This is a genomic window from Lactobacillus melliventris (assembly GCF_042679465.1).
In the GTDB taxonomy this organism is placed as follows: domain Bacteria; phylum Bacillota; class Bacilli; order Lactobacillales; family Lactobacillaceae; genus Lactobacillus; species Lactobacillus melliventris.
On the sequence record NZ_JBHTMT010000005.1, the window covers coordinates 1 to 57,671 of the forward strand.

A 57,671-nucleotide genomic window follows, 5' to 3' on the forward strand; every position below is an offset into this window, starting at 1 on the left:
TTTTGTTTTTAGTAAATATTTAGACATAAGAAAACCCCCGAATTGGAATCTTTGTCCAATTCCGGGGGTTAACTTCACTGATACTCTACCGTTTTTTGTATTTCACAATTTTAGTCTAACAAGTCAAACTTAAGCGTTGCCAGGTTATGACCTTCATTGACCATGTTACCCAGCAGTTCAATAGTGTTGTGGTAAACTTGATCAGCCATTTTTTGGTTGGCTGCAGTTAATAAATCTTCAGCTTCTTTGCCTGATAGACCTGCAACTTTTTTATCAGTTTCGTGTTGAATGAAGTGACATTGTGCCAATGATTTTTGCTCAAAGTCATTTTCTAGTTCACCGTAGACTTTAAAGTTAGTGTCACCCAATTGTGCTGTTAATTTGTTTAACCAGAAAATCTTGTTCAAATCGAACTTTGGCCCGGTTTGGAAACTGGCTGGTGTGTCGTTGACATTCGTGTAGAATGGGACAAAGCTGTTAAAGGTATTTGGACCAAAGCAAAGCCATTGCACGCCAGCAATTTCTTCAGGGACATCATTTCTAACTTGGAGAATATGAGTTTCGAAGTTGCGGTTAAGGGCAATTGGACGGTAAGTTTTCTTTTGTTCAGGGGTACCCTGATCACCATAAGGATCAAATGGCGTATCTTGATAGTGAGAACTCTCGATAAAACAAATATCCTCAATACTAATCTTACGGTTTGCGTGGCAAATGAATGGTTGATCTTGATCACTTGGTTTGCCGCCAAATTCTGGATCAAAGTAATTGTGAACAAACCAGGCACGTGGATTGTTGTAATGAGCATCTTTAATAGTTGAGCTACCAAAGATATGCCGCATGTTGTAACCTTCGCGGTCAGGATTTAAGTGGTATTCCTTAATCAAGTCTTCTAAGGTGTCATCAGCTAAGAAGCCATCTTTACCAAAGTGGAATTCGTCGATATTCAAACGGTTAGGAGCAACAACGTAGGCGTCATCAGGGATGCGGCGTGCAATCCAGTGGTGGCCACCAATTGTTTCCAGGTACCAAACTTCATCATGGTCGGCAAAAGCCATACCGTTCATTTCGTAAGTACCATATTTTTCCAGCAAATAACCGATCCGCTTAACGCCATCAAGAGCGCTGTGAATATAAGGCAATGTTAGAGTAACAAAGTCTTCTTCTCCTAGGCCACCCTGGGCAAGAAGTGGGTCAATTCCTTGTATACGTGCATTTGTGGTAATAGTTTCAGTAGCAGTCATTGCTACGTTTTCTGAGTTAATTCCGGCTGCACCCCAGATGCCGCTTTCGCCAGAGACATCAGGTGCACTGGTATAACGTAAAGGCTTTTCCGCTAAGTCTGCATCATCAATCTTTTGGTGACTAATAACACTTTCATAATGCTTTGGTTGTTTTTCCGGTGTAATAAGTTCAAAACCTTCAGGAATTATTTCACGGCCACCGTCTTCACTTCTGGCAATCATAGCTGAGCCGTCAATGGTGGCATTTTTACCGACAAGAATAGTCGTACATTCTGCTTTTTTCATCTTATCTGTCCTTTCAAATTACTTAATCTATATTGTATTAAAAAAGGCGGGCTGTTTGCAAAAAAATGAGTAAACTTAAACCTAAATTATTATTACTTTTACGAAGTTGGGATTTTAACTAAATTCTGATTTATGATTGGCAAAAAATGTAAAAGATGCTTTACTAAAAAAGTCAAATAAGTTTGACAGGAGAGTGAATTAGTGAAAAATAGAATTGCTCAATTGCGTAAAAAGCAGAGGTACTCACAGGCTCAATTCGCCGCAGCCGCTCATGTTACTCGGCAAACAATCAACGCCATTGAAAATGATAAGTATGACCCATCTTTAGGATTAGCTTTTTACTTGGCGCAGATATGAGGGGTAACGGTTGACGAATTATTCTTATATGAAGGCGAGAATTAAAATGATTAATACTAAGAAAAACATAGTTTATGGTGCGTTTTCATACTGCTACCTTGATTGGCAAGAAAATCGGTAAACAACTTTTGTGCTAGGTCGCTGTGGCATTGCCCGCATCGGTGAAATGAAAGAAATAAACTAATGACTATAGAAAAAACTTTAGAAGAAAAACTGCAAGCTGACTTAACAAAGATCACGCACGAGTCACAAAACAGCACTTTTGTTGGTGATAGTGCAAAATTTGAGCAAAAAATTTTTGTCAAAGTCTTTGCACAAGCAGGAAAATTTTTAACTGAAAAAGCTGTTAACGAGCAACTAAATACTCGGGTATTAGACTCTTTTGTTGTCAAACAAACGCAACAATTTGTTTTGGTCATGAAAGATTTGGCGCCTTCTGATATTAAAGAAGAAATTACTCCTGATATAGCATTTAACTTGGGCATAGAATTGTCTCACTTCCATCAAAAAGTCAAACCTTTTTCTGGCATATACCAAAATAATCAACTATTAAATAAGGCAAAACGCGACATTTATAGCTTAAATAAGCCTGAAATCAAAAACAAGCTGCTGAAATTGCTGGCACAGTTTACAGCCGAAAGAGTAGATATTGAAAAAGATTTAGCAGTTCATGCAAATACTGTTTTACACGGAGATGTCGGCTTGCGCAATTATAAAATCGTTGCCGGTCATCTTAGTTTAATTGACTTTGAACGAGCACGCATGGGAGTAAATTATCAAGACTTCATCAAGCTTTTTTACCAGGACTTTGGTTTAAATAAAGAATTAATCGTTTCTTTTTTCAAAGGATATGAAAAGTGTGGTCAGAAAGTTGCAGTTGCTCCAGTAACACAGGTCTTTCTCATTTTTATCACTGCTATTGGAATTATGAAGTATACAGAAAAGATTGTAGATAAGCCATTTGAACAAATCGGAAAACAAATGCTTGCAACTTGCAGTTCATTTCTAAATACAGGGAGTTTGAATGAGAGCCTGACTAACATGAATGCTATTATCCTATAAAAATAAAAAAGCATCTTCACGCAAGAAGATGCTTTTTTGGGGTAAATAGAATTGTCTCAAGGGTAAAGACAATTTCATTTACGTGATATTTGCAGTTTGAGTATTTTGTTTTGCTTTTCTATCACCTCCTTTAAGTAAAAAGTTTAGAATTGTTGCGGATAAGCTAGTAATCACGATGCCGTTGCTTAAAAACAATTGCACAGTAGCCGGTAGATTTTTGAAAAATTGGGGATAAATAGTAACACCGAGTCCAAGTCCAATTGAGATAGCAATAATTAAGACATTATTATTGTCACTGAGATCAACTTTGGCCAGTGTTTTGATACCTTGAACTGCAATCATAGTGAACATTACTAGCATGGCACCGCCTAAAACTGGGGTAGGGATGATAGTTACCATTGCCCCAATTTTAGGTAACAAACCCATAGCCATGAGTAATCCACCGGCCCAGTAAATCGGACGTTTAGTTTTAATACCTGATAATTGTAAAAGACCGACATTCTGCGAAAAAGTGGTATAAGGAAAAGCGTTGAATAAACCACCAAAAATCTGAGCTATACCTTCTGCGCGGTAGCCTTTTTTCAAATCTTCTTCAGTTACGTCATGGTGTAAGAGGTCACCGATGGCGAAGAATACGCCGGTTGATTCGACCATTGAGACTAAAGCTATGATGATCATTGTCAGACTGGAAGACCATTCAAATTTCGGTACTCCAAAATAGAAAAGTTGGGGTAAGTGGAACCAAGATGCTTCCATTACGGGAGTGAAGGAAACGAGTCCCATGCAAGCGGCAATAATAGTTCCGGCAACAAGACCGATTAAAACAGAAATTGATCTGATAAATCCTTTAGTCCAAATTTCTAATGCCAAGATGATAAACATCGTGCAAAAGGCTAGAAACAGGTTTTGACCACTGCCAAAACTTTTAGCAGCTGAATTGCCACCACCCATGTTTTGAATTGCGACCGGAACGAGGGTTAATCCAATAGTAGTGATTAACGTGCCTGTTACCACTGGGGGAAAGAATTTTTTGATTTTAGCAAAAATGCCTGAGATTAAAACTACGAAAATACCGGCAACTATAATGGCACCATACATGTCGTTGATTGAAAATTTTTGACCAATCATTTGCAAGGGGGCAACTGCTTGAATGGCGCAGCCTAAAATGACTGGAAAACCAATACCAAAGTACTTGTTGCGCATTAATTGTAATAGCGTAGCTAGGCCGCACATGAAAATGTCAATTGAAACAAGGTAAGTCATTTGTGCAGGAGAAAATTTTAATGCATTTCCAATTAACAGAGGTACCGCAACAGCACCGGAATACATTGCTAACAGGTGCTGTAAACCTAAAACAGCTGCTTTTTGCTGACTAACTTCTTTTTCTGTCATTAGTTTTCTCCCACAAAATGTACTTGATTGTTAGCTAAACTAGCGATTTCTGCCAATGCTTCAAGGCGATAGCCGTGTTCTTTAAGCCAGTCGCTGCCGCCTTGGAAAGTTTTGGCGACTACGATACCAACACCAGCTACCTCAGCACCAGCCTGGTTAGCAATATTAATCATGCCTTTAACTGCTTCACCGTTTGCCAGGAAGTCATCAATAATTAACAGGTGATCATCATGGTGCAGGAATTTTTGTTCAACACAAATTTGATTAGTGACTTTCTTGGTGTAGGAATAAACATCTGCCCAATAGACAGCATCATTAAGTGTAGCTGGCTTTTTCTTGCGGGCAAAAACCATTGGCACATGTAATTCATAGGCTGCCATTACTCCAGGGGCAATTCCGGAAGCTTCACAGGTCAACACCTTTGTGACACCACTATCCTTAAATAGTTGACTAAATTCTTCTCCGACTTTCTTCATTAGTTCGGGATCTACTTGATGATTTAAAAACGAATTAATTTTTAAAACGTTACCGGGTAGAACTTCTCCGTCACTGCGAATCCGGTCTTCTAATAACTTCACTTTTTCCTCCTTCAACACAAAAAGGGCTTTTCCTACCAAAACTATGGTAAAAAAAGCCCTTTAAACCAGTATTTTAACTACTTTAAATGCATATTATCCATAGTTCAGAATTTACGGTTCTGAGTAGAAACTGCCGACCACATTACGGCAATATATAGATTTTTATTTTGCTATTGCAAGCATTGTAACAGAGTCGCATAATATGTGCAAGATTAATTTTAAATGAAATTGCGAATTATATTCAGTAAGAAGACATAAATAATTCGTAAAATCATTCATTAGAGCTAAAAAATTATTGACCACTGCTGCATTTCTTAGTAAAGTTGATATAGTATGAATTTAGTGAGTAAAGGAGCTTGGATGTCGGTGAAAAAGAATATTAGTGATTTTGATGAAATTATTGTGCTGGATTTTGGTAGTCAATATAATCAACTAATCACACGCAGGCTGCGGGATTTTGGGATTTATTCCGAGTTGTTGCCCCATGATATTAGTATGGATAGAATAAGGCAGATTAGTCCTAAGGGAATTATCTTTTCAGGTGGGCCCAACAGTATTTATGACCAAAATGCCTTGAAAGTAGATCCTGCAATTTTTAAGTTGGGCATTCCTATTCTGGGCATTTGTTACGGGATGCAACTCATGACTTCTTATTTAAACGGCAAGGTCGAAAAAGCTGCTAATTCTGAATATGGTCGTGCCGACATCGAAGTTGAAGATACTAACTCCGTTTTATTTGCTGGATTGCCCAAAGATGAATACGTGTGGATGAGTCATGGTGATTTGGTCACTGGTGCGCCTGCTGGTTTTGAAACGGTTGCTTCAAGTAAAAATTGCCCGATTGCTGCTATTGCTAACGATCAAGTCAAAATGTATGGCATTCAGTTCCATGCGGAAGTGCGCAATACGCAGTATGGTCTTGATATTTTGCGTAATTTTGCCTTTAAAGTTTGCGGTGCTAAAGCTGACTGGTCAATGACCGATTTTATTGACTTGCAAATTGCTGAAATTAGAAAAACTGTGGGGGATAAGAAAGTAATTTTAGGTCTATCTGGTGGGGTAGACTCCAGCGTCACGGCGACTCTTTTACACAAAGCGATTGGCAACCAGCTGACAGCTATTTTTGTGGATCACGGTATGTTGCGCAAAAATGAAGGCGATGAAGTAATGGCTGCCTTGAACCGTGATTTAGGCGTTAACATTATTCGAGTAAACGCTCAAGAGCGCTTTTTGAATAAACTCAAAGGTGTCACTGATCCGGAGCAAAAGCGTAAAATCATTGGTAAAGAGTTTATTGAGGTGTTTGCCGACGAAGCAAAGAAAATTACGGATGTGGACTTTTTGGCTCAAGGCACCCTTTACACCGATGTGATTGAGAGTGGCACGAATACTGCCCAGACAATTAAGTCGCACCATAACGTTGGTGGGTTACCTAAGGATTTACACTTTAAACTAATTGAACCTTTGCGCAAGTTATTTAAAGATGAAGTACGTGAACTAGGTGAAAAATTAGGCATTCCGCATGATTTAGTTTGGCGGCAGCCATTCCCGGGACCTGGTCTTGGCATTCGCGTTATTGGCGAAGTAACGGAGGATAAACTCAAACTGGTGCGTGATAGTGACGCAATCCTGCGAGATGAAATTAAAAAAGCCGGTTTACAGGAAAAAATATGGCAATACTTCACCGTTTTACCTGGTATCAAATCCGTGGGCGTGATGGGTGACGGTCGCACTTACGACTATACTATTGGTATTCGTGCAGTTACATCAATTGATGGGATGACCGCTGATTTTGCTCGCTTGCCATGGGACGTTTTGCAAAAAATTTCAACGCGTATTGTCGACGAAGTGCCCAACATTAACCGTGTAGTCTATGATGTCACCAGTAAACCACCGTCAACGATTGAATGGGAGTAATATGATAATTTAGCTCTGCTAGCTATTAGGCTTTCAGAGCTTTCTATTTTTATTGACAGTTTTTACAGGTGAGTACGTTTAATATTTTTAACTTATAAAAATGAGTTAGAAATAGTATCTTTAGTTGTTTAAAAGAAAGTTAATATCATAAAATGTTATTAAAGATTGCATTAATGTGAATTTTTGAGGAAAATAATAGTATAAATGCGTATTACTAAGGGAGGTGTTTTTAATGGTAACGAGATTAGACATAAATCCACGTACTTTAGCTTATTACATTGACAATTCTGGAGTTTCTAAAGATTATTTAGAAATGAAAGTTCAGAACATTGATGCTTTTTTAGACGGCAGTAAAACCCCCACTTTTAATCAACTTTCAGAAATTGCTAAACTTATTGATGTTCCGACTGGTTTGCTGCTTCTTTCAGATCCAGTTGATACCGATAAAAGTACGCTCAAATTTAGGACGATTAATTCAAAACGGATTGAAAAGATTAGTAATGAACTTAGAGATACGATTGTTGAAATGCAAACAAAACAGGATTTTCTGCGAAATGAAATTGATTATCAACTCGATTTTATCGGAAAATATTCAATTAAAAATGATTACCAGCAAGTTGTAGATGATATTCGTAATTATCTCGATATTCCAATTAACTATCAGAAAAATGCGGGAAAGAATAAGAATGCGTTGAAATATTTTAGAGATAAAATGAGTCAAATAGGCATTTTTATCTTCTTTAATGGATCGGTAAAAAGCAACACGCATCGAAGTTTGTCGCTAGAAGAATTCAGAGGCTTTGTCTTAAGTGACAAAAAAGCTCCCATTATTTTTGTTAATTCTAAAGATAGCGAAGCAGGTCGATTATTTACACTTGTTCATGAATTAGTTCATCTTTTTCTTGATCAGGAAGAAATATTCAGTTTAGTTGATACAGGATCATACAAGTTTGATCCCACGGAAACTTTTGTTAATAGAGTTACAGCGGAAATATTGCTGCCAAATGAAGAAATTAGAAAACTAAGTAGCTATGATATTGAATTTTTAGCTCACGAATTTCCTGTTAGTAAATTTGTTATTGTACGTAAATTGTATGACATGAAAATTTTGACAAAAAATGAATATGATGAAAAAGTTTCACAGCTAAAAAAAGAATTTGCGAAAATTCCACGTGATAAAAAAATCAAGGGTGGAAACTATGATAATAATATCAGATTTCGCTTTGATCAGACTTTTGTGCATTATATTGAAAATGCAATAAAACAAAATAAGATTACTTATACGGATGCTTTTAATATTGCTGGTGTCAGTTATAAGTCGTTTAAGATTCTGACGGGGGGCAGAATGTAATGGAAAAATATTTGCTGGATACTAATATCTATATAAATTTTTATGAACGGTATTATCGGGTAAAGTATTTTCCCAGTTTTTGGGCTAAGCTACCTGCCATTTTAAATAAATATGTTGTCATTCCCGAAATTGTGGTCGATGAAAACTACCAAGCCCCTAAATTTAGAAAATGGTTGGATAAAAATTATTTAAAAGAAATAATAAACCATAAAAACTATGCAATACAATGGGCCAAAGTACTACAATATATTGACGACTGTGAATATTATAAAGATGAAGCTTTATCAGCTGACAGAGGATGGGCACATGAGAAAATTGCAGATCCTTGGCTTATTGCTATTGCAAAAGAAGAAAATTTAACCATTGTAACAAGTGAAATTCGGAATCCTAATTTGCACAATCCAAATGGTAATAAGGCCGCAAAAATACCTGATGTGTGCGATGACTTAGATGTTGATTGCATTGACATGAATGATTTCTTTGAGAAAATCAATTTGTGCATTTGAATTTTTAGATCGAGATAGTTATTTACTAAACTAAAAATAGCAAGAGTTGAAAAACAATCAGAACATAATAAGTTGAGAACAAATTGGTGCTAAACTGATTTGTAAAAATTAAGTTTGTTCTGATTGTTTTTATATATAAATCTTTGAAAAAAGGAGCAGCAAATACATGAATAAAAATACATTATTTCAACATGGGACTATGCAAATGCTGGTTGAAGGCCTATTGGGAGGCACTTTACCGCTATCAGAATTGTTAAAACACGGCAATATTGGTATTGGAACGGGTGATGGCGTTGATGGTGAATTAGTAATATTGAATGGTGTCGGTTACAAAATAGATGTTAGTGGTTCGGCTGTGAAACTGCCAGATGACTTTAAAGTGACTTATGCTGACGTTAGTTTTGCGGATTATCACAAATTCAAAAGCTATCAAAATGTCGAATTGACAGAAATGCTAAAAGATGTTTTAACCAAAAATAACGCTCAAAATCAATTTTTCGCAATATTGACTAAAGGTGTCTTCCAAAAAATTCGTACAAGGTCTTCCAAAAAGTCACATAAGCCATATCCATCTCTGGGAGAAATAGCTGAAAATCAAGTGGAGTTTGAAGCTGAAAATATTTCAGGCACAATGATTACTTATTACACACCAACTGTTTTTCAAGGTGTCGGAGTTTCAGGATTTCACAATCATTTTTTGGCAGACGATTTAAGCTTTGGCGGTCACATTTTGGCAGCAACGATGAAAGATGTAGTAGTCAGCGTTCAGCCAATAGAAAACTTTGAACTGCATTTGCCAGTTGATAATCAAGAATTTTTAAATGCCAACTTAAGTGACACCAGCAACTTGGATAATGTTATTTCGAAGTCAGAATAAATTTATTAGTAAGATGAAAATAAAGAGTGTTCAACTATAGTTAAAACTATAATTGAGCATTTTTAATGACTCAAATTTTTAAAAAATAGAGTAGCTAATAATTTTGGCAATATACTTCAGAAAGTAAGAATTTGCCAAAGAAATAAAAAAAGAAACTTTTAATTACTGTCATTACTGTAAACCAACAAATCAAAAATTAAATACTTTTAAACTAATTTCTTCATAGGAATTAGTTTTTTTATTTATAATCAGCCATTATATTTTGCCTGCTAATTTGACACCCGTACTCATTCATTTTATTATTAGATAAATTTAATAAAATTGATTTAGCATAAAATGAAAGACGCAAGCACATGACATTAAAGGGACTGATTGGCTCCAATAAACAACGAGCAATTTTTATTATCTTACTTTATTTTATTTTCGCTGCTACCGGCTCACTTGACCAATATTTTTTTCAATTTGCAGTTAACGGACTAAGCGTTGGCAATTTGCCCATTTACATTCGCTGGCAATTAATTGAATTTATTCCGGTAGTTTGTGGTGTATTTATTCTGCCTTTAGCGACTTTCCTTTTTAACGCACAGATTCAGGAATATCTTGATCAATTAAGAGGACAAATGGTAGACCATTTTTATACTGAAAACGATGCGACAGTGGCACAAATGCAGAACTATCTGCAAAGCAATCTCGATACTTTAACCAACGATTTTGCTCTGCCGTGGGTTAAAGTTCTTAGCAATTTATTCATTATCTTGCTTTCTGCCGGTGTCCTTTTTAGCTTAAATTGGTCTTTTGTTTTACTAACTACAATTTTTGTTCTAATTGATTTAAGCTTACCCAAAATAATGGCGCGCATGACTTCAGTGGCAAGTAGAAAAGTGATGCAAAATACTAGCACCTTTTTAACAGGAATTGGCGAGTGGATCAATGGCTTAAATGAACTGCGGCGGTATCATGCATGGACGGTCCTAAATAAAGAAATGAGCAGCTACGCTGAGAAGTTAGAAAAAGCCAAAGTCAATCAAACCAATAAAAACTGTGCTTCCAATACAATTAATGGAATTGGCAATACCCTAGGGCAAATGTCGATTGCCTTTTTAGCGGGCATCCTATTTTTAACTGGTCAAATAAAAATTGGGGCGGCATTAGCTTCGACTTCTTTTGCTTTTGGTATTTTTTCAGCTGTATCCTCTATTACAAGTGCTGCGGTCAAGATTAAGTCTACTAAAAATATTAATCAAACTACGGCTAGCTTGATTTCTAACACCAAATCCAAACCGAATGGGTCATCTGCTCAAATTGCCCAAATTGAAATTAAAAATTTGGCGCTTAAATATCCTAATGGTCCAATAATTGAATATCCCGATTTTGTGATCAATAAGGGTGAAAAAGTTTTGCTTACAGGTGACAGCGGAACAGGCAAGTCAACACTGCTTCAAGCTCTTTTGGGTAAGATCAGGCCTTATCAAGGTCAAATTATTTTTAAAAATAATGCGGGGCAGATTTTTCAACCAAATTTAAACCGGATTAGTTACATTGCTCAAGATCCGCAATTGTTTCCAGGAACAATTGCGGAAAATATCGTGATGTTTCACCAGCAGTTGTTGGATCAAGTACCTAATTTAATTAATAAAGTGCAATTGCAGAGCGACATTGCGAGATTTCCCCAAGGGACTGATACCCAAGTTGATTTGGATAAAAATAATTTATCCAGTGGTCAAAGGCAAAAGATTATCCTTGCCAGATCAGAAGTTTTCGCTGACGAAATTATTTTGCTGGACGAAGCGACAAGTGCCATTGATAGTAAAGCAACTAAGCAAATTATTGCTGAACTTGTTCACACTAATAAGACTTTGATCATGATTGCTCATAATCTTAATTCTGAAGTTAAAAATATGTTTGATAAAACGATTCGGTTAGCAAGCCAGAAGGAGAGAAACGATGACTTTTAAAAACTTTTTTCATTCCAATCGAATTCGTTTCATATTCATGGTGCTTTTTAGCCTTTTGCAACCCTTTGTTTTAATCGGGGCATCTTACTTAAATATGTGGGAATTTACCGCCTTGCGCCAGCATGACGGTCAAGCGTGGCTGTTAATCATCATTTTTACTACATTAGCTTATCTTTCGTCGTATGCTTTTGACTGGGGTTCTGAATATTTACTGACACGACAAGTTCAAGAATTTAATCACACTTTAAGAAGCAAAATAGTAAGCCACGCCTATCATGACCGTAAAAATTATCAAACTTCGCAAGTTAAAAATCGCCTGACTAATGATCTTAATACGGTTAACAATCAGTCCTTTAATTTAATTCCGGTCATTTGTAATTTTCTAGGCTATATTCTTTTCTCCGTAATTGCCCTGCTGACAATGCACTGGAGTCTATTGCTACTTATCTTAATTTCGGTAGCCGTTTCCCTGATTTTGCCTAAAATAATTGAAAAGCCGTTGCAAAAAGCTACGGAAAAAGTATCTCATCAAAATAGACAATATTTGGATCTGATTGAAAAATGGCTAAGCGGTATTGCTGAATTAGAGCGGTATCTTGCCGGTGATAAATTAACTAGCGTAATGCACAAGGGCGCGCAAGATTTAGAAAAAGCCAACCTCAAACAGACAAGGGAACAACAAATTCTATCCATTATTACTAACGGTGTTGCGCAAGTTATGATCCTGATTTTGTTCGTCTGGACTGGTATTTTAATTAAAGGCGGTCTGGTTACGTTTGGTGCAATTGCAGTTATTGGTAATTTTAGTCATTATATTTCACTAGCAATCGAATACTTGCCATTCTATTTTGGCTTAATTAAGGGTACCAGAACTTTGAGAGACAAAGTTACCGCAGCAACTGTACCAATAAAAACTGATCAGCAAAAGTTAGGAACACCTGTTGCTTTTAGTACAAAAGATTTGGCAATTAGTTTTCCTAATGGTGAAACTTTAAAATTCCCTGATATCACAGTCAATTATGGTGAAAAAATTTTACTATCAGGTGATAGCGGTACAGGCAAGTCAACTTTATTTAAGCTGCTTTTAGGGATTTTGTCACCGAGTTCGGGGAAAATAGCATATAAGGATCAAGACGGGAAAGTGATCAAGCCTGATTTAGCTAAAATCGGCTACATTGCACAGGATCCTGTTTTATTTCCCAGCACAATAAAAAATAATATTACAATGTTCAATCCCAAATTAGACTTGCTGGCCGAACCTGCAGCTCTAGCAGTAGGTTTGGGCACAGATATTGCCAAATTTTCTAATGGCTTGAATACAGAAATAAACTTGCAAAAACTAAATGTTTCTGGCGGCCAAAGGCAAAAAATAATTCTTGCGCGCTCGCAAATACATGACAGTAAAATCTTACTGATTGATGAAGGCACAAGTGCAATTGATCAGGCAGGAACCAGAGCAATCCTGCAAGAACTCCTTAAAATGCCAGGCACTGTCATTTTTATCGCCCATAATTTTGATAAAAACCTGCAACTGCTGTTTGACCGCGAGATTCATCTAAGTAAATAGTGATAGTTAAAAGGCGTTAATCAAATTTTTGATTAACACCTTTTTTTATTGTTTCAGTGTGGCAACTGAATCGCGCAATTTCATCTCAGGGTGATGTACCACTGAAGCAAATTTCTTACCATTTATTAAAGCTAAAATTCCTTTGCCTGCCTCTTGACCAACGGAAGTTCTCTGATAATTCATAGTCGTCAGGCTAGGGTTTAAGTAAGCAGATGAATCGTAGTTATCGAAACCAACTACAGAAATATCCTGGGGAATTTTGATTTTTAGCTTTTTCAATTTGTCAATGACTAAAACAGCTAATTCATCATGATAACATGCTATTGCTGTAGGCGGTTCGGGACTATTTAAATAGATATCAATTTTTTTACTAATGACTGAAAAAGAATCATGCGAGCTATACATAATTAAATTGCTACTTGCTAAATTAACATTATTTTCCTGATAAGCAGCGATAAAGCCCTTCATCCGTTCGACCCCTTGAAGATCGTCTGTTTGAAAAATACCTAAAATTCGGCGATGATTTTGCTGCAATAAATAAGTTGTCAATTCATTTTCTGACTCTCTATCCGAATTCACAATAGCAGGAAAATTAAATTCAGGGTACTCCGCATTAATGAACAACAAGGGTATTTTACTTTTTTCAATCCGGCGGTAAATATCCGCATTTTGACAAGGCTTGGCACTTTCACTGGGTTCAACGATTAAACCGGCCACTTGCGAATCAAGCATTTTAATCAAACTTGACCGTTCAGTTTGAGGATAGTTATGAGTATTAGCTAAAAGCAAAGAATAGCCCTGTGGTTCAATTTCCGAATCAATTTGAGCAATAATCTTGGGAAAAATGTAATCTGCAATGTGAGTACAAATTAATCCGATGGTTTTGCTTTGTGGATTGGCTTGCCATTTTTTATTCCAATCCTGGATGTACATTCCGCTTCCTTGGACTTTGTAGATTAAATGCTCATTTTGCAATTCAGTTAAGGCTTTCCTAACAGCGTAACGAGTGACCTTAAAGCGGTGCATTAACTCGTCTTCTGTGGGTAATTTTTGGTTAACTTCGTAATTACCAAAAGTTATTTCATTTTTAAGTGTTTCCACAACTTTTATGTAATCGCTTTTCATTGTGTAACCTCCTAAAATTCATTTGAATAAATTTTAGCTAATATTGTTAAAATCCATGCTCTTTTAATTAAAATCATAACATAGTTCAATTTTAAAAGGTAACTTATATTTATTTTTTGCTGAACTATTGGCATTTTTATAAAGAATAAAGGTATAAATGTAAACAATAAATTTCTGCTGAAAAAGCCCAATAAAAACAAATAAAATTTCTAAAATAGCTAAAATGCCGTGAAATTAAGAGTTTAGAAAGCTTAAAAATTTTCAAAAACATTCGAATGAATTTTTAAACCTATTGAATTATTCAAATAAAAAATATATCATGAAAGTGCTTTCCGAAGAAAGCTAAGGATAGAATTCTACCGTAAGGAAAGAGGCGTTTAAATGAACATTACTAAAATTGTTCAACTCATTCAAAGGGGGCAAACAGCATTAGGAATTGAATTCGGTTCTACACAAATTAAGGCAGTTTTAATCAGCCCTGATTTTCAGCCGCTGGCTTCTGGCAGCTTTTCATGGGAAAACAGATTGCAAGATGGCATTTGGACCTATTCTGAAGGAGATATTTTTACTGGTTTAAGGCAAAGTTATGCCCAGTTAGCCGCTATGGTCAGCAGTAAATATCATGTCAAAATTGAAAGAATAGGAGCCATAGGTGTTAGTGCAATGATGCACGGCTATTTGGCCTTTGATACTAATGGCAAACTGCTAGTCCCATTCAGAACATGGCGTAACACTATTACGGAAGATGCAGCAGAAGAACTAACCAAGCTATTTAACTTTAATATTCCTTTACGTTGGAGTATCGCTCATTTATATCATGCGATACTGCAAAACGAGCATCATGTTAAAGATATTGCTTACATCACAACTTTAGCTGGTTATGTTCACTGGAAATTATCTGGTGAAAAAAATATTGGAGTTGGGGACGCTTCAGGAATGTTTCCAATTGATAGTGATGGTCAGTTTGACCAAACATGTCTTCGCAAATTTTCCAGTTTAGAAAAGGTGAAACAGTATCCGTGGCAAATCGAAGATATTTTACCTCAAGTTTTAAAAGCTGGTGAAGTTGCAGGTTATTTAACTGAAAAAGGTGCTGCTTTACTTGATCCAACTGGTACTTTAGAAGCTGGTAGTGTTATGGCACCACCTGAAGGAGATGCTGGAACCGGCATGATTAGTACCAATAGCGTTAGACGGCGTACAGGAAATATCTCTGTGGGTACATCAGAATTTTCGATGGTTGTTTTAGATAAGCCTTTGCAAAAAGTTCATAGGGACATTGATATTGTGACAACTCCTACAGGACTACCGGTGGCAATGGTTCACATAAATAACTGTTCTTCAGATATTAATGCTTGGTCGCAGGTCTTTCGCGAATTTGCGGGCATATTAGGTAAAAATATTAGTGCAGACGAACTATTTAGCACTTTGTTTTTAGATACTACAAAGTCAGATCCTGATGCCGGTGGCATAGTTAACTATAGCTACTTTTCAGGTGAGCCGGTAACGAAGACAACAGAGGGAAGGCCGTTGCTAATTAGAACACCTAACAGCAAATTTACTTTAGCTAATTTTATGTTGGCACAGCTTTATTCAGCTTTTGCACCACTCAAGATTGGAATGGATATTTTAACTAATGAGGAGAAAGTGACAACGGATGTCATGATTGCTCAAGGTGGACTATTCAAGACGCCTGTTGTGGCTCAACAAGTTTTATCTAATGTTTGAATATGCCAATTTCCGTTATGACTAATGCCAGTGCTGGCGGTCCTTGGGGCATGGCAGTTTTAGCCCAATATGTATTATCTGGTGCTCAAGAAAAGATGGAGGATTACTTAGATGAGAAAGTCTTTGTTAATTCGGAAATAATGACACTGAGTCCTGAACAAAAAGGAGTTGCAGGTGCTGCCCACTACATTGAGCGTTACCGTTCGGCTCTATCTTTGGAAAATTCAGCGTCTATTTTGAAAGATGAGGAACGTTAAATGCTGGAGCAATTAAAAGAAGAAGTTTACAAGGCTAATATGCAGTTGCCTCAATTAGGATTAGTTACTTTTACTTGGGGTAACGTTTCCGGAATTGATCGTGATCAAGGATTATTTGTCATTAAGCCCTCAGGAGTTGAATACGATAAGCTAAAACCTGAGGACATGGTAGTAGTTGATTTGTCAGGCAAAGTAATCGAAGGAAAATTGAATCCATCAAGTGATACTCCCACGCACACATATTTATACAATCATTTTCCAAAGATTGGTGGCATTGTTCATACTCATTCACCTTGGGCAGTAGCTTTTGCGGCTGCTAAGATGGATATTCCGGCACTTAACACCACACACGCCGATACTTTTTACACTGATGTTCCAGCAGCTGATGCGTTGACAAAAGAAGAAATTGCAGAAGATTACGAAGGCAATACTGGCAAAACTATAGTCCATACATTTAATGAGCGCCACCTAGATTATGAAGCTACTCCAGGAGCCCTAGTTAGTCAACATGGTCCGTTTTGCTGGGGACAAACACCAGCCCAGGCTGTTTATAATGCAAAGGTATTAGAAGTTGTAGCCGAAGAAGACTATCATACGCTGCAGTTGACTAGAGCAAACAGCCGGCTGCCCCAATACTTGTTAGACAAGCATTATTACCGTAAGCATGGCAAGGATGCATATTATGGTCAAAATAACGCGCAATCACAGACGCATGCAAAAAGAAGATAAAAGATTTAAATAAGGAGAATTTTGAAAATGTTACAAGTACCAAAATATGAATTTTGGTTTGCAGTTGGTAGTCAACATCTTTATGGTGAAGAAACCTTGCGCAGTGTAGCTGAAGATGCGCAAAAAATTGCTGACGGTTTAAATGAAAAAGGCAATTTGCCTTACAAGGTTGTGTTTAAGAAGGTTTTAACTACAGCTGATGAAATTACCCATTTTATGAAAGAAGTCAATTACAGGGATGAAGTTGCCGGTGTAATAACATGGATGCATACATTTTCACCCGCTAAAAACTGGATTCGCGGTACAAAACTATTACAAAAGCCGTTATTACACTTTGCAACCCAATTTTTAAATTATATTCCTTATGACACAATTGACTTTGACTATATGAACTTGAATCAAAGTGCTCATGGTGATCGTGAATATGGCTATATTAATGCTCGCTTGCAAAAGCATAATAAGATTATCTATGGCTATTGGCAGGATCCAAAGATCATGAAGCAAATTGCTGACTGGGAAAATGTTGCTGTAGCTTATGATGAATCGTTCAACTTAAAAGTTTGCCGCTTTGGTGACACGATGCGGAATGTGGCCGTTACTGAAGGTGATAAGGTTCAAGCTCAAATTCAATTAGGCTGGACTGTTGACTATTACGGTGTTGGCGACTTAGTTGCTGAAATGGCAAAAGTCAAAGAATCTGAAATCGATGACGAATTTGCTGATTTGAAAGCAAAATATATTTTAGTCCAAGGCGCTATGGATCCAGATGCTTACAATAAAACGGTGCGCTACCAGTTAAAACAGTATATTGCAATGAAACATTTCTTGGAGCGCGGTGGCTATACCGCTGTTACCAGCAATTTCGAAGATTTACATGGACTAGAGCAATTACAAGGTTTATCAGCTCAACTGTTAATGCGTGACGGCTATGGCTTTGCAGGTGAAGGTGATTGGAAGACTGCAGCCTTACTGAGAACTCTCAAGATCATGACTCATAATCAAAAGACTGCCTTCATGGAAGATTACACTCTTGATCTGCGTCCGGGTCATGAAGCAATTTTGGGCTCCCACATGCTTGAAGTTGACCCGTCGATTGCCTCTGAAAAGCCACGGGTTGAAGTTCATCCATTGGATATTGGCGGTAAAGCTGATCCGGCCAGATTAGTCTTTTCAGGTTCTGAAGGAGACGCTATTGATGTTACCTTAGCCGACTTTAGAAATAACTTTAAGCTTGTTACTTATGCAGTTGATGCTCATAAGGCTGAAAAAGAAACACCACACTTGCCTGTAGCTAAACAATTATGGACCCCAAAGGTAGGCTTAGAAAAAGGTGCTACTGAGTGGATCAAAGCTGGTGGTGGTCACCATACTGTCTTCTCCTTTGCAGCAACAGAAGGTCAGGTTACTGATCTTGCAACAATGTATGGCATTGACTTATGCAGTATCAAATAAAATCAAATCGCTAACTAATAAATCCCAAACACATACGCTTAAGATTTCTTAGAATAAATACACTATTTCAATAGTATAATTGAAGTAGTGTATTTTAGTAATGCGATCAAGTTAACTGGAGAAAAAAATGGAAGACATTGAGGAAACATTTGAAAATTATCAAGGTAACGATATCAAAAAGGTTACGTTAAAAAATGATCATGGCATAACAATTTCATGCTTATCGCTGGGAGCTGTCTGGTACGAATTTTTGGTACCAGATAAAAACAAGCAACAAAAGAATTTGTTGATGAACTTTGATCATTGTGCAGATTATTATTCTAACGGTTTATGTTGCTGCCAATCAATTGGACGTGTAGCTGGCAGAATTAAAAAAGGCCAGTTCACTTTAGATGGGGTTAATGTGCAAGTTCCCACCAACGAAAATGGCAATACACTGCATGGTGGTAATAACGGCTTTCGCTTTTTAAACTGGCAAGTGCAAACCGCTAAAACTGCTAACAGTGTGAGTGCAATATTTACACACCAGATTAAAGAAGATCATGATGGATTTCCTGGCGATATGCTGGTTACCATTACCTATACTTTAGATAATGAAGATAAAGTAACAATCTCTTATAAAGCTGAAAATGGTACGCAAACAACACTGTTTAATCCTACTTGTCATGCTTACTTTAATTTAAGTGACAATCCTAATTTAAGTACGCACGAAATTAAGATAAATAGTGAGAAACATTTACAACTTGACCCTGAGTTAATTCCGACTGGAAAAATGCTGGCAAATGCCAATACTCCGTATAATTTTCATGATTTTAGCAATTTAGCTGCTGCACTAGAAGCCAATAAAGGTTTCGATGACGCGTTTGTTATTAATGGCACGGAAAATCAAATGAAATATGTGGCTACTTTGAGAGAAAAAGAAAGTGGCCGTCAAATTACTATTTCAAGTGAAGGCAATTGTTTAGTGATGTATACCATGACGCAGGAGCAATCCGAAGTAAAATTTAAACGGGATAACGGTTCAATTGGGCAGCCAAGTGAAGCTGTCGCTCTAGAAGCGCAAATATTACCAGATGCAATTAATCACCGAGATTTTGGAGATATTGTTTTACCTGCTAATACTACCAAGGAACATCAAATCGTCTTTGCTTTTGAGCAGCATTAAGTTTCTAACAAATCATATGTGGAAGGCTACTAAATGTAGCCTTTTTTATATTTCATGATTTAATTTTGTCCTTTTGTGTTAAATATTTGCTTGCTTATCTATAAATTTGCTACAAATTTCTATTTTATTAGTATGATGGCTCTAATTAGAAAAAGGAGATGCCAATTATGCTGATTGAAACAAAAGAACTGACGAAAAAATTTGGTAATAAGGTTGCTGTCAGCAAAGCTGATATTCAAATTAAAGAGGGCCAGCTTGTTGCTTATTTAGGAACAAACGGTGCGGGTAAATCTACCACTATTAATATGCTAACCGGATTGTTAAAGCCGACTTCAGGTGTCATTTCATATGCGGCAGATTTGAAAATAGGCTTAGTTTTTCAGAATAGCATTTTAGATAATGAGTTAACAGTTAAAGATAATCTTTATTTAAGAGCAAAGATGTACCCCAATTTTTCTCAAAAGTGGCTTGAGCAATTAATTGACTTAATTGGCATCAAAAACTTTTTAAAGCAAAAGTTTGGCACTTTATCGGGTGGTCAAAAAAGAAGGGTAGACATAGCCCGGGCTCTTATTTGCAAACCAAATTTACTGTTTCTGGACGAACCAACTACTGGGCTTGATATTCAAACGAGAAATGCTATTTGGCAATTATTGACCAAACTGCAAGAGCAACAAGATCTAACAATTTTTTTGACAACGCATTATTTAGAAGAAGCTGAAAATGCTGATCAGATGTATATTTTGGAAAATGGTCGAATCCTAGCTAGTGGTTCTGCTGCAGAAATTAAGACTAAATTTGCTCCTAATAAATTAATACTCACTGTTGGCGATATTCAGACTTTGAACACTAATCAAAAAGTTATTCGGCTTAATCGTAAGCAAGTTGAAATTGATTCCTTATCAGCGCAAGAAATCATTGAATTATTAAAAAACAATCAGGAAAATATCGCTGACTTTACTTATTCTAAAGGAACTATCAATGATGCATTTTTGCAGATAACTGGGAAGGAGATACAATAAATGGTTGCTTTATTTCGCAGAAATTTAAAAATCTATTTTTCTAACATTACTGGTGTAATTATGTCATGCCTCGGTGCACTGATATCTTTCTTTATTTATATTGGCTTTTTGCAAAACAATCTAGAAAAAAGTTGGCAAAATTTACCACATGTTACTAAAATATTAGATTTGTGGATGATAGCCGGTATTGTTGCAGTTTCTGGTATTACTACGGCTTTTCAAGCTCTTGGCCAGCAAGTTACTGATCAAGAAACTCATGCTGTTGCCGATTTTCAACTGACGGGTTTATCACAATTCAAACAGAATCTTGCATATGTTTTGAGCGGGGTAGTAGTTAGCTTTCTTATGCAAATAATTACATTTATTGTGATGGCTGCGTATTTTGCACTGGTAGATAAAGTAAGAATTCCGCAAGAAGCATACCTACCTGGGCTTGTATTTATTTTCGTGGGTGCAATTGCAGCGACTTTACTCGATGAGATAATTGTGCTGTTCATGCATTCCAGTACTACTTTTAGCCGATTTTCTACTGTTTTAGGTGCCGCTGCCGGTTTCGCGGTTGCGACTTATTTACCATATGGTATATTGGTTTCTGGAGCACAAAATTTGGTAAAATTAGTACCAAGTAGTTATGAGGCAGCTGCTCTAAGAGGCTTTTTACTTAAACCGACATTAGCTACTCTCCCCACTAATGTAAAACGGCATTTAATTAATTATTTAGGGATACAGTTCAAAATTAATAGTAACAGGCTAAATAATATGCTTGTTTTGCTATTAATGATTGCAATACTAATTTTAGTGATTATTATGCTTTCGCTTATCACTGATAGAAGGCGCAATAAGTAAAGTGAAGATTGAATTTAAGACAGATTCTGCTTTAAACAAAGAAGACATTGAAGTTGAAATTAAGGCAGCTCAAAAAAGTGAAGTAGTTGATAATTTAATAGATTATTTGCATAAATTCGGCGAAAAGAAATATCATCTTTTACCAATTAAGGTAGAAGACCGCATAGTCACAATTAAACCTACTGAGATTATTAAAGTAGAAATCCAAACAACAGATATCACATTTTATACTACTAAAGACATAATAAAAACCACTGGTCGCTTATATCAGGTACTTGAAAAATTGGGTGATGGGTTTATTCAGGTTTCTAAACATGGCATTATCAATATTAATTTTCTGGAATCGATAGAAGTAGGCTTTGCAGGAAATATGATCGCACTTTTAAAAAATAATTTAAAAGCTGACGTTTCCAGATTATATTTGCCGGCATTAAAAAAAGAATTGGGGCTATAAAAATGAGGAAATTAAGTAATTTCATTAACTATTTCTTTACCGGTGTGGGCTTTGGTGCAGCTACTTATTTGATAATACTGACTTTTGCTTCTCCTAGTATTCCTACCCGTTTAGGTGTTATTTCTGTTTTTATTATTTCAGGGTTAATAGGAATTTTATCAATGATTTTTGCAATGGATGTACCAACTGCTATTGCCTTTAGTGTTCATATCATAGGCACATTTTTGCTGGTGTTATTAATGTGCTGGATAAATAAGTGGCCGATTAATTTTTGGTTGGTTGGTGTCTTTGTCTTAGTTTATATCGTTATTTGGCTGATCGTTATTCTGTCGCAAGTACACACGGTGAATAAAATCAATTCTAGAATTAAAAAAAGAAATGCGAAAAAATAAATAATTTTGAAATATATAAAAGCCAGAATCTTTAACTAATAAAATTTGTCTTTTCAATTATTTAAATATAGTTCTATTTTCTAAATTGATTTCACCAATCAGCATGCAGAATAACCAGTTTAAAATTAACACAATACATTGATTGTCAAGTAGACATTAGCACTTTTTCTACTTCAAAATCTTATTTTCTTCCTTTTTTAATTCTTCGAGTTCTTGGTAATATCTGTCTATAACATCATTCATTTTAATTTCTAAGTCGTTAAGTGGAGATTTTTCAAAATCGTAACTATTAAAAATTAAAGTGAAGTCATCAATTGTTGCTGCTAAACACTTACATGCAATATACCAATTATTTAGTTTTTTAGGTGGTAATGGCAGGTCCCCATCTTTAAAATATAGTTCTTTAATTTTTAGACCGATCAGATTTATATGTTTGCTTAAATCTTGTTTGGTGATGTTTTGATTTAAAAATTCGTTATAGGTTGAAATAAAATTTTGCGCTTGATCAATTAATTTATATGTTATTGTCCTTTGTTTTTTTAATAGTAAATATTCTTTTTCAGTATTTTTATTTTGAAAATCCTTCAAAATAAGGTAATTATCATTAAAAGCAAAACCAATATTATTAATTTCTTTTTCAATACCAAAGTTTATTTTTTGCAGTTCTTTGTTCTCAGCCTTATCTGTCCAAACTGTGCGGCAAAAGAAATTTGGAAACATCATGTCTTGTTCATCTCTGCCAAAAAAGCAGAAGACTACATTTGCCTTTTTGTTTTTCCACCTAACTTCAGAACTACTATTATTAAATATATCTAGGTATTTAACTTTGTCGACGATTTGATTAGTTAGATTTGCAATTTGTTTAAAGGAGGGAAAATTTTTAACTATTATTTGAACTTTAAGTCTTTTTAAAGAACCTGTACTACTAGGCTTAACAGAATAAATAATGTAGTCTTTTGTTTCTTCGCTATATTTTTTTGAATGGTAAGGAATGTAATTACTTACAGGAAATGTTATAGTACCTTTAATATTTGAATGGAATGAAGGGTTTTGGATTTTGGCTCTTTTGACCTGTTTATTCCACCAACTAAAATAAAAACGTACTAAATTCGTTATATCATTTAAAGATTTTCCCCCTTTTTTAATTATTGCTTTATCTTCTATTGCTTCGCAAAAGAACTTTGTAAATGCACTGATATTAGAATCATCATAGGCGTATGAACTTTGAGATGAACTTGAAGAAGAAATAATTGCATAACCTCTGTCTAGAAAGTCATTTATAGTTTCACTAATTTTAAGAGGTGCTACTTCTTTAACTTTTACATTACCAGAGTAGCAGGTATCAAGAATTATTAACTTGTTTTTAGAAGGAATAAAATCTAAATCGTTAAGGACCTCTTCAGTTTTTATTTCTTTATCAGTTAATAAAAGATAGTGATTTTTTCCGTCAATATTTCCTCCATGACCGGAAAAATAAAGAATAAAAGTGTCATTAGAATTAACGCAATTAGCAGTTTTAAAAAGTTTACCAATAAAAGATGATTTTGTAACAATCCCATCGTTTCCTAATATAGATATATTTTCTTTGTTTACAGCAAGTCCCTTCATTAATGATTCAGAGATAGCCTTAATGTCATTTTTACAAAATGGAAGATTTGAATTATCGTTGTAATAATATTCACTGACACCAACTATTAGTGCTTTTATGCTCATAAAATTTATACCGTATAATCTTTAATTTTTATCTTTAACTAGACTTATTTTAAATCAATGTTCAGTAATGTTACAATCAATTTTATTGGTAATATAACTTATATTGATTTAGCACTAAAAAGCCTTGGAATAGAAAAAAACTCCAAGGCTATATTTTTTAATCTCTATAAAAGTCTTTAATACAGTTTTTAATACTTGAATTAAGTACGATTTTTCTTTTGCACGTAAATATAAACGGGCCAGCCAGTGAGGGTCAATAAAATGCCAATAATTGCTAAAAGCGGTTGAGTTAAGGTTGTAGTGATAACAATAAATAACGCACCACAAATGGCTAATACAGGTGGAAGAGGATACCAAGGCGTTTTATATGGTCGTAAAAGATCTGGTTGTTTTTTACGTAAGATAAGGACCCCTAAAAATAATAAAATTGAAAAAATCCAGGAAACATAGACTAACATGTTGGTTAATGAGTCAAATGTACCGGAAAAAATCATAATGGTGGCAATTACGCATTCAAAAATCATGCTGTTGGTAGGCACGATAGTTTTAGAATTTAGTTTGCTGAAGAAGCTTGCGGCTGGCAGCTTCTTTTCTTTACCTAAAACGTAAGGCATTCTTGATCCCAAAAGAAGGTGTCCATTAATGGCACCAAACACGGATACCAATATTCCTGTAGCGACTAGAGTGCCACCTACACTGCCAAATAGTTTTTTAGCAGTAAGCAGAGCTGTTGTTTGGTTACCTACGACTTTAGACCAGGGGATAACTCTGACATAGCTCCAATTAAGAAGAGTGTAAAAGATTGTTACTCCGAAAAGTCCCCAGATGATCGCTTTGGCCAACGTTTTTGCCGGGTTTTTAATTTCACTGGCTAAATTACCGATACTTAGCCAGCCGTCATAGGCAAAAAGTACGGCCAAAAGAGCTTGCCCAAAAGCCATTGCACCTGAAGCAGAAGAAATGTGTGGTGCTGGAGCACCAGCTAATTGGTTAGGCCCTCTGTAAAACAAAGCAAAAATGATAATTGCCGCAATTGGGAGTAGTTTAATAACTAAAGTTATTTTTTGCACTTGACCGCTCAATTTAGAACCGATCCAATTTATCAATAGGATTGTCAACATGACAATTAGGGCAATTACCGTAGTAGACAAGCCCTTAAAATGTGGTATTTCTTTTAACTGAGTGGCAAACACGATTGAAAGTGCTGCAATATTTGCTGGATAATAGACGATTATCAAAGACCAGCCAAAAAGAAAGGCTATCTTAGGTCCGTAAATTTCTTCCAGATATCTGACAGGTCCACCATCTTTAGGATAAATTGACGCTAATTCAGCTATGCTTAGTCCTGCCATTAGTGTGATAAAACCGGCAAAAGGCCAAACGATGATACTAAGCCATGCATTATGAGTCAATGCGGAGACGTTAGCAATTTTAAAAAAAGCACCGCCACCAATCATAGTGCCCATGACAGTTGCTAGTGCGGCGAAAAAGTTAAGTTCTCTTTTCATATTTTTACCTTACTTATTTTAAGTTAAACTGTATTATATTCTTTCTCTAAGAAAATAAAAAGAACTGTTAACGCACTTAAGCAAAAATAAATAAAAATTAAATGAAAAAATTACAAAATTCAGGTTTTGTTGCAAGCAGATTTTGATATGATATGATTTGAGTTGAATCAGGCAAAAATTTTATTTTTGAGGAGCAGAAATGAATAAAGTTACAGTTATTGGCAGTATTAATTTGGATACCAACTTACGTGTCAAGCAAATGCCCAGACCCGGTGAAACAATTCATGCTACAGATCACTATTCAGCTGCGGGAGGTAAAGGTGCTAATCAAGCAGTAGCTGCAGCTAGAGCAGGATCTGAGGTAAGTTTTATTGGCGGAGTTGGCGCTGACGCACCAGGAAAAGAAATGCTGAACTTGCTTAAAAGCGAAAATATTGATACTAGTGGCATAATTACAGCCACTAAAGAATCTACTGGTCAAGCATTTATCACGGTTGATGACAGTGGTCAAAATTCGATTACTATTTATGCTGGAGCTAATTACGCTTTTGGAGCAAATGAGGTTTTACAAAACCAGAGTTTAATAAAAAATGCAGATTTTGTTATTGCACAGTTTGAAACACAGCTTGCAGCTACAGTTAAGGGCTTTGAAATTGCTCATGAGGCAGGCGTCAGAACAATTTTAAATCCAGCTCCTGGAATGGCTCAAATTCCAGCAGAATTATTAAAACTGACTGACATCATTACGCCAAATGAAACAGAGGCTGAAACTATTACAGGCGTTAAAGTAACTGCTGAAAAAGCCGCACAAAAGGCTGCTGCTAAATTGCACGAGCAAGGCGTGGGTACAGTTATCATTACTATTGGCGATAAGGGTGCATTTTATTCTTATCAAAGTAAAAATGAGCTCATTCCTGCTTTTAAAGTTAAAGCTGTCGATACTACAGCTGCAGGTGACACATTTATTGGGGCAATGGCAAGTGTGTTGCACCCAGATCTGTCCAATTTAAAAGAAGCCATTCTTTTTGCCAATAAAGCCTCGTCACTTACCGTTCAAAAGTACGGTGCCCAACCTTCAATTCCTTATAGAAAAGATATTAAATAAAAACCCAAAAGTATTTGTCTTTTAAAGATTAAGATTCAAAAATTTTTTCTTTAAATTGTAACTTTGAAAGCCCTATCTTTGTATAATAGAGGAGTAATTGAGTTTGGCTGACAATATGTCAGATATTTTAAGGGAGAGGTACTTAATTATGACAACAAAAATAGGTATTATTGGTGACGGTCACGTTGGTTGCACTGTTGCTCACGAGTTAATAATTTCAGGATTAGTCGATGACTTGGTAATGATCGACGTTAATGAAGGCAAAGTCAAAGCTGACGCAATTGATTTTGAGGATGCTATGGCTAATTTGCCAAATCATGCCAACATTATTGTTAATGACTATGACGCATTGAAAGATGCCGACATTGTCATTAGCACTTTAGGCAAAATATCTTTAGAAACACAAGGCGATCGTTTTCAGGAATTGGAATATAATAAAAAACAGCTGAGTCCGATTACAGAGTCTATTAAAAATAGCGGCTTCAACGGAATTTTGCTTGTTATTTCCAATCCGGTAGATGCAATTACCAGTCTTTATCAGCAACTAACAGGTTTACCAAAAGAACATGTAATAGGAACTGGAACTTTGCTTGATACAGCAAGAATGAAGAAAGTGGTTGCTAAAAAGTTTAACGTTGACCCTTGTTCTGTAAGTGGCTTTGCACTAGGTGAACATGGTAATTCGCAATTTACTGCCTGGTCAACTGTAAAAGTATTCGAAAAACCTATAACTGAACTGGCTAAGAATGAATCATGGCAACCAAGTGACCTTGAGGATGAAATTAGATTCGGTGGTCAAACTGTTTTTATGGGTAAGCATTACACTAACTATGGAGTTTCCGCTGCTGGCGTTAGAATTGTTCGTGCTGTTTTGACAGATTCTCGGACAGAATTGCCTGTTTCTAGTTACCAAGAGAAATACGGTACATATATGTCTTATCCAGCAATTGTTGGCCGCGAGGGAATTGTCCGCAAGATTGATTTACAATTAACTGCGGCAGAAGAAGAATTATTGCAAAAGTCTGCTGCAGCAATTAAGGAAAAATCACAGGCTTAAAAAAGGTACATTATAATTAAAACGCGCTTGACTAAGCGCGTTTTTTGTTAACAAAAATTGGAAAAATGAAAGTAATATTAAGCAAAGTAATTGACAAAAAGTAAGTAAACGCATAGCATTAGAGACACTTATAGTTGCTAACAAAAAGGAAGTGAAAATAAGAAGTAGGCAAGTCTGACTATAAAAGGGAAAATAACAGTGATTCCTAATAAAAGTAGTTGGAACTTAGTTTTTCACTTGTTGCGATGGTGTTAGCAATTATGGCATTTAAATCTGCGAATAAATCTGATTCGTAGATTTTTTGTTTTTCTGACTTCTTGATTCTCTAACTCTTAGATCAGGTCGTCTACTTAAAAGTGGGAGGTAAAAAATGAGTTGGCAGATAATTACACAGAGTTTGCCTATTTTTTTGAAAGCCTTTGAGTTGACCCTTTGGCTATCGTGTGTGGGAATTGTGTGCTCAATCCTCGTGGGTATTTTTTGCAGTTTAGTGCAGTATTTTAAAGTGCCCGTTTTGCATCAAATAGTCACAGCCTATGTGGAATTGGCACGAAATACACCTTTATTGATCCAATTATTTTTTCTATATTATGCTTTTCCAGTCATTGGCTTAAAAATGTCGGCTCAAACTTGCGGGATTATCGGTCTGGTATTCTTGGGTGGAGCATACATGGCTGAAGGCTTTACAGGCGGTTTTGCCGGGGTCAGTCCAAGTCAAATTGATGATGGCAAAGCCCTAGGGATGAATAACTTGCAATTAGCACGTTATGTGGTCTTTCCACAGGGTTTTGCTTTGAGTATGCCAGCCTTAACGGCTAACGTGATCTTCTTAATCAAAGAGACATCAATCTTTTCGGTTATTGCAATTCCCGAGCTGACTAACACTGCTTTGGACTTGATCGGGCTGTATTACCGTTCCAATGAATATCTACTGGTGTTGGTCATAGCCTATACCATTATTCTAATTCCGGTTATTTTGCTTTTAAACTATTTAGAAAGGAAGGTTCGCTATGGCACATTCGGCGATTAATGTTTTGTTTACCGGTAATAACTTCAGTAGAATTTTGCAAGGCCTGTGGACCTCCGTTTGGATAGCTGGGGTTAGTTTAATAATTGGCTTAATTTTGGGCACGCTTTTAGGAATATTGCGGACTTTACCTAATGAAATAATGCGCTTCATTTTACGACTGTATCTGGAATTTTTTAGAATAGTTCCCACAATCGTATTACTCTTCTTGTTTTATTATATTTTGCCACGTACCTTCCATATTAACTGGCCAGCTAGTTGGATGGCGGTTTTGGCATTTTCTTTATGGGTTGCAGCTGAATTTAGCGATATTGTTCGTGGCGCACTTGAATCAGTTCCACTTGTGCAAAAAGAATCGGGCTTGGCCCTGGGCTTAAGCAGAGTACAACTTTTGCGCTATGTCTTATTACCTCAAGCTGTGCAATTGGAACTACCGGCAACTATTAATCTGGCAACAAGAGTAATCAAAACGACTTCTTTATTAATGATGATCAGCATCATGGACGTGATTGCTATTGGTCAACAGATTATTGAAGCTAATAATCAAAAATATCCAACAGCCGTTTTTTGGATTTATGGTCTGATTTTCTTCCTGTATTTCATAATAGATTATCCGTTATCAAAATGGTCTAAACGGTTAGCGGCAAAGCAGAATAGGTGAGGCAAATGACAAAAGAAGTTTTACGAGTTGAACATTTAAATAAGTTTTATGGCGATTGGCAGGCTTTGCATGATATTAGTTTCACCCTCCATCAAGGCGAAGTTTTGACATTATTAGGACCTTCCGGCTCTGGCAAAAGTACGCTAATCAGGTGCCTAAATGGTTTAGAAGATTTCAAGAGTGGTGCAATTTATTTTAAGGGTGAGAAAATTGCAGCTACTGCCAAAAACTGGCAAGAGTTACGCCAAAAAATTGGCATGGTTTTTCAAAGTTATGATTTATTTCCCAATTTTACGGTTCTTGAAAATATTTTGTTAGCGCCAGTAAAGGTGCAAAAAAGAGCTGAAGATGAAGTTAAAAAAGAAGCTTTAAAGCTGCTAAAACGCGTTGGGTTAGAAAAGTACGTTAATTCTTATCCCCGTGAACTGTCTGGTGGACAAAAGCAAAGAATTGCTATTGTCAGAGCGTTAGCCATGCATCCTGAAATAATGCTGTTTGATGAGGTGACAGCTTCTCTTGATCCCGAAATGGTTCGAGGAGTTTTACAAATTATGACTGACTTATCCCGAGTTGATCATATGACAATGATTATTGTGACCCACGAAATGAATTTTGCGCGTCAAATAGCAGATCAGGTTTTATTTCTTGAAAATGGCAAAATTTTAGAAAACACGCCGGGAAAAGAATTTTTTAAGCATCCCCAAACAGATAGGGCACGTGATTTCTTAACAAGTATGGATTTCTAAGGAGAAAATAATGCAGAAAAATAAAAATAGAAATATTATCATCACCGTTTTAATTGTCCTGATAATTGCAGTGGCAGCTTTTTTTGGCATTAAGTCAACAAATAATAAAAGTAGCAATGCTAATGACAGCAGCGTGAGCGCAATTAAAAAGCGGGGCACTTTACGAGTTGCCGTATTTGGCGATTTACCACCATATGGTTGGGTTGATGATAACGGCAATCGCGTAGGCTACGACGTTCGTCTTGCTCGCCAAATGGCTAAAGATATGGGCGTTAAAGTGAAGTTTACCCAAGTAAATGCCAATAATCGTGTTGATACCCTAAATTCGAATAAGGCCGATATTGTTTTAGCGAATTTTACTGAAACGCCAGAACGTAAACAAGTCGTTGATTTTGCAAAACCATACATGAAAGTATCCGTTGGGGTTATTTCACCTAAGAGTGCTCCGATTACTAGTGCAAAACAGTTAAAGGGCAAAAATGTAATTGTTAACAAAGGCACAACAGCAGAAAATTACTTCACTAAAAAAGGCGGAGTTGATTTACTGAAATTTGATTCTAAAACGCAGCAGTTCAACGCTTTTAAAAATAAACGTGCTGCCGCTTTAGCAGATGACAATTCATATCTCTATGCCTGGGTCAAAAAGAATCCTAATTATACAGTCGGAATTAAAAACATTGGTCCTAATCAATTTATTGCCCCCGCAGTTAAACAAGGAAATAAGTCACTTTTAAACTGGACTAATAAAGAAATCACTAGATTGGCAGATAAAAAGTTCTTCACAGATGACTATAATAAAGAACTCAAACCATATTTTGGCAAGGAAGTTAAACCAAGCGACATTGTTTTAAATTAACTCTGCTGCTATAATAAATAAGTCTTGAATTTTACTATTAAAAATGTTAAGGTATTAAGCGTTAATCGATTAATCTATGACTTGAAATAGGAGTCATGGCAAAGGAGTAATAAATATGAAACAAGGTATTCATCCAGATTACCAACAAGTAGTCTTTATGGATTCAGCAACTGGTGCTAAATTTGTTGCTGGCTCAACATTAAAGTCCAAAGAAACAGTGGATTATGAAGGTAAAACTTACCCATTGATTCGTGTTGAAATTACTTCGGATTCTCACCCATTCTATACTGGCAAGCAAAAGTTTGCTCAGGCCGATGGTCGAATCGAAAAGTTCAACAAGAAGTATGGCATGAACAACAAGTAATATCTTCAATCTGGTGGAAGGCAGTCCCATTGGGGCTGCTTTTTTATGTAAAGGCTAATTGTTATACTACATAAATAAGGAGTATAATTAATTACTTCAGCAAAAACTCTTTTCGGCTAGGAGATAAAAAGATGAAAATGCAACTGGCAGAGATAGCCAAAGCAATAAATTCAAAGTGTGAAGGCAACGATCAGACCGTTATTACTTCTGTTGCCTTTGATTCTAGAAAAATCGCCGCTGGTGGATTATTTGTTCCACTAAAGGGCGAAAGAGACGGTCATGATTTTATCAGCAGCGCAATTAGTAACGGTGCAAGTGCCACATTATGGCAGAAGGATCATCCCAATAAACCCGACAATATTGCAGTTTTAGAAGTGGATGATCCATTAAGCAGTATGCAGCAACTGGCCCAATATTATTTAAATAAAGTTAATCCTACAGTAGTTGCCATTACAGGTTCAAATGGTAAGACTACGACCAAAGATATGACGGCAGCAGTTTTAGCAAAAAGGTTTAATGTGCATAAAACTGCTGCTAACTTTAACAATGAAATTGGCGTACCCATGACAATTTTAGATATGAAACCAAATACTGAAATCTTGGTTTTGGAAATGGGTATGGATCATGCAGGGCAGTTGCATCAACTAAGTAAACTGACTCGCCCTGATGTCACGGTCATTACAATGATTGGTGAGGCTCACATTGAATTTTTAGGCTCTCGTGCTGGAATTGCTGATGCCAAGATGGAAATTACCGATTTCTTACGCGAAGATGGTGAGTTCATATATAACGGGGATGAACCGCTTTTACGTGAACGGGCGGCTAAAATACCACAAGCAAAAGTTACCTTTGGTTTTGCAAAAAATGATACAGTTTATGCAACAGGTTATCGCAGCTACAAGCACCATGCTACTTTTACGATTAATAATTCTGCTCATAAATTTACTATTCCTATGATTGGCAAACATAATGTTTCTAACGCGCTTTCGGCTCTTTGTGTTGGCAGGCATTTTGGTGAAAGCGATGAAGAAATTGCCACAGCTTTAGAAAAGTTCACTCCGACAGCGGATAGAATGGAATGGGAAAAAGGCGATGTAGGAGAAGATATTATGAGCGATGTTTATAATTCCAATCCTACCGCTGTGCGTGCCGTGATAACCAGTTTTGGTCAGATCCAGGTTCCAGCTGGAAGTCGCAGGATCGCCGTTTTGGGTGATATGTTAGAACTAGGCCAAAGATCTGCCAAGCTTCACGCTGGGCTGGCAGATTGTCTTGACCCGCAGGTAATTAATGAAGTTTATTTGTATGGTACAGAAATGAAAAATCTGGCAAATGTACTTAAAGAAAAGTATAAACCAGAGAATTTGCATTATTATGCCCCAGAACAAATGCAACACATGGTTTCAGATTTAAGAAATGATATTAAGCCGAATGACATTGTTGTTTTAAAGGGTTCACATGGGATGCACCTGGAAAAAGTAGTAAAACGGCTTAGATAAGGAGAATTTAGTGAAATTTTCAGAATTAGGATTAAAAGATGAGCTTTTAAAAGCAATTAAGCGCTCAGGCTTTGAAGAGGCAACACCAATACAGGAACAAACAATTCCTCTGGCTTTAGAAGGCAGGGATGTAATTGGTCAAGCTCAGACGGGTACTGGTAAGACTGCGGCCTTTGCGCTGCCTATCTTGCAGAACTTAGATAAACATAATAAGGTAATTCAGGCTTTAATTATTGAACCTACTCGTGAATTGGCCATTCAAACTCAGGAAGAACTTTTCAGACTGGGTCGTGATGAAAATGCTCGCGTGCAGGTTGTTTACGGTGGTGCTGATATTGGACGGCAAATTCGTTCTCTTAAAAATCATGTGCCTGCGATTTTAGTAGGGACACCGGGACGATTACTTGACCATTTAAAGCGCAAGACGATTGATTTAGAAAATGTTAATACCATTGTTTTAGATGAAGCTGATGAAATGCTGGACATGGGTTTTATCCAAGACATTGAAAGTATTTTAGGCTATGTTAAAAACCGGAAACAGACTCTATTGTTCAGTGCTACAATGCCTAAACCAATTTTGAACATTAGTGAAAAGTTCATGCATAATCCGGAAATTGTACGGATTAAAACTAAAGAGCTAACTGCCGATTTAATTGATCAGTACTTTGTTCGGGCAAAAGATTCAGAAAAATTTGACATCATGTGCCGTTTGATTGATGTTGAAAGTCCAGATCTGGCAGTAGTATTTGTTAGAACTAAACGCCGAGTTGATGAAGTTACCAGGGGACTTCAGGCTCGTGGTTACAATGCAGCGGGAATTCACGGTGATTTGACCCAAGCTCGCAGACTTACTGTTTTAAAAAGGTTCCGTGCTGGTAAACTAGATATTTTAGTTGCTACAGACGTGGCTGCACGTGGATTGGATATTTCAGGCGTTACTCACGTCTATAATTACGATATTCCGCAAGATCCTGACTCTTATGTTCACCGTATCGGTCGTACCGGCCGTGCCGGACAAAATGGTAGTTCAATCACTTTTGTTACGCCAAATGAAATTGGTTATATGCGTACAATAGAGCAATTAACTAAGAAAAAGATGACCCCTTTGCGTCCGCCATCTGATGATCAGGCTTTAAGGGGCCAACTTAAAGTGGCTAAATCTAAGATAGAAGACATAATGAAAGATGATCTATCTAAATATACTGATGATGCCAACGAATTATTAGAAAATTATTCAGCAGTTGATTTGGTATCAGCTTTTCTGAAGAATTTGTCAAAAGATTCTTCAAATGTTGAGGTCAAAATTAGTTCTGAAAAACCATTGCCGTATAAGGGTAATGGTCGTGGTGGCCGCGGTCGCTATAGTCATGGCAGAAATAGTCGTGGAGGCTATCGCGGTGATCGTAACCGCAGCCGCGGCAATTATCGTGGAGGCCATTCTCGCCGCTCCGGTAATGGCAGAAATTTTATTATTAAAAATAAAAAAGGTTAATGTTTTTACTAAAAAAGAGTTGTGACAGTTTACAACTCTTTTTTGCTAATATAATTTTATTATTATGAGGATAAGAAAATGATAGTTGGAGTTGGCATTGATGCTGTTGAAATTGAACGAGTTAAAAAAATAGTAGCCAAAGGGGATAATTTTGCCCGCAAAGTTTTGACCCAAAAAGAATTTGCCCAATACCAAAAACTAGCAGGCAGACGCAAAGTAGAATATTTAGGTGGCCGCTTTTCTATTAAGGAGTCGTTTGTTAAAGCACTAGGAACAGGCTTTGGCAAAGAAGTGGGTCTGCAAGATGTTGAAACTTTATGGGATAAAGTAGGTCATCCAGTCACAAGCTCGCCTAAATTTGCTGGCAAGATATTTCCTAGTATTACTCATGATAGACATGAGATAGTTACATTAATTGTTTTGGAGAAGTAAAGATGGTTCCTGGAATTCATAGACCTGCAGCTGTGTGTGTGGATTTAGCTGCAATAAGACAGAATATTAAAGAAGAAATTAAGCATTTGGCACCAGGGCAGAAACTGTTTGCCGTTGTTAAAGCAAATGCATATGGTCATGGTGCGGTAAGAGTAGCCCAAGAAGCTGTTAAGGCAGGTGCCAGTGGCTTTTGCGTTGCTATTTTAGATGAAGCTTTAGAATTAAGGCAAGCCGGAATTGTCCAGCCAATCTTGGTGTTGGGCGTTACGCCCGCAAAGTATGCCTCACTTGCAGCTGTGAATGGCGTCTCATTAACTGTGCCTGATTTAAAATGGCTCAGAAAAGCTGAATCTAACTTGATTCAAGACAAGCTGCAATTAAAAGTTCATTTGGCAATAGATTCCGGGATGGGACGCATTGGTTTTAGTCAAGATGATGAATTTATTGCAGCAAATGATTTTTTATTGAATAATTCCAATTTTGATGTTGAAGGGCTGTTTACGCACTTTGCCTCCGCAGACAGTAGTGATGATTCATATTTTCAAGGACAAGTCACGCGCTTTAACCACTTTAAAAAATTGTTGAAAATAAAACCCAAATGGATTCATGTCGACAACACTGCAGCCAGTGTTTTTGATAAGAAAGTTCATAGTGATTTGGTTCGTTTTGGTATTGGCATATATGGTCTGAATCCATCTTCGAATCCTGCAAGTGCTGACTTAGAAACCGCAATTAAATTAAAACCGGCTATGTCTTTTGTTAGTGAACTGGTACAAGTTCATACTATTCACAAGGGTCAGGGAGTGGGCTATGGCTCAACATATATTGCTGACGAGGATCAAATTATCGGAACAATTCCAGTAGGTTATGCCGATGGCTTTATTCGTAAATTTCAGGGTTTTAAAATTAAAGTCGGTTCCGAATACTGTCCTATTGTCGGTCGCATTTGCATGGATCAGTTAATGGTGCAATTGCCATATGAGATGGCAGTAGGAACTAAAGTAGTTTTGATTTCAAATGATCCGGCAGCGCCAAATTCTATCAAAAAAGCAGCCGACTATGTTGACAGTATCCATTATGAAGTTGCCTGTTTACTAGATGATCGTTTGCCAAGAAAATATTATAATTGACAATAAATAAAAGCACATCGCCTCGATGTGCTTTTATAGTGGTAATAATTAATTATTTTCGTCTTAGTTAATGTAGACACCAGGATTTTCATCACTCATAAGTGTCATACCAGCCTGCAAGTCTTCAATCTCAGCAACAACATAGCCTTTTTTCTCAAGACGTTTAACGATTTCTTTTAAGACGTCCTCGGTAAGCCCAGCAGGTAATGTAAATAAAATACGTCTTACAGCATTATCTGTTTTACCAGCAGTAGGTGCGTCCAGGCTCATTACACCTGCTATGGCACAGTACTTACTGATAATTTTACTCATCTTTGCTAAATTACCCCTTGAATTATCTGTTAAAACAGTGAGGACATACGACCCAGTTTTAATATTCCAGGCATCTGATAACATATCAAGCAATCTTGAGTGCGTCAAAATACCATAGAATTTGTTTTCTTCGTCTAACACTGAAATGTAAGGCAAGTCCTTAATTGTGAAGAAAACTTTAAAGAATGGCGAATTAACCTTGATGGTTTTAGTAGCATTTTTTAATAAGTAGGTAACTGGCAAATTCATATCCTTACCTTGAGATTTATGGCGGTAAATGTGCATCTTATAAATATTACCACGGAAAATTGTGCCAGTGTCATCCAAGATTGGGACACATCGGAATCCAGAATCTTCCAAAGTTTTTAAAGCTTCTTCAAGCGTAGCGTGTTCGTTGACTGTGGTTAAATAATCTTTTTTAATAACCAAAGATTTGATTAGCATTAAACTGCCTCCGTTGTAAAAATAATCTAAACGATTATATCATATAAATGAAAAAATTAGATTAAATGAAAATTAAAAGAAAAACATTGTTCAGATTGATTTTAGCACTTGCCGTACAAATTAAAAAGCCTAATTAATCAATGAAATCAAAGTGTAATAGTCTTTAAGGAAATCAGACCGATTGATTGTGCTATCATTAATAAGACTATAAATAAGGGGAAGTTAAATGAAAATTATAGCAGGTCTGGGTAATCCAGGCAAAAAATATGATGGAACAAAACATAATACTGGCTTCATGGCTTTGGATCACTTTTTACAAAAAAATGCTTTAAATTTGGAAAGAGAAAAGTTTGAGGGCAAGTATACAAAACAAAAAATAGCAGGAATTGACGTAATTTTACTTGAACCACAAACTTTTATGAATGATTCAGGCAGATCTGTAGCCCAATTTGCTCATTTTTTTAAAGTTGAACCCCAAGACATTTTGATTGTTCATGATGACATGGACATGCCATTAGGTAAAATCCGTATCCGTGCAAATGGTAAATCTGGAGGTCATAATGGTATTAAAAGTATTATTCGTGATTTAGGCACCAATAATTTTAACAGACTGAAAATTGGTATCCGCCATCCAGCAAACGTAACAGAAGCAAGTGTAGTCTCCTGGGTTTTATCACCGTTTAATACTGAACAAAAACAGTTGATGGATGAAGCTTTTGCCACAGCCAGTGAAGTCATAACTGACTTTATTGCAGGAAAAAGCCCACAGTATTTAATGAATAAATATAATTAAAATGCGTTTAACTAACATTATAGAAAAAGATCATGATCTGATAAATTTTATTGCTAATACTAGCAACACCAAAAATTCTTTGATCACCGGAGCTAATGCCGGTGCTTTTGATTTGCTTTTGTGCCAAATAGTTGAAACTTTGCAAAAGCCGCTAGTGGTATTGGAAGAAAATGAAAATAAGGCTCAAAAACTTTATAGTGAACTCAATGCAATTATGCCTGAAGACAGTGTGCAAATTTTTCCAGTAGATGCATCGATAGCTACTCAAACAGCAGTTACTTCACCTGATGAATTAAGTAGTCGTATTCAGGCGCTTAATTTTTTGCTGAGTCAGAACCAGGGCATCGTGATTACTACTCCGCAGGGCTTACAGTATAAATTGTCTAAACCGCAAGAATACCAAGCAGCAAGACGGGAGTTTGAGCCTGAAAAAGAATTTGATTTAGCTGAACTGACTAATTGGTTTGTGCAGGTAGGCTTTCGCCGCGAAAATCTGGTAGCTAAACCTGGCGAATTTGCATTACGGGGAGATATTCTAGACGTTTACCCACTTGACCGCGAAAATCCTGTCAGAATTGAATTTTTTGGTGACGAAATTGATACTATAAAAGAATTTGATTTAGCCAGTCAACGCAGTCAAAAGCAGATTGATAAAATAGTCGTTACTGCAGCTCAAGATCGCGTTTTTGCCGCTAATAATTTTAAACGTGCGGCACAGAAGATAGCAAAAGCTATGGCAGATTCTCCTGCTGGTGAAAAGGAAGTTAAGGAACATTTTGCGGAGTCCTTAGACGAATTAAATAGCGGTTCATTACCTCAAAACTACACTTTTTTAACAGACTTTCTAATTGATAATCCCGATAATTTACTTGATTATTTAGCAAACTCTGGTTTGGTTTTGCTTGATGACTGGCCGTTAATTGAGCAGGCTGTTAAAACAGTAGATGAACAGAATGCCGGTTTTATTGCTGATGAACTAAAAACTGGTGCAATGATACCAGGACAAGAGCTGCACAGTGATTTTCATAAAAATTGGTCACAAGATAAACATAATCATCTTTATTTTTCATTATTTCAACGCAGTATTGGTCGCGTTAAACTAGGTCAATTATTTGACTGGCAGACAAGAGAACCTGAACAGTTTTTCAATCAGATGCCTCTTGTCAAGTCTGAAATAGAATCATATCAGAAAAAACAGCAAACGGTAATTCTGCAGGCAGATAATAATAAGAGGGCAAAACAAATTAGTCAGACGATGGCTGAATTTGGCATGGATGTGGCAATTGTTAAGCCAGATGACTTAGTCGAGAATCAAACGCAAATTACGGTTGGTGGTTTTGCCAGCGGCTTTACTTTACCCAATAATAATCTGGTTTATTTAACTGAACGAGAACTTTTTAACAAAGTAACGCACCACAGTCGCCGTATTAAAACCATGGAAAATGCCCAAAGACTGCGCAGTTATACTGAATTGAAACCAGGCGACTATGTTGTTCACGTTAATCATGGAATTGGCCGCTTTGAAGGTATAAAAACTTTAGAAAATAATGGTGTCAAAAGAGACTATATTACTATTACCTACCAACATGGTGATCAATTATTTGTTCCCGCTGACCAGCTGAAATTAGTGCAAAAATATGTTGCTTCTGAAGGCAAAAGACCACACATTAACAAGCTGGGTGGCAGTGAATGGGCAAAGACCAAGAGTAGAATTCAATCTAAGGTCGAAGATATTGCCGATGAATTAATAGATTTGTATGCCAAAAGAGAAGCGGAAAAGGGCTTTGCTTTTTCAAAAGACGATGATTTGCAACGGCAGTTTGAAGATGCTTTTCCTTATGTCGAAACTCCGGACCAACTGCGTTCAATTAAGGAAATCAAACATGACATGGAACAAGAAAAGCCGATGGACAGGCTACTTGTGGGTGATGTTGGCTTTGGTAAAACTGAAGTAGCTTTAAGAGCAGCATTTAAAGCGATTGAAGATAACAAGCAAGTTGCCTTTTTGGTACCTACGACTATCCTGGCACAGCAACATTATGAAACTATCCAAGATCGGTTTAAAAATTTTCCTGTTAATTATGCTGTTTTATCCCGTTTTCAAACTCCAGCTGAAGCCAAAAAAATTACTGAAGGTTTAAGAAATGGCAAGATTGATCTTGTAGTCGGGACACACAGATTATTGTCAAAAGATGTTAAGTTCAAAGACTTAGGCTTACTCATTGTTGATGAAGAGCAAAGATTTGGCGTAAAGCACAAAGAGAGGCTTAAAGAACTGAAGGCCAACATTGATGTTTTAACGCTAACTGCAACACCGATCCCTCGTACGTTGCACATGTCAATGATTGGTGTGAGGGATTTATCAGTTATGGAAACCCCGCCATCCAATCGTTACCCGATTCAAACCTATGTAATGGAACAAATACCGAGTGTTATCAAGGAAGCTTGCCTGCGGGAAATTCAGCGTGGAGGCCAAGTCTTCTATTTACACAATCGTATTGGTGACATTGATGATGTTGTGTTAGAACTCGAGGCTCTCCTGCCTACAGCCAGAATTGTCAGTGTTCATGGCCGTATGAGTAAAAATCAAATGGAAGATATTTTGTACCGGTTTTTAAATAGAGAATTTGATATCTTGGTTACAACTACCATCATTGAAACCGGAATAGACATGCCTAATGTCAATACCATGTTAATTGAAAATGCAGATCATTACGGCTTAAGTCAGCTTTACCAGTTGCGTGGCAGAATTGGTCGTAGCGCCCGCTTGGCATATGCTTATTTTTTGTATCAGCCCAATAAGGTCCTGACGGAAATTGGAGAAAAAAGGCTGGATGCCATACGTGATTTTACTGAACTCGGATCAGGATTCAAAATTGCAATGCGTGATTTGTCGATTCGTGGAGCTGGCAATATGCTTGGAGCAGAGCAGCATGGCTTTATTGACAGTGTCGGGTATGATCTGTATTCACAAATGCTTTCTGATGCCATTAAAAATCGCAAAAACAAAAAGAAAGTCAGAAAGAGTAACGCTGAAATTGATATGGGACTTGAAGCATATATTCCAGAAAAATATATTAGTGATCAAGAAGAAAAAATTGAATTTTATAAGAAAATTAAATCTACCAGTCCTGCTGATATCGAGCAAATTAAAGATGAGTTGATTGACCGCTTTGGTAATTATCCTGAACCGGTCGAAAATTTACTGGCAATTTCACAGTTAAAGGCTGAAGCAGATTTAGCTCAGGTCAGAAATATTACCAAAATTAATAGCCAGCAGGTAAAAGTTGAATTTGAATTAGAGGCTTCAAAAGAATTACAGGGACCTAATATTTTTAAGGCTCTTGAACATGTTTCATTTAAAGCAAAAATCAATCTTTCCCCGGCTAACAGGCTGGTTGTGCTGTTGGAACTTCCTGATAATCTGCATCAGAGACAATTATTTACTAATTTAATTACTTTTATGACGGCTGCCAGTGATATTATTCAAAGATAGGAGAAAAAAATGAGAATTGATAAATTTTTAAAAGTTTCGAGATTAGTAAAAAGACGCCCAATAGCTAAAGAAATGGCTGATCAGGGTCGAATTAAGGTAAATGATCACGTGGTCAAGTCCAGCTATGACGTTAAGATTGGCGATATTATCGAAGTAGGCTACGGTTCTAAACAGGTAAAAGCCAAGGTTTGTGCAATTAAAGAAACCACTAAAAAGGCAGAAGCCAGTGAATTATATGAATTAATAAATTAGTTTGGTCTTTAATGACATTTATAGGTGGTCTTGTTATAATTAAAATAGTATTTGTTTTTGATAGTAGAGGTCAAAATTATGAACGGTCCACGTATATACAATTCAGTTAGTCCGGAGGAGCAACTGGCTCGTCTGAAACGTAAACAAGAAAAAAGAGCAAAAGAAGTACACCGTGTACGACGTAATCGCATCGTTGCTTTTTTCGTTGCCATTTTTGCGTTTTTAGGAGTACAGATTGGCGTTACGCACTCTCAGACAGAACATATTAACAGTCAAGTGCATACTTCTAAAAAGGAATTGAAGAAAATAAACAATCAAAAACAAGTTTTATTAGCTAAGCGCAATGACTTGAAAGATACTGATTACGTGGCTAAACTGATTCGTTCTAAATTTTTGTACTCTAAGCCAAACGAAACAATTTACAATTTACCTGAAGGAAAAAACAATAATTAATGAAATATCAAGTTGGACAGAGAGTTACAGGTATTATCAATAATATTAATGACTTAGGCATCTTTGTCACTCTTTCTCATCATCAAACAGGGCTAATTCATCATAGTGATTTTAACAATAATTGGTTGCGGGAAAAGAATAATTATCGTGTTGGAGAACAGATTCGCGTAGTTGTCCTTCATAATTATAAAGGCAAAATCGCCCTTTCAAGAATGAGGGTTAATGATCCTGATTTAATTGATCATACTAACCCTTTTTCTAATACTAAAATGGCAGGTTTTACCAAGACTTTAACGCAAACTGTGAATGATGCCCAAAAAGAAATAAAAAAATTAGAACAAGATTTGGTCAGTTATGCGAATTGATGACTTTTTTAAGGTAAATCATTTGCCGCTGGCTGCTAAAACCCTTGTAGTCGCAGTTAGTGGTGGACCAGATTCATTAGCTTTATTAGATTTGTTATATCAAATAAAGGAGCAATACCATTTTAGATTGCTCGCCGCTCATTTGGATCATCAATTGCGGCCTGACTCTTTTGAAGAAGAAAAAGTAATTTCTGCGTATTGTCAAAATAAAAGTATCGAGTTAATTAATGAAAAATGGCCTCAATCTTTACAACCTTTAGGCGGCGTTGAGGCTGCTGCTAGAAAATATCGTTATGATTTTTTAGTTAAAATAATGCGAAATTATCAGGGAGATTATTTACTAACGGCACATCATATGGATGATTTGCTTGAAAATATTCTGCTTAAATTTATTCGTTCTGGTAATCCTAGTGAAATGAATAGTTTGAGGGCAATTAGCGAAATGCAGGGAATGACTTTGTTAAGGCCTCTTTTAAATGTCACAAAAGCTGATTTATTAGAATATGACAAAAAGCACCACATACCGTACGTAATCGACCAAACTAATAATGAGGATGATACTTTACGCAACAAGTTACGTCATCATGTAATTCCCTTACTTAAAAAAGAAAATAAAAAAATTGGTCAAAATGCTCTTAGATTTAGTAAAGAGGTTAGTTTGCTAACATCAATCGTCGATGAAAGATTTGCTCAGTTTGACCAGCCGAAAAAGTTTTTAAATGTAGCATATCGTCTAAAAACTAGTGCTCTCAAACAATTGAATAGTGAGCAAAAGCAGGCTTTTTGGCAACATTTTATATGGCAGACCTGGCAGGAGCGAGTCAATCAAAATTTGGCGAATTATACGTTACTTGTTTATCAAGGCTTTTTTTATCTTTTTAAACAGTTGCCAGCTAGGCCAGCAAATAAAGAAATTATTCTCGATCAAGTATTTTCATTTAATAAGCGTAAATTTTTACTATCTTTAAAAGCAGCCGAACCTCATAAATTAATTGGAAATTTTAGGGCAAGCAATAAAAAACAATTTACCGCAGGGTCAATTTTACCCGGAACAAAGCTTTTATTAAAAGATGGCAGCCATGTAAAGAGCAAGAAAAAGTTTGCTCAAAGTGGTATTCCGAATATATTGCGGCCATACTGTTTGACTATTTATGATGGTGATAAAGTGGTTTTCATTGAACAGACTTATTCTAATCAGCAAGTGTGTTCTGGTGAAAAATGCTTTTATTTATATGAAGATAATTGATAAAAATTTTTAAATTATTAGAGTACAGATGAAATTTGTGATAAACTTTTATTCGTATATCTCTAGAAACTTTGCGGAGGTTTTATATGAAAAATAACCGGAATCGGCTGTTTTCAAACGGTTTATTCTATATAGTTGTTTTCCTGCTTTTAATAGGAGGAATCAACTGGGCAATTGGCGGATCAAATAATTCTGGTAGCAGTGAGAATATTAGTTACTCTGAATTTGTAAGTGATTTGCGTAAGGGAAAAGTTAAAAACTTTAATGTTCAACCTGCAAATGGTGTTTATACTGTTTCAGGTAGCTATAAAGAAACACAAGAAAGTAAAAACCAGTCAGATAGTAATTTTGACTTTTTTAATGGCAATTCAGGATCAAAAGTAACACGTTTTTCCACTACGATGCTACAAAATGATTCCAGCGTATCCAACGTGCAAGAACTAGCTCAAAAGAGCGGTACTAAGATGACGACTCAGGGTGAGTCACAATCTGGAAACTGGATCTCGACTATTGTCATGCTTGTGCCGACCATTCTTTTCATAGTTATGCTTTGGATGATGGTTAGTCAAAGTGGCGGAGGCCGAGGCGGCAACGGCGGAATTATGAATTTTGGTCGTTCTCATGTTAAGCCTGAGGATCCAAAGAAGAATAAAGTGCGCTTTTCTGATGTTGCCGGCGAAGAGGAGGAAAAGCAGGAACTGGTAGAAGTGGTTGAATTCTTAAAGAATCCGGCTAAATTTACCAAGTTAGGCGCTAAGATACCTTCAGGTGTTTTACTTGAGGGTCCTCCGGGTACTGGTAAGACATTGCTGGCTCGTGCCGTAGCGGGAGAAGCAAATGTTCCTTTCTTCTCAATTTCAGGTTCAGACTTTGTTGAAATGTTTGTCGGTGTTGGTGCTAGTCGTGTACGTGACTTATTTACTAATGCCAAGAAAAACGCACCAAGTATTATTTTCATAGATGAAATTGATGCTATTGGACGCAGACGTGGTGGTAACGCTGGCGGCGGTAACGATGAACGTGAACAGACTTTGAACCAGTTGTTAGTTGAGATGGACGGTTTTGAGGGTAACGAAGGCGTTATTGTTATTGCAGCTACTAACCGTTCTGACGTACTGGATCCAGCTCTTTTGCGCCCAGGTCGTTTCGACAGAAAAGTTTTAGTTGGTACACCTGATGTTAGAGGCCGTGAAGCAATTTTACGTGTTCACGCTAAGAATATGCCTTTGGCTGATGATGTTGATTTAAAGGAAATTGCTCGTCAAACACCAGGTTTTGTTGGTGCAGACCTAGCTAACTTACTTAATGAAGCTGCACTGCTTGCAGCCAGACGAAACGGTAATAATATTACTGCTGCAGATTTGGATGAAGCTGAAGACCGTGTCATTGCGGGTCCTGCTAAGAGAAACAGCTTGATTTCTCAAAAAGAAAGACGCAGAGTTGCCTTTCACGAGGCTGGTCACTCCATTTGTGGTTTAGTGCTTAGTGATTCAAGAACGGTGCGTAAAGTTACTATTGTGCCTCACGGCAGAACAGGTGGCTATAACTTGATGTTGCCTAAAGATGATCAGTTCCTGCTAACTAAGAAACAGTTAATGGAACAAATCGTTGGTCTGATGGGTGGTCGTGCTGGTGAAGAGGTTGTAGTTGGAGACCAGTCAACGGGTGCTTCTAATGACTTCGAACAAGCCACACAGATTGCCCACAGCATGGTGGTTAATTACGGAATGACCGACTCATTAGGAATGGTTGAACTTGAAAAAGAGGGCGAAACTAATCCTTATGGTTTTAAACCGTATAGTGAGGCAACTTCAGCTAAAATTGACGAGGCGGTTAAGAAATTACTTGATGAAGCCCACGCTAAAGCAGTTGAAATTGTTAAAAACAACCGTGAAAAACACCGCATTATAGCTGAAGCTTTACTTAAGTATGAAACTTTAGATGAAAAGCAGATTATGTCTCTGTACACAACTGGCAAGATGCCTGAAAAGACGGAGCAAGAATACCCAAGCGAATCAAAAGCATCAACTTATGAAGAAGCTAAAGCTGCTGCTGAAAAGAAAGAAAACCAATCGCAGAAGAAAAATATTGTAAATTCCGAAAAGGCGCAGGAAGAAAGAGATGCCTCTCTAGAGTCACCCGCCCAAAAGAATGAGGAAGCAGAAGAAAGTAATCCTGATAATCCAGAAAAAGCTGAGTTTCCCAAAGAGTCTGAGCTAGATTCAGAAGAAAAAACATCTGATTTTAATTCTTCTGAGTCAGAAAAGGATTCTGAGGATCAGCAAGATTCAAAGGATACTGATAATTCACATAGTGAAGACGATCATCCTCAAGAATAATAATTAATAGGGCCTACTGTTAGGCTCTATTTTTTTAGGAGAATAAAATGAGTGATTATTTAATTAAAGCAATCGATAAGACTAAAAATTTACGCTTGTTAACGATTACTGCCAAGGATTTGGTTCAAGAAGCACAAACCCGGCATAATACCTGGTCAGCTTCTTCGGCAGTTCTTGGACGTACTTTGCTTGCGAGTGTTTTGCTGGCAGGAGCAGAGCTCACAGATAAGGAAGAATTGACTATCAGACTTTTAGGCAATGGTCCAGTAGGTCCAACAATAGTTACAGCCAAATCGGATTTAACTGTTAAGGGTTACGTTAAAAATCCCCATATTGCTTTACCACCAAAAGAAAATGGCCATATTGATGTTAAAAAAGCCGTCGGTGAAGGGTGGCTTGAAGTAACTAAAGACTTGGGATTAAAAGAACCCTATACAGGACAAGTACCTATTGTTTCTGGTGAGATTGCAGAAGATATTGCATATTATTTAACTAAATCAGAGCAGATTCCTTCGGCTGTTGGCTTGTCAGTTTTTGTTAATCCTAACAATACTATTGGTGAAGCAAGTGGATTTATGTTGCAGGCACTACCGGGTGCTTCAGACAGTTTAATAACTAAGACTATTGAACGAATCAATAAGTTGCCAGCACTTTCTAGTGCTTTTTTGGCTGGTTTGACTCCTGAAAAATTGGCAGCTATGATTCTTGGCGATGACTGTAAGATTTTAGAAAAAGATGAAGTTGCCTTCAAGTGTGATTGTTCTAAGGAAAAGTATGGTAAGATTTTAGCAACAATGAAGAAAAGTCAGCTTGAAACCATGATTAATGAGGATCACGGAGCAGAATTGACCTGTAGTTTTTGTGGTAATAAATACCACTATACAGAAGATGAATTAAAAGCAATTTTGACTAAAATTAATTAATAAATTATTGTCATATAAGTGATAAGTATGTTTTATTCATTTTAGTTAAAATTTTGAAAAGGAAAGAAAATGGTTGGGCAATATTTACGACAGGTAGCTGATAGAATAGGAATACTAAAAATAGCGTTTTTTGGTGTATTTCTTTTTGTTGCCTATGCCGTGTATTTTGCACAACCATATTTAATTACTGCATTATTTCAAGCCCATTTAAGTACAAATTTTCAAATATTGTTAGTCCTTGCTCTTGCAGTCTCATTGATGATGATGCCGTTAATAAACAGTTGTAATAATTCATTTATTCAGGCTGTAAGAAAATTTTCTAAACAAATTTTATGGGAGTCAATTGTTAATAAGCCTTTTAGCTACTTTTCTGATAAACCAGTGGGAAAGGTTCAAAGCTACATTAAAGATGTTTCATTTGCATGTCGAGAGTTGGAGCAATCCGGCCTAGAAATAGTAGTGCAAATGTCTGTCATGCTTATTATGTATACAATAATGTTAAGTCTACAAAATATCTTTGTTGGTATTTTGTATTTATTATTCTTTATTAGTTATATGTTGATTTCGGTGTGGATGGCCAGACGAAATAGGGATAATGTAGCTGCATCGCTTAAAAGTGCTTCTAAAGTCAACGAATATATCATTGATTATTACAGTAACATTGAAACGATTTTATCAACTAATTCTAAAGACTTTGAAGAACAGAATATGGATAAAATATTGAATGATGAACAAAAGACTTTTATCAAGGTTCAAAGAATTACTAACGAGGCCTCTCTGTTCCAGCAATTTTTAATTGTGATTTTGGCTTGCATTATTACGGTTTTAGGGCAATGTTTAATTGGCACTAAAGAAAATCAAGCACTCTCTTTGATCCTGATTCTGCTATATTCTATTGTTAATTTGTCTGGCTTTGGCACCCAGTACTTAGCGATTGAAGAATTTTTAAACAGAATTCGTTCTGGCCTCTCGGAATTAGAGTACGGGAAAAAATCAACTGAGCATCCATTACCTGTTCAATTTGATTCAAACAAAAAAGCAATAATCTTCAAACATCTCAGTTATTCTTACAAAAAGAAACAAGATGTTTTTAAAGATTTGAACTTAGAGTTTAAAAAAGGCAGAATAACCGCACTTGTAGGACCTAACGGCACTGGTAAAAGCACACTGCTTAAACTGTTAACTGGCTTTTATCAGCCAAAAGATGGTCAAATTATTTTGCCCTTTGCCAATCAGCCTGATCTTATGTATTTACCGCAAAATGTTCAATTATTCAACCGTTCAATATTGGATAACATTTGCTACCCCGATAATAAAGTTTCACCTGATACTTTGCTAAAACTGATTGAAGAAATCAATTTAACCACCTTGATTCATTCTGTTACCGATTTAACCAATAAAACACCAGGAGACTTTAAAAATAAAATATCTGGTGGTGAAAAACAAAAGATTTTGTTTTTAAGAGCTATTGTTGCGAAACCCCAGATTTTATTATTAGATGAATTTACCAGTAACTTAGATGAAAAGACTATTACTATTGTTTACGATATGATTAAAAAATATTTACCAGGGACCACTATTATTAGTGTTGTTCATCGCTTTGAAGAACTGCAATATTATGACGAAGTGGTGCGACTAAAGCAGAATGAATACTAAAAATTTTGCCCGCTTTTTCGTCTTTTCTGGAGATTAAAAGTGCGGTTAGTATCAACTTTGCTATAATGAAAGAGTTGAATAGATAAGTAAAGGAGAAAGTAAATGCTAAACGTATATATAGTTCGTCACGGCCAAACGGATACTAATAAAACTTTTGGTATAAATGGTTCAGGAACTAACTTACCATTAAATGAAACAGGCAGACAACAAGCCGAAAATTTACGCGACAGTTTTGACATTAACAAGATTGATTATGTTTATTCCAGTCCTTTAAAAAGAGCGCGAGAAACAGCAGAAATTTTAAACCAGGGTAAACATGAGATTATTATAGATGACCGTTTAACCGAAATGAATTACGGCAACTGGGATGGTAAAGATGTTCACGAAATAATTGCAAAGTATCCTCAAGTATTTGATGAACTTGGCTATTTCAAAGAGAACTACAGTGATTATTGCACCGGTGAAACCTACCAACATTTGGCAGACAGATTAATGGCTTTCTGGCATGATCTAATTAATAATCATGAAAATGAGTCGGTTTTATTAGTATTTCATGGCACTGCTTCTCGTTCTTTGGTCCAGAATGTTTTGCAGATACCTAGAATTGCTTTAGTTGGCGAGATTCAAAATGCTGGTGTAATCAATATTTCTGTTGATGATCAAAGTAAAAAGGCATTTTTACGTTATTACAATAGGATTGCACCTGGTAAATTTTTTGATTAAAAAAGTGCATTATATTAGTAAGCTTTAACTTTTTATTACGAAAAGTACGATGAATTTTGCTTATATGAGCCTTTTTGTTAAGATATTAAAGTGTTTTGAAAGGGTGATTTAGTGGATAATAGTTGGAAAATTCGTGATATTACTATTCCTAATCGGGTTGTAGTGGCTCCGATGGCTGGTGTATCAAATTCCGCCTTTAGAATGATTTGTAAGGAATTCGGGGCAGGCTTAGTTGTTTGTGAAATGATCTCAGATCACGGTATCATTTATCGTAATAAAAAAACCATGTCTATGATGAAGGTTGATCCGCGTGAGCACCCCATGAGTATTCAAATTTTTGGTGGTACTGAAGATACTTTACTTGAAGCAGCACAATATATTGACCAACATACTGCTGCAGACATTATAGATATTAATATGGGTTGTCCTGTTCCTAAAGTAACCAAAACAGATGCAGGCTCCAAATGGCTGCTTGATTCTAATAAAATTTACCAGATGGTTCACAAAGTTGTCCAAAATGTGCAAAAGCCAGTTTCCGTCAAAATGCGTATTGGTTGGGATCGTAAACACATTTTTGCAGTAGAAAACGCGCTAGCAGCGCAGGAAGCTGGTGCCAGCATGATTGCAATGCATGGTAGGACTCGTAAACAAATGTATATGGGTGAAGCGGACTGGGAAACGTTGCACGAGGTAGCACAAGTGCTTGATATTCCTTTTGTGGCTAACGGTGATATAACGACGCCAGAATTAGCTAAAAAAGCTTTGGATGAAATTGGGTCAACTGCAGTTATGATAGGTCGCGCAGCCTTGGGTAATCCCTGGATAGTTAAAAATATGGTGCACTATTTAGAAACCGGTGAGAAACTTAAACCGCAAACGGTGCGTGAAAAGGTTGCTACGGCTAAGCATCAACTAAAAGGTTTAGTTGAATTAAAAGGGGAAAAGATTGCAGTTCCTGAATTTCGTCAACAAGCTGCCTACTATTTAAAGGGAGTTCCCCGTTCTGCACGTACTCGTGCTAAAATAAATGAGGTTTGGACAGCACAGGAAGTTTATGATTTGCTTGATAATTTCGTTGATGATTATGAAAAAAGGCAAAAACAAAGGACTGTCAGAAGTGAAGTTAATTAATAATGGAGGAAATGTAATTGGCTAAAAATGAAATGAATGACCAATTAATCGTTCGGCGCCAAAAGTTAGATGAATTAAGAGAGAATGGTATCGAACCTTTTGGAATGAGAAAGTTTGATCGGCAAGATTTAGCGCGGTCTTTGAATGAAAAATATTCTCAAGATGATAAAGATGAGCTAAACAAGGAATTGCCTAAGACTAAAATTGCTGGCAGAATGCTGGCTAAAAGGGGTAAAGGTAAAGTCGGTTTTGCGGATCTCTATGATCGGACAGGCAAAATACAGATTTATGTTCGTAAGGACATTGTCGGTGAAGACAATTATAAGATTTTTAAAAAGTCCGATATTGGCGACTTCTTGGGCATTGACGGCGAAGTTATGAAAACTGATACCGGTGAGTTAACGATTCGCGCAACTCATGTTACTTTCTTATCAAAAGCCTTACGTCCTTTGCCTGAAAAATATCATGGTTTAAAAGATGTTGAACAAATATATCGTCAACGTTATCTTGATTTAATTACCAATCGCGAAAGTTATGAACGTTTTGTAAATAGAACAAAAATTATTCAAGCTATTCGTGACTATTTGAACAGCAAGGACTTCTTGGAAGTTGAAACTCCCGTTTTGCATAACATTCCAGGTGGTGCCGAAGCACGGCCATTTATTACGCACCACAATGCTTTAGACATTGACTTGTACATGAGAATAGCTTTGGAATTACCTTTAAAGCGTCTGATTGTCGGTGATATGGAAAGAGTTTACGAAATCGGTCGGGTATTCAGAAATGAAGGACTTGACACTCACCATAACCCTGAGTTTACTGAACTCGAGACTTACTGTGCATACTGGGACTTCCATGATGTCATGGATGAAGCAGAAGGCATTATCCGCGCAGCTGCTAAAGTCGTATCAGATGATGGCAAGATTACTTATCAGGGCTCAAATATTGATTTGGGTAAGCCTTTCCGTCGCGTTCATATGGTAGATATGATTAAGGAAAAGACCGGCGTTGATTTCTGGCAAAAGATGAGCGTAGCAGAAGCAACCAAAATTGCTGAAGACCATGACATCAAGGTTGAAAGCTTCTGGAAGGTTGGTCATATCATTAACGCCTTCTTTGAAAAATATTGCGAAGAAACAATTGTTGACCCTACTTTTGTTTATGGTCATCCAGTTGAAATTTCACCATTGGCTAAGAAAAATGCTGATGATCCTCGGTTTACCGATCGTTTTGAAATTTACATTATGGGTGAAGAATATGGCAACGCCTTTTCCGAATTAAATGACCCAGATGACCAACGTGAGCGTTTTGAAGCACAAATGGCAGAACGTGAAGCTGGAAACGATGAAGCAGATATGATCGATGAAGATTACTTACGTGCTATGGAATACGGTATGCCGCCAACAGGTGGTTTGGGCATCGGAATTGACCGTCTTGTAATGCTTCTGACTGATGCGCCTGCAATTAGGGATGTGCTTTTATTCCCAACAATGCGTCCAGAGCGAATTGAAGATATTGAGCGCGAAGTCGAAGAAGACATGAAGAAAAAGAGCAAATAATAATCAATCGTTTTGCTAGCACTATAGCAAAGCTAATGACACTACTAAAAAAGAATCCTTCTTTAGGGATTCTTTTTTAGTTTTCCTACAATGTATAACCCATTTTTTCGTTATAGGCAGTTATTTTCGAAAGTAGATTATCTTTAACAGACTGGTTTGAAAAATAAAAATACCAATTTTGAAGTAATTTGAGCCAGGAACTTAATCGATACCAGCTGATGCGATCATTTTCTGCGAGCTGCTGATAAATTTTTTCGTTATAGCAGTTAATAAACGAATTAAACTCAGCAGTCGGTATTTTACCGAAATGAACGCTTTCAAAACAGGCAAAAGCTAACCGTTGCTCCTCATCATCAATGAACGGTCCTTGCATATTTTGAAAGATCGTTTCAATTATGGCCAAAATATCAGCAGTATTATTTGTTGTAAAATCTGGATGACTTAAAGTAGAGCCTAAAAAGTCGCTACCATGAGCAACGCTGTGAGCCCAGCCTTTATCTTTAACATAACCGCGGAAATCTTTTTCTTCCTTCAAATAGGAAATACTCCAGTTAAAAATAGTTTTTCGTTCGGTCGCATTTAAAATTGAATGCTTTTTATCGTCATCTAAAATTAGGGAACCCAGTAATGCACTGAATGTTCTGAGAAAAATTAAATCGTTTTCTGGCTGATCGATGCCCTTAAACAGATTTTTTGAATTGATAAAATTGGTAAAAATTTTTGCTTTCTGCTTTGAAGTAAATGAATTTTCAAAAAAGCCACGAGCAAAAAGCGTATAAACAACATCATCACGAAGATGTGGGTCAAGGTTTCCGATATTTTGCAACATATAGTCGATTTGACTATCATCAAAAGTGATTTTACCAGAATCTAAATTAACAAGTTTTTCCAGTTCTTTTTGCAATTCTATAGCCTCCTTTTTATCTGACAGTGATATGATTTCATATTTGTGTATAACAGAATACTACCTTTTACTAGCAATTATGTTTTAGAAACTCTCAAAAGGCAAGCTTTCCCGTTAAAATACTTATTTTACGGATTTATTTTACTAAAAAAGGTTGCAAAATGAGATTGGTTTGCTATAATAATATTTGTCTTGCGGAAGTAGTTCAGTGGTAGAACATCACCTTGCCATGGTGGGGGTCGCGGGTTCGAATCCCGTCTTCCGCTCTAGAAAAAAGACTCACCAAAAGCGGTGAGTTTTTTTAATAAACGGGAAATAGCTCAGCTTGGTAGAGCGCTACGTTCGGGACGTAGAGGTCGCAGGTTCGAATCCTGTTTTCCCGATAATATTCTCATGCTGGTAATTTATTTTTGCTAGTATGAGAATTTTTAGTTTTCTATAGTTATAACAGACCACTTTTATTCTTACACAGGTATTATGTTAAAAAAATTATTTCTAATTTAAATAATAAGAAGGATTGGGTCGCACGAACTGCATCTCTTTGGTATAATAGTTGCAAAGTTTTTTGACATGACACTTATATTTAGCCTCAAACAGAATATTTTACAAATTCTCAAAAAGGTTTATAGTGTATACACGTCATTTTTAAAGGTGGTGCAATGATGAAAAAATCTTATACAACCAGTGCAAATCAAGTATTAGAAATTGCACGTGAACAAGCACAGAATTTTCATCATCGTTTAATTGGTACTGAACACGTACTACTTGCGATGGTAATTGAATCTGATGGTGAAGCCGGCAAAAATTTGCGGGCTTGGGGTGCAACACCGAAAGCGATTCGTGAGGAAATTGAACGTTATACAGGTTATGGCTCAGCTGGCAAAACCAGTTACATGCAGATGTCACCACGCCTCAGCATGGTTTTGGCATATGCTGGCACTTTAGCTGAACGAGAAGGTTCTGCTAAAATTAAAACCTGCCATATTTTATTAGGAATGGTCCTCAATGAGCAGATATTGGCTTCTGTGATTTTGCGTAATTTAAACATTGATCTTGATGGTTTGCGTAATGACATCCTGCACAGTTTAGGTGAAGATGAACAAGATATGGATGAAAATGATCAAGAGGATAGCAGTTGGTCAGGTTTTAATGGCTCTGAAGAAAGCACCAGTAGAAATTCCAGCACACCAACTCTTGATCAGGTTTCAGTCAACCTCAACGAGAGGGCTGAAAATGGTGAGATAGATCCAGTCATTGGGCGTGATCGTGAAGTAGCACGAGTGATTGAAATTTTATCTCGGCGTAATAAAAATAATCCTGTGTTGATTGGTGAACCAGGTGTAGGCAAGACGGCAGTGGCAGAAGCCATTGCAAGTGCCATTGTTGCTAAAAAAGTACCGCACGATTTATTAAAGAAGCAAGTGGTCTCACTAGATTTAGGTGGACTTGTTGCTGGTACAAAATATCGTGGTGAATTTGAAGACCGGATGAAAAAAATCATCAAGGAAATTACTGAGAATGGCAATATTATTCTCTTTGTTGATGAAATGCACACTCTCATTGGAGCTGGAGGCGCTGAAGGCTCAATTGATGCTGCAAATATTTTAAAGCCATCTTTAGCTCGAGGCGATATCCAAATGATTGGGGCAACAACTTTTGATGAGTATCAAAAGTATGTCGAAAAGGACCAGGCTTTAGCTCGTCGGTTCCAAATCGTTAGGTTAAATGAACCTTCTCGTGCTGAAACTTTAGCAATTTTGAATGGCTTAAAACCAAAATACGAAAAATTTCATCATGTAAAAATATCTAATTCTGCTTTAGAAAATGCAATTGATCTTTCTAGCCGCTATATTTCTGACCGTTATTTACCAGATAAGGCAATTGATTTAATTGATGAGGCAAGTGCTGCGGTTAAGATTAAGTCAGGTAAAGGTTCTAACAATCAGTTATTGCAACTTAATGATCAAATCGAGAAAGTCATTGGCGAAAAGAATCATGCTGCAGTTAACCAGAATTTTGCTAAAGCTGCACAACTCCAGGAAAGACAAAATAGTTTGCAAAGAAGACAAGATGAATTAACAACAAAGCTTGATGAATCAACTAGTAAAGGTGCTATAGTTCAACCTGAAGATGTTGCTAAAGTAGTTTCTAATTGGACCGGTGTTCCCGTTACCCAAATGAATCGGGATGAAACTAAGCACTTAGCCAATTTGGAAAAAGACTTACATAAGCGCATCATTGGTCAGAACAAAGCAGTTTCTGCTGTCAGCAGGGCGGTCAGGCGAAGCCGCAGCGGTATTAAAGATGAAAATCGACCAATTGGTTCATTCTTATTTTTAGGTCCGACAGGGGTCGGTAAAACTGAACTAGCAAAAGCAATCGCTGCAGCAATTTTTGGCTCTGAGAACAACTTGATTAGAATTGACATGTCTGAATATATGGATCAAATAGCTAATAGTAAATTGATTGGTTCTGCTCCGGGCTATGTTGGCTATGATGAGGGCGGCCAGTTGACTGAACAGGTTCGCCGCCATCCATATTCAGTAGTATTATTGGATGAAGTTGAAAAAGCTCACCCTGATGTATTCAACTTGTTGCTACAGGTTTTGGAAGATGGCTTTTTAACCGATTCCAAGGGCCGTAAAGTAGACTTTAAAAATACTATTATTATCATGACTTCCAATTTGGGTTCCCGTTCATTATTTGAGACGCAGGCTCTAGGATTTAATGCTGATAATACTAGTCAAACCAAGCTGCGGCAAGATCGCGTTCGTCAAGCACTTAAAGAGTTCTTCAGACCTGAATTTTTAAACAGGATTGATGAAACTATTATTTTTGACGAACTTGATCAAAAGCAATTACGTCAAATAGTTACGCTTTTAACTCGTAAATTGATTGACCGCTTGCATAAACAAGGAGTTCAACTGAAAATTTCCACAGCTGCTTTGGATAAGATTGCAAAAGATGGTTATAATCCTGAAATGGGAGCAAGACCGCTGCGCCGTGCAATTCAGAAAGATATTGAAGATAAGATTGCTTCAATGCTGATTAAAGGTGACCTTAAGAATGGTGATATTCTTAAAGTTGGGTGCAGTCATAATCACTTAAAATTTGATGTTTTGAAACAAAAAGATAATAATTTAGTCGGCGCAAAGTGAATTAATTGACACACGAATTTTATTTTGTTATAGTAGTGCGTGATTAAAAAGCTGATTTTCAGGATTTTGCTGATCTATTGTCCAGCAAAATAATAATAGACAAAAACGACAAAGGTTGTTTTTGTCTTTTTTATGCATAAATTTCCGGCTTTTTGAAATTGTAATCAAAATGTAATATTAGCTTTCTCTGACAGAAAGGGTGTTTTCTCCTTGTTAAATGGACACGTAGTGAATTTTGGCAAACATCGGACAAGGCGCAGTTTTTCCCGCATTAAAGAAGTGCTGGATCTGCCTAACTTGACAGATGTGCAAACCGAATCATACCAATGGTTTTTGGATGAGGGTATTAAAGACGTTTTTGATGATATTATGCCAATTAGTGACTTTTCAGGTAAGCTTTCCCTGGAATATTTGGGCTATAAACTGCAAAAACCAAAATATACCGTTGATGAAGCACGTGATCATGATGCAACTTATGCTGCACCAATGCACGTTACTTTAAAACTGACCAATCAAAAAACCGGTGAGATTAAGACTCAAGATGTTTTCTTTGGTGATTTACCATTAATGACTGAATCTGGCTCATTTATTATTAATGGTGCTGAAAGGGTCATCGTTTCTCAATTAGTTAGATCACCAAGTGTTTATTATTCTGGTGATTATGACAAGAATGGTCGGCAAATTTTTGGTACTACTGTGATACCAAACCGTGGTGCCTGGCTTGAGTATGAAACTGATGCTAAGAATGTTTCTTACGTTCGCGTTGATCGTACTCGTAAATTGCCACTAACTGTTTTAATCAGGGCACTGGGAATTAGTTCGGATGACGAGATTTTAGACCTCTTTGGTCAGAGTGATACCTTGCAATTCACTTTGGATAAAGATGTCCATAAGAATCCGGCTGATTCTCGTGTAGCTGAAGCGTTAAAAGATATTTATGAACGTTTACGTCCCGGTGAACCAAAAACGACTGACTCTTCACGTTCACTTCTTTATGCACGCTTCTTTGACCCACGTCGCTATGATTTAGCACCCGTTGGTCGATATAAAGTTAATAAGAAGTTATCTTTAAAGAGTCGCTTGTATGGTCAAACTCTGGCAGAAACTTTGGCAGACCCTGATACAGGTGAAATTATCGTTAAAAAGGGTACAGTTGTGACCCATGAAGTGATGGATACTCTAGAAAAGTATCTTGATCGCGATGACTTTAAGATGGTTACTTATCAACCATCCAAAGAGGGCGTTTTACCTGATCCAATTAATGTTCAGGAGATAAAAGTTTACTCGAAGGTAAATCCTGAACGTGTTGTTAAATTAATTTCTAACGGTCATATTGATAAAAAAGTTAAGTATTTAACTCCAGCTGACGTGGTTGCTTCTATTAATTATTTCTTCTTGTTGCAAGATGAAATTGGTAACACTGATGATATTGATCACTTAGGTAACCGTCGTATTCGTCGTGTTGGTGAATTGTTGCAAAACCAGTTTAGAATTGGTTTGGCCCGGATGGAACGTGTTGTTAGAGAAAGAATGTCAATTCAAGACCCTTCAACAGTGACACCGCAACAATTAATTAATATCAGACCAATTGTGGCAAGTATTAAAGAGTTCTTTGGTTCATCACAACTGTCACAGTTTATGGACCAGCACAACCCGTTGGGTGAATTAACCCATAAGCGCCGTATGTCTGCTTTGGGGCCTGGTGGTTTAACACGTGATCGTGCTGGATACGAGGTGCGGGATGTTCACTATACTCAATATGGTCGTTTGTGCCCAATTGAGACTCCTGAAGGTCCTAACATTGGTTTGATTAACTCTCTTGCTACATACGCAGTTATTAATAAATATGGCTTTATCGAAACGCCATATCGTCGGGTTTCCTGGACCACACACAAGGTAACTAATAAAATTGATTACCTCACCGCTGATGTTGAGGATAACTACATTATCGCTGGTGCCAATACTCCACTTAATCCGGATGGTTCATTTAAAGATGATCTTGTTTTAGCACGTCATAAGGAAGATAACGTCGAAGTTAGTCCAGATAAAATTGACTACATGGATGTTAT

At 36.7% G+C, this 57,671-nt stretch carries 48 protein-coding genes, 2 tRNA genes, 1 pseudogene and 1 riboswitch (1 of these 52 running past the window's edge); of the genes and pseudogenes, 43 read left to right on the top strand and 8 right to left on the bottom strand.

The genetic code is table 11. The annotated features are described in order from the left end of the window. Positions 1-110: 110 nt before the first annotated feature. Positions 111-1,526: a C69 family dipeptidase gene (locus ACFQ32_RS06250; RefSeq protein ID WP_046325409.1), complete on the bottom strand. Its 1,416-nt coding sequence runs from the start codon at positions 1,524-1,526 to the stop codon at positions 111-113. 201 nt (positions 1,527-1,727) lie between these two features. Here ACFQ32_RS06250 and ACFQ32_RS06255 point away from each other — a divergent pair, with 201 nt between their 5' ends. Both ACFQ32_RS06255 and ACFQ32_RS06260 read left to right on the top strand, forming a co-directional pair. Beyond that, positions 1,728-1,883: a helix-turn-helix transcriptional regulator gene (locus ACFQ32_RS06255; protein ID WP_071290284.1), complete on the top strand. Its 156-nt coding sequence runs from the start codon at positions 1,728-1,730 to the stop codon at positions 1,881-1,883. 183 nt (positions 1,884-2,066) lie between these two features. Then, positions 2,067-2,945, top strand: coding sequence for a phosphotransferase (locus ACFQ32_RS06260; RefSeq protein WP_052724661.1), 879 nt, complete (start codon positions 2,067-2,069; stop codon positions 2,943-2,945). Between the two features lie 78 nt (positions 2,946-3,023). On the opposite strand, the gene ACFQ32_RS06265 is transcribed toward ACFQ32_RS06260, so the two are convergent. Together ACFQ32_RS06265 and ACFQ32_RS06270 are read right to left on the bottom strand one after the other, a co-directional pair. Further along, positions 3,024-4,337: a nucleobase:cation symporter-2 family protein gene (locus ACFQ32_RS06265; protein WP_046325408.1), complete on the bottom strand. Its 1,314-nt coding sequence runs from the start codon at positions 4,335-4,337 to the stop codon at positions 3,024-3,026. Next, entirely contained in the window at positions 4,337-4,915 is a 579-nt protein-coding gene (locus ACFQ32_RS06270; protein ID WP_046325407.1) for a xanthine phosphoribosyltransferase, read from the bottom strand. The genes ACFQ32_RS06265 and ACFQ32_RS06270 overlap by 1 nt, the downstream gene beginning before the upstream one ends. Positions 4,916-4,995: 80 nt before the next feature. Next, positions 4,996-5,093, bottom strand: a riboswitch (purine riboswitch). A gap of 182 nt (positions 5,094-5,275) precedes the next feature. On the opposite strand from ACFQ32_RS06270, the gene guaA reads away from it, so the two are divergent. The 6 genes from guaA (at position 5,276) to ACFQ32_RS06300 (ending at position 13,088) form a co-directional block, all read left to right on the top strand. Further along, positions 5,276-6,832: a glutamine-hydrolyzing GMP synthase gene (guaA, locus tag ACFQ32_RS06275; protein ID WP_209423824.1), complete on the top strand. Its 1,557-nt coding sequence runs from the start codon at positions 5,276-5,278 to the stop codon at positions 6,830-6,832. Between the two features lie 232 nt (positions 6,833-7,064). Further along, positions 7,065-8,183 (top strand): ImmA/IrrE family metallo-endopeptidase, encoded by a 1,119-nt coding sequence (locus ACFQ32_RS06280; protein ID WP_046325406.1) that lies wholly within the window; start codon positions 7,065-7,067, stop codon positions 8,181-8,183. Continuing rightward, a complete protein-coding gene (locus ACFQ32_RS06285) occupies positions 8,183-8,689 on the top strand; it encodes a DUF4411 family protein (RefSeq protein WP_046325405.1) in 507 nt (168 codons plus the stop codon). The genes ACFQ32_RS06280 and ACFQ32_RS06285 overlap by 1 nt, the downstream gene beginning before the upstream one ends. Before the next feature lie 166 nt (positions 8,690-8,855). Further along, positions 8,856-9,566 (top strand): acetolactate decarboxylase, encoded by a 711-nt coding sequence (budA, locus tag ACFQ32_RS06290; protein ID WP_046325404.1) that lies wholly within the window; start codon positions 8,856-8,858, stop codon positions 9,564-9,566. Between the two features lie 353 nt (positions 9,567-9,919). After that, entirely contained in the window at positions 9,920-11,521 is a 1,602-nt protein-coding gene (locus tag ACFQ32_RS06295; protein WP_046325403.1) for an ATP-binding cassette domain-containing protein, read from the top strand. Further along, entirely contained in the window at positions 11,511-13,088 is a 1,578-nt protein-coding gene (locus tag ACFQ32_RS06300) for an ATP-binding cassette domain-containing protein (RefSeq protein WP_046325402.1), read from the top strand. Before ACFQ32_RS06295 ends, ACFQ32_RS06300 begins: the two co-directional genes overlap by 11 nt. 45 nt (positions 13,089-13,133) lie before the next feature. On the opposite strand, the gene ACFQ32_RS06305 is transcribed toward ACFQ32_RS06300, so the two are convergent. Beyond that, on the bottom strand, positions 13,134-14,213 hold the full coding sequence (locus ACFQ32_RS06305) for a GntR family transcriptional regulator (RefSeq protein WP_046325401.1): 1,080 nt from the start codon (positions 14,211-14,213) through the stop codon (positions 13,134-13,136). 381 nt (positions 14,214-14,594) lie between these two features. Here ACFQ32_RS06305 and ACFQ32_RS06310 point away from each other — a divergent pair. The 8 genes and pseudogenes from ACFQ32_RS06310 (at position 14,595) to ACFQ32_RS06345 (ending at position 22,258) form a co-directional block, all read left to right on the top strand. Next, positions 14,595-16,198 (top strand): annotated as a pseudogene (locus tag ACFQ32_RS06310) (xylulokinase). Then, positions 16,199-16,927: an L-ribulose-5-phosphate 4-epimerase gene (locus ACFQ32_RS06315; protein WP_046325400.1), complete on the top strand. Its 729-nt coding sequence runs from the start codon at positions 16,199-16,201 to the stop codon at positions 16,925-16,927. It abuts the pseudogene before it with no gap. A gap of 27 nt (positions 16,928-16,954) precedes the next feature. Continuing rightward, entirely contained in the window at positions 16,955-18,379 is a 1,425-nt protein-coding gene (araA, locus tag ACFQ32_RS06320) for an L-arabinose isomerase (RefSeq protein WP_046325399.1), read from the top strand. Positions 18,380-18,506: 127 nt separating this feature from the next. Then, positions 18,507-19,544, top strand: coding sequence for an aldose epimerase family protein (locus tag ACFQ32_RS06325; protein ID WP_046325398.1), 1,038 nt, complete (start codon positions 18,507-18,509; stop codon positions 19,542-19,544). 167 nt (positions 19,545-19,711) lie between these two features. After that, entirely contained in the window at positions 19,712-20,566 is an 855-nt protein-coding gene (locus ACFQ32_RS06330; protein ID WP_046325397.1) for an ABC transporter ATP-binding protein, read from the top strand. Continuing rightward, positions 20,567-21,412, top strand: coding sequence for a hypothetical protein (locus ACFQ32_RS06335; RefSeq protein ID WP_046325396.1), 846 nt, complete (start codon positions 20,567-20,569; stop codon positions 21,410-21,412). 1 nt (position 21,413) lies between these two features. Further along, positions 21,414-21,866, top strand: a complete 453-nt coding sequence (locus ACFQ32_RS06340) for a LytTR family DNA-binding domain-containing protein (RefSeq protein WP_046325395.1) — start codon at positions 21,414-21,416, stop codon at positions 21,864-21,866. A gap of 2 nt (positions 21,867-21,868) precedes the next feature. Then, positions 21,869-22,258, top strand: coding sequence for a DUF3021 family protein (locus ACFQ32_RS06345; protein ID WP_046325394.1), 390 nt, complete (start codon positions 21,869-21,871; stop codon positions 22,256-22,258). A gap of 168 nt (positions 22,259-22,426) precedes the next feature. Here ACFQ32_RS06345 and ACFQ32_RS06350 read toward each other — a convergent pair whose 3' ends face one another. Both ACFQ32_RS06350 and ACFQ32_RS06355 read right to left on the bottom strand, forming a co-directional pair. Further along, positions 22,427-23,971 (bottom strand): caspase family protein, encoded by a 1,545-nt coding sequence (locus ACFQ32_RS06350; RefSeq protein WP_046325393.1) that lies wholly within the window; start codon positions 23,969-23,971, stop codon positions 22,427-22,429. A 200-nt stretch (positions 23,972-24,171) separates the two neighbouring features. Further along, complete coding sequence (locus tag ACFQ32_RS06355) at positions 24,172-25,479, bottom strand: APC family permease (RefSeq protein WP_046325392.1); 1,308 nt, start codon at positions 25,477-25,479, stop codon at positions 24,172-24,174. Between the two features lie 199 nt (positions 25,480-25,678). On the opposite strand from ACFQ32_RS06355, the gene rbsK reads away from it, so the two are divergent. The 11 genes from rbsK (at position 25,679) to alr (ending at position 35,848) form a co-directional block, all read left to right on the top strand. Next, the gene (rbsK, locus tag ACFQ32_RS06360) at positions 25,679-26,584 is read left to right on the top strand and encodes a ribokinase (RefSeq protein ID WP_046325391.1); all 906 of its coding nucleotides are present in this window, start codon (positions 25,679-25,681) and stop codon (positions 26,582-26,584) included. A gap of 148 nt (positions 26,585-26,732) precedes the next feature. Beyond that, positions 26,733-27,641, top strand: a complete 909-nt coding sequence (locus ACFQ32_RS06365) for an L-lactate dehydrogenase (RefSeq protein ID WP_046325390.1) — start codon at positions 26,733-26,735, stop codon at positions 27,639-27,641. Between the two features lie 370 nt (positions 27,642-28,011). Next, entirely contained in the window at positions 28,012-28,671 is a 660-nt protein-coding gene (locus tag ACFQ32_RS06370) for an amino acid ABC transporter permease (RefSeq protein ID WP_046325389.1), read from the top strand. Then, positions 28,652-29,329 (top strand): amino acid ABC transporter permease, encoded by a 678-nt coding sequence (locus ACFQ32_RS06375; RefSeq protein WP_046325388.1) that lies wholly within the window; start codon positions 28,652-28,654, stop codon positions 29,327-29,329. Before ACFQ32_RS06370 ends, ACFQ32_RS06375 begins: the two co-directional genes overlap by 20 nt. A gap of 5 nt (positions 29,330-29,334) precedes the next feature. After that, complete coding sequence (locus ACFQ32_RS06380) at positions 29,335-30,075, top strand: amino acid ABC transporter ATP-binding protein (protein WP_046325387.1); 741 nt, start codon at positions 29,335-29,337, stop codon at positions 30,073-30,075. A gap of 10 nt (positions 30,076-30,085) precedes the next feature. Continuing rightward, positions 30,086-30,931: a transporter substrate-binding domain-containing protein gene (locus ACFQ32_RS06385; RefSeq protein WP_046325386.1), complete on the top strand. Its 846-nt coding sequence runs from the start codon at positions 30,086-30,088 to the stop codon at positions 30,929-30,931. Between the two features lie 115 nt (positions 30,932-31,046). After that, complete coding sequence (locus tag ACFQ32_RS06390; RefSeq protein WP_046325385.1) at positions 31,047-31,295, top strand: type B 50S ribosomal protein L31; 249 nt, start codon at positions 31,047-31,049, stop codon at positions 31,293-31,295. Positions 31,296-31,426: 131 nt separating this feature from the next. Beyond that, positions 31,427-32,794, top strand: coding sequence for a UDP-N-acetylmuramoyl-tripeptide--D-alanyl-D-alanine ligase (locus tag ACFQ32_RS06395; RefSeq protein WP_046325384.1), 1,368 nt, complete (start codon positions 31,427-31,429; stop codon positions 32,792-32,794). A gap of 10 nt (positions 32,795-32,804) precedes the next feature. Further along, positions 32,805-34,286, top strand: coding sequence for a DEAD/DEAH box helicase (locus tag ACFQ32_RS06400; protein WP_046325383.1), 1,482 nt, complete (start codon positions 32,805-32,807; stop codon positions 34,284-34,286). Between the two features lie 78 nt (positions 34,287-34,364). After that, the gene (gene acpS, locus ACFQ32_RS06405) at positions 34,365-34,718 is read left to right on the top strand and encodes a holo-ACP synthase (RefSeq protein ID WP_046325382.1); all 354 of its coding nucleotides are present in this window, start codon (positions 34,365-34,367) and stop codon (positions 34,716-34,718) included. Positions 34,719-34,720: 2 nt separating this feature from the next. Next, positions 34,721-35,848, top strand: a complete 1,128-nt coding sequence (gene alr / locus ACFQ32_RS06410; protein WP_046325380.1) for an alanine racemase — start codon at positions 34,721-34,723, stop codon at positions 35,846-35,848. A 63-nt stretch (positions 35,849-35,911) separates the two neighbouring features. On the opposite strand, the gene cbpA is transcribed toward alr, so the two are convergent. Further along, on the bottom strand, positions 35,912-36,604 hold the full coding sequence (gene cbpA / locus ACFQ32_RS06415; protein ID WP_046325378.1) for a cyclic di-AMP binding protein CbpA: 693 nt from the start codon (positions 36,602-36,604) through the stop codon (positions 35,912-35,914). Positions 36,605-36,830: 226 nt separating this feature from the next. On the opposite strand from cbpA, the gene pth reads away from it, so the two are divergent. The 12 genes from pth (at position 36,831) to lysS (ending at position 51,540) form a co-directional block, all read left to right on the top strand. Continuing rightward, positions 36,831-37,397: an aminoacyl-tRNA hydrolase gene (gene pth / locus ACFQ32_RS06420; protein WP_046325377.1), complete on the top strand. Its 567-nt coding sequence runs from the start codon at positions 36,831-36,833 to the stop codon at positions 37,395-37,397. Between the two features lies 1 nt (position 37,398). Further along, entirely contained in the window at positions 37,399-40,893 is a 3,495-nt protein-coding gene (gene mfd / locus ACFQ32_RS06425) for a transcription-repair coupling factor (RefSeq protein ID WP_046325376.1), read from the top strand. A 9-nt stretch (positions 40,894-40,902) separates the two neighbouring features. Further along, entirely contained in the window at positions 40,903-41,145 is a 243-nt protein-coding gene (locus ACFQ32_RS06430) for an RNA-binding S4 domain-containing protein (protein WP_046325375.1), read from the top strand. Between the two features lie 75 nt (positions 41,146-41,220). Further along, positions 41,221-41,598, top strand: a complete 378-nt coding sequence (locus tag ACFQ32_RS06435) for an FtsB family cell division protein (protein ID WP_046325760.1) — start codon at positions 41,221-41,223, stop codon at positions 41,596-41,598. Continuing rightward, entirely contained in the window at positions 41,598-41,963 is a 366-nt protein-coding gene (locus tag ACFQ32_RS06440; protein ID WP_046325374.1) for a S1 RNA-binding domain-containing protein, read from the top strand. Before ACFQ32_RS06435 ends, ACFQ32_RS06440 begins: the two co-directional genes overlap by 1 nt. Next, positions 41,953-43,209, top strand: coding sequence for a tRNA lysidine(34) synthetase TilS (gene tilS / locus ACFQ32_RS06445; RefSeq protein WP_046325373.1), 1,257 nt, complete (start codon positions 41,953-41,955; stop codon positions 43,207-43,209). The genes ACFQ32_RS06440 and tilS overlap by 11 nt, the downstream gene beginning before the upstream one ends. An 86-nt stretch (positions 43,210-43,295) precedes the next feature. Then, the gene (gene ftsH, locus ACFQ32_RS06450) at positions 43,296-45,548 is read left to right on the top strand and encodes an ATP-dependent zinc metalloprotease FtsH (protein WP_046325372.1); all 2,253 of its coding nucleotides are present in this window, start codon (positions 43,296-43,298) and stop codon (positions 45,546-45,548) included. Positions 45,549-45,595: 47 nt separating this feature from the next. Then, entirely contained in the window at positions 45,596-46,471 is an 876-nt protein-coding gene (hslO, locus tag ACFQ32_RS06455; protein WP_046325371.1) for an Hsp33 family molecular chaperone HslO, read from the top strand. Between the two features lie 69 nt (positions 46,472-46,540). Beyond that, positions 46,541-48,127 (top strand): ATP-binding cassette domain-containing protein, encoded by a 1,587-nt coding sequence (locus tag ACFQ32_RS06460; protein WP_046325370.1) that lies wholly within the window; start codon positions 46,541-46,543, stop codon positions 48,125-48,127. 102 nt (positions 48,128-48,229) lie between these two features. Further along, positions 48,230-48,850 (top strand): histidine phosphatase family protein, encoded by a 621-nt coding sequence (locus tag ACFQ32_RS06465; protein ID WP_046325369.1) that lies wholly within the window; start codon positions 48,230-48,232, stop codon positions 48,848-48,850. A 111-nt stretch (positions 48,851-48,961) separates the two neighbouring features. Then, the gene (dusB, locus tag ACFQ32_RS06470; protein WP_046325368.1) at positions 48,962-49,981 is read left to right on the top strand and encodes a tRNA dihydrouridine synthase DusB; all 1,020 of its coding nucleotides are present in this window, start codon (positions 48,962-48,964) and stop codon (positions 49,979-49,981) included. Between the two features lie 17 nt (positions 49,982-49,998). After that, positions 49,999-51,540 (top strand): lysine--tRNA ligase, encoded by a 1,542-nt coding sequence (gene lysS / locus ACFQ32_RS06475; RefSeq protein ID WP_046325367.1) that lies wholly within the window; start codon positions 49,999-50,001, stop codon positions 51,538-51,540. An 85-nt stretch (positions 51,541-51,625) separates the two neighbouring features. On the opposite strand, the gene ACFQ32_RS06480 is transcribed toward lysS, so the two are convergent. Beyond that, positions 51,626-52,444 (bottom strand): DUF2785 domain-containing protein, encoded by an 819-nt coding sequence (locus tag ACFQ32_RS06480; RefSeq protein WP_046325366.1) that lies wholly within the window; start codon positions 52,442-52,444, stop codon positions 51,626-51,628. Positions 52,445-52,638: 194 nt separating this feature from the next. On the opposite strand from ACFQ32_RS06480, the gene ACFQ32_RS06485 reads away from it, so the two are divergent. The 4 genes from ACFQ32_RS06485 to rpoB form a co-directional block, all read left to right on the top strand. Beyond that, positions 52,639-52,710, top strand: a tRNA-Gly gene (locus ACFQ32_RS06485). Between the two features lie 43 nt (positions 52,711-52,753). After that, positions 52,754-52,827 (top strand) — tRNA-Pro (locus tag ACFQ32_RS06490). A gap of 279 nt (positions 52,828-53,106) precedes the next feature. Next, positions 53,107-55,602, top strand: a complete 2,496-nt coding sequence (locus ACFQ32_RS06495; RefSeq protein WP_046325365.1) for an ATP-dependent Clp protease ATP-binding subunit — start codon at positions 53,107-53,109, stop codon at positions 55,600-55,602. A 210-nt stretch (positions 55,603-55,812) separates the two neighbouring features. After that, positions 55,813-57,671, top strand: partial view of a DNA-directed RNA polymerase subunit beta gene (gene rpoB / locus ACFQ32_RS06500; protein WP_046325364.1) — the 5' portion only. 1,780 nt of this gene lie beyond the right edge of the window; the window shows 1,859 of its 3,639 coding nt (coding positions 1-1,859); the start codon lies at positions 55,813-55,815; its stop codon lies off the right edge, out of view.

Bases quoted from the DNA above. Each gene is read 5' to 3' on its own strand.
- ACFQ32_RS06250 (WP_046325409.1), bottom strand. From the start codon at position 1,526: ATGAAAAAAGCAGAATGTACGACTATTCTTGTCGGTAAAAATGCCACC.
- ACFQ32_RS06260 (WP_052724661.1), top strand. From the start codon at position 2,067: ATGACTATAGAAAAAACTTTAGAAGAAAAACTGCAAGCTGACTTAACA.
- ACFQ32_RS06265 (WP_046325408.1), bottom strand. From the start codon at position 4,337: ATGACAGAAAAAGAAGTTAGTCAGCAAAAAGCAGCTGTTTTAGGTTTA.
- guaA (WP_209423824.1), top strand. From the start codon at position 5,276: ATGTCGGTGAAAAAGAATATTAGTGATTTTGATGAAATTATTGTGCTG.
- ACFQ32_RS06280 (WP_046325406.1), top strand. From the start codon at position 7,065: ATGGTAACGAGATTAGACATAAATCCACGTACTTTAGCTTATTACATT.
- ACFQ32_RS06285 (WP_046325405.1), top strand. From the start codon at position 8,183: ATGGAAAAATATTTGCTGGATACTAATATCTATATAAATTTTTATGAA.
- budA (WP_046325404.1), top strand. From the start codon at position 8,856: ATGAATAAAAATACATTATTTCAACATGGGACTATGCAAATGCTGGTT.
- ACFQ32_RS06295 (WP_046325403.1), top strand. From the start codon at position 9,920: ATGACATTAAAGGGACTGATTGGCTCCAATAAACAACGAGCAATTTTT.
- ACFQ32_RS06300 (WP_046325402.1), top strand. From the start codon at position 11,511: ATGACTTTTAAAAACTTTTTTCATTCCAATCGAATTCGTTTCATATTC.
- ACFQ32_RS06305 (WP_046325401.1), bottom strand. From the start codon at position 14,213: ATGAAAAGCGATTACATAAAAGTTGTGGAAACACTTAAAAATGAAATA.
- ACFQ32_RS06315 (WP_046325400.1), top strand. From the start codon at position 16,199: ATGCTGGAGCAATTAAAAGAAGAAGTTTACAAGGCTAATATGCAGTTG.
- araA (WP_046325399.1), top strand. From the start codon at position 16,955: ATGTTACAAGTACCAAAATATGAATTTTGGTTTGCAGTTGGTAGTCAA.
- ACFQ32_RS06325 (WP_046325398.1), top strand. From the start codon at position 18,507: ATGGAAGACATTGAGGAAACATTTGAAAATTATCAAGGTAACGATATC.
- ACFQ32_RS06330 (WP_046325397.1), top strand. From the start codon at position 19,712: ATGCTGATTGAAACAAAAGAACTGACGAAAAAATTTGGTAATAAGGTT.
- ACFQ32_RS06335 (WP_046325396.1), top strand. From the start codon at position 20,567: ATGGTTGCTTTATTTCGCAGAAATTTAAAAATCTATTTTTCTAACATT.
- ACFQ32_RS06345 (WP_046325394.1), top strand. From the start codon at position 21,869: ATGAGGAAATTAAGTAATTTCATTAACTATTTCTTTACCGGTGTGGGC.
- ACFQ32_RS06350 (WP_046325393.1), bottom strand. From the start codon at position 23,971: ATGAGCATAAAAGCACTAATAGTTGGTGTCAGTGAATATTATTACAAC.
- ACFQ32_RS06355 (WP_046325392.1), bottom strand. From the start codon at position 25,479: ATGAAAAGAGAACTTAACTTTTTCGCCGCACTAGCAACTGTCATGGGC.
- rbsK (WP_046325391.1), top strand. From the start codon at position 25,679: ATGAATAAAGTTACAGTTATTGGCAGTATTAATTTGGATACCAACTTA.
- ACFQ32_RS06365 (WP_046325390.1), top strand. From the start codon at position 26,733: ATGACAACAAAAATAGGTATTATTGGTGACGGTCACGTTGGTTGCACT.
- ACFQ32_RS06370 (WP_046325389.1), top strand. From the start codon at position 28,012: ATGAGTTGGCAGATAATTACACAGAGTTTGCCTATTTTTTTGAAAGCC.
- ACFQ32_RS06375 (WP_046325388.1), top strand. From the start codon at position 28,652: ATGGCACATTCGGCGATTAATGTTTTGTTTACCGGTAATAACTTCAGT.
- ACFQ32_RS06380 (WP_046325387.1), top strand. From the start codon at position 29,335: ATGACAAAAGAAGTTTTACGAGTTGAACATTTAAATAAGTTTTATGGC.
- ACFQ32_RS06385 (WP_046325386.1), top strand. From the start codon at position 30,086: ATGCAGAAAAATAAAAATAGAAATATTATCATCACCGTTTTAATTGTC.
- ACFQ32_RS06390 (WP_046325385.1), top strand. From the start codon at position 31,047: ATGAAACAAGGTATTCATCCAGATTACCAACAAGTAGTCTTTATGGAT.
- ACFQ32_RS06395 (WP_046325384.1), top strand. From the start codon at position 31,427: ATGAAAATGCAACTGGCAGAGATAGCCAAAGCAATAAATTCAAAGTGT.
- acpS (WP_046325382.1), top strand. From the start codon at position 34,365: ATGATAGTTGGAGTTGGCATTGATGCTGTTGAAATTGAACGAGTTAAA.
- alr (WP_046325380.1), top strand. From the start codon at position 34,721: ATGGTTCCTGGAATTCATAGACCTGCAGCTGTGTGTGTGGATTTAGCT.
- cbpA (WP_046325378.1), bottom strand. From the start codon at position 36,604: ATGCTAATCAAATCTTTGGTTATTAAAAAAGATTATTTAACCACAGTC.
- pth (WP_046325377.1), top strand. From the start codon at position 36,831: ATGAAAATTATAGCAGGTCTGGGTAATCCAGGCAAAAAATATGATGGA.
- mfd (WP_046325376.1), top strand. From the start codon at position 37,399: ATGCGTTTAACTAACATTATAGAAAAAGATCATGATCTGATAAATTTT.
- ACFQ32_RS06430 (WP_046325375.1), top strand. From the start codon at position 40,903: ATGAGAATTGATAAATTTTTAAAAGTTTCGAGATTAGTAAAAAGACGC.
- ACFQ32_RS06440 (WP_046325374.1), top strand. From the start codon at position 41,598: ATGAAATATCAAGTTGGACAGAGAGTTACAGGTATTATCAATAATATT.
- tilS (WP_046325373.1), top strand. From the start codon at position 41,953: ATGCGAATTGATGACTTTTTTAAGGTAAATCATTTGCCGCTGGCTGCT.
- ftsH (WP_046325372.1), top strand. From the start codon at position 43,296: ATGAAAAATAACCGGAATCGGCTGTTTTCAAACGGTTTATTCTATATA.
- hslO (WP_046325371.1), top strand. From the start codon at position 45,596: ATGAGTGATTATTTAATTAAAGCAATCGATAAGACTAAAAATTTACGC.
- ACFQ32_RS06460 (WP_046325370.1), top strand. From the start codon at position 46,541: ATGGTTGGGCAATATTTACGACAGGTAGCTGATAGAATAGGAATACTA.
- ACFQ32_RS06465 (WP_046325369.1), top strand. From the start codon at position 48,230: ATGCTAAACGTATATATAGTTCGTCACGGCCAAACGGATACTAATAAA.
- ACFQ32_RS06495 (WP_046325365.1), top strand. From the start codon at position 53,107: ATGAAAAAATCTTATACAACCAGTGCAAATCAAGTATTAGAAATTGCA.